Origin of the sequence: Leclercia sp. EC_58, from assembly GCF_019584355.1 — a bacterium.
Classification (GTDB): Bacteria; Pseudomonadota; Gammaproteobacteria; order Enterobacterales; family Enterobacteriaceae; genus Enterobacter.
Map to the genome: position 1 here is coordinate 3,396,971 of NZ_VDAM01000001.1, position 57,110 is coordinate 3,454,080.

48 protein-coding genes and 4 pseudogenes (2 of these 52 running past the window's edge) are annotated in these 57,110 nt (G+C 59.5%); 24 read left to right on the plus strand and 28 right to left on the minus strand.

Going from position 1 to position 57,110, the window contains the following annotated elements; genetic code table 11:
* The 6 genes in view from FHC51_RS16670 to FHC51_RS16695 are tightly spaced (at most 27 nt apart) and all read left to right on the plus strand, a layout consistent with a single transcriptional unit that may run on beyond the window.
* Nucleotides 1-514, plus strand: the final stretch of a protein-coding gene (locus tag FHC51_RS16670) for a branched-chain amino acid ABC transporter permease (protein WP_220436102.1). The gene continues 593 nt to the left of window position 1, outside the view; 514 of the gene's 1,107 nt are visible here — the last part of the coding sequence; its start codon lies beyond the left edge, outside the window; its stop codon occupies nucleotides 512-514.
* On the plus strand, nucleotides 511-1,278 hold the full coding sequence (locus FHC51_RS16675) for an ABC transporter ATP-binding protein (RefSeq protein WP_220436103.1): 768 nt from the start codon (nucleotides 511-513) through the stop codon (nucleotides 1,276-1,278). Before FHC51_RS16670 ends, FHC51_RS16675 begins: the two co-directional genes overlap by 4 nt.
* Complete coding sequence (locus FHC51_RS16680) at nucleotides 1,271-1,990, plus strand: ABC transporter ATP-binding protein (protein ID WP_103821994.1); 720 nt, start codon at nucleotides 1,271-1,273, stop codon at nucleotides 1,988-1,990. Before FHC51_RS16675 ends, FHC51_RS16680 begins: the two co-directional genes overlap by 8 nt.
* A gap of 27 nt (nucleotides 1,991-2,017) precedes the next feature.
* Complete coding sequence (locus FHC51_RS16685) at nucleotides 2,018-3,175, plus strand: branched-chain amino acid ABC transporter substrate-binding protein (RefSeq protein WP_220436104.1); 1,158 nt, start codon at nucleotides 2,018-2,020, stop codon at nucleotides 3,173-3,175.
* Nucleotides 3,176-3,192: 17 nt separating this feature from the next.
* Nucleotides 3,193-3,675 carry an L-2-amino-thiazoline-4-carboxylic acid hydrolase gene (locus FHC51_RS16690; protein WP_220436105.1) on the plus strand — a complete coding sequence of 161 codons (483 nt, stop codon included), beginning with the start codon at nucleotides 3,193-3,195 and terminating at the stop codon, nucleotides 3,673-3,675.
* The gene (locus FHC51_RS16695) at nucleotides 3,672-4,898 is read left to right on the plus strand and encodes a Zn-dependent hydrolase (RefSeq protein ID WP_220436106.1); all 1,227 of its coding nucleotides are present in this window, start codon (nucleotides 3,672-3,674) and stop codon (nucleotides 4,896-4,898) included. Before FHC51_RS16690 ends, FHC51_RS16695 begins: the two co-directional genes overlap by 4 nt.
* 75 nt (nucleotides 4,899-4,973) lie before the next feature.
* Here FHC51_RS16695 and FHC51_RS16700 read toward each other — a convergent pair whose 3' ends face one another.
* Genes FHC51_RS16700 through FHC51_RS16715 form a run of 4 tightly spaced genes read right to left on the minus strand, consistent with a single transcriptional unit; the run spans nucleotide 4,974 to nucleotide 8,841 of the window.
* Nucleotides 4,974-5,795, minus strand: a complete 822-nt coding sequence (locus FHC51_RS16700; RefSeq protein ID WP_220436107.1) for an ABC transporter permease — start codon at nucleotides 5,793-5,795, stop codon at nucleotides 4,974-4,976.
* Entirely contained in the window at nucleotides 5,795-6,622 is an 828-nt protein-coding gene (locus FHC51_RS16705) for an ABC transporter permease (RefSeq protein ID WP_220436108.1), read from the minus strand. The genes FHC51_RS16700 and FHC51_RS16705 overlap by 1 nt, the downstream gene beginning before the upstream one ends.
* Before the next feature lie 52 nt (nucleotides 6,623-6,674).
* A complete protein-coding gene (locus FHC51_RS16710; RefSeq protein WP_375373809.1) occupies nucleotides 6,675-7,820 on the minus strand; it encodes an extracellular solute-binding protein in 1,146 nt (381 codons plus the stop codon).
* Nucleotides 7,821-7,854: 34 nt separating this feature from the next.
* On the minus strand, nucleotides 7,855-8,841 hold the full coding sequence (locus tag FHC51_RS16715) for an ABC transporter ATP-binding protein (RefSeq protein WP_220436109.1): 987 nt from the start codon (nucleotides 8,839-8,841) through the stop codon (nucleotides 7,855-7,857).
* 150 nt (nucleotides 8,842-8,991) lie between these two features.
* Between FHC51_RS16715 and FHC51_RS16720 the strand changes: the two genes are divergently transcribed.
* Together FHC51_RS16720 and FHC51_RS16725 are read left to right on the plus strand one after the other, a co-directional pair.
* Nucleotides 8,992-9,750, plus strand: coding sequence for an MBL fold metallo-hydrolase (locus FHC51_RS16720; RefSeq protein WP_220436110.1), 759 nt, complete (start codon nucleotides 8,992-8,994; stop codon nucleotides 9,748-9,750).
* Nucleotides 9,747-10,349 (plus strand): annotated as a pseudogene (locus FHC51_RS16725) (LacI family DNA-binding transcriptional regulator); the annotation flags it as partial. The gene FHC51_RS16720 and the pseudogene FHC51_RS16725, both read left to right, overlap by 4 nt.
* On the opposite strand, the pseudogene FHC51_RS16730 reads toward FHC51_RS16725, so the two are convergent.
* Nucleotides 10,331-10,885 (minus strand): annotated as a pseudogene (locus tag FHC51_RS16730) (MFS transporter); the annotation flags it as partial. The pseudogenes FHC51_RS16725 and FHC51_RS16730 sit on opposite strands and share 19 nt — an antisense overlap.
* A gap of 115 nt (nucleotides 10,886-11,000) precedes the next feature.
* Between FHC51_RS16730 and FHC51_RS16735 the strand changes: the two are divergent.
* From FHC51_RS16735 to narI, 6 genes are all read left to right on the plus strand, one after another.
* Nucleotides 11,001-11,576, plus strand: a complete 576-nt coding sequence (locus FHC51_RS16735) for a TetR family transcriptional regulator (RefSeq protein ID WP_220436111.1) — start codon at nucleotides 11,001-11,003, stop codon at nucleotides 11,574-11,576.
* 198 nt (nucleotides 11,577-11,774) lie between these two features.
* The gene (locus FHC51_RS16740; RefSeq protein WP_220436112.1) at nucleotides 11,775-13,166 is read left to right on the plus strand and encodes a NarK family nitrate/nitrite MFS transporter; all 1,392 of its coding nucleotides are present in this window, start codon (nucleotides 11,775-11,777) and stop codon (nucleotides 13,164-13,166) included.
* A gap of 66 nt (nucleotides 13,167-13,232) precedes the next feature.
* A complete protein-coding gene (locus tag FHC51_RS16745; RefSeq protein ID WP_220436113.1) occupies nucleotides 13,233-16,973 on the plus strand; it encodes a nitrate reductase subunit alpha in 3,741 nt (1,246 codons plus the stop codon).
* Nucleotides 16,970-18,514, plus strand: coding sequence for a nitrate reductase subunit beta (narH, locus tag FHC51_RS16750; RefSeq protein ID WP_114314924.1), 1,545 nt, complete (start codon nucleotides 16,970-16,972; stop codon nucleotides 18,512-18,514). Before FHC51_RS16745 ends, narH begins: the two co-directional genes overlap by 4 nt.
* Nucleotides 18,514-19,209 carry a nitrate reductase molybdenum cofactor assembly chaperone gene (gene narW, locus FHC51_RS16755; RefSeq protein ID WP_220436114.1) on the plus strand — a complete coding sequence of 232 codons (696 nt, stop codon included), beginning with the start codon at nucleotides 18,514-18,516 and terminating at the stop codon, nucleotides 19,207-19,209. The genes narH and narW overlap by 1 nt, the downstream gene beginning before the upstream one ends.
* The gene (gene narI / locus FHC51_RS16760; RefSeq protein WP_103179651.1) at nucleotides 19,206-19,886 is read left to right on the plus strand and encodes a respiratory nitrate reductase subunit gamma; all 681 of its coding nucleotides are present in this window, start codon (nucleotides 19,206-19,208) and stop codon (nucleotides 19,884-19,886) included. Before narW ends, narI begins: the two co-directional genes overlap by 4 nt.
* A 98-nt stretch (nucleotides 19,887-19,984) precedes the next feature.
* Here the strand turns inward: narI and nhoA are convergent, their stop codons facing one another.
* The 4 genes from nhoA to FHC51_RS16780 form a co-directional block, all read right to left on the minus strand.
* Complete coding sequence (gene nhoA / locus FHC51_RS16765; RefSeq protein ID WP_220436115.1) at nucleotides 19,985-20,830, minus strand: N-hydroxyarylamine O-acetyltransferase; 846 nt, start codon at nucleotides 20,828-20,830, stop codon at nucleotides 19,985-19,987.
* Between the two features lie 70 nt (nucleotides 20,831-20,900).
* Nucleotides 20,901-22,556 carry an iron ABC transporter permease gene (locus tag FHC51_RS16770; RefSeq protein WP_220436116.1) on the minus strand — a complete coding sequence of 552 codons (1,656 nt, stop codon included), beginning with the start codon at nucleotides 22,554-22,556 and terminating at the stop codon, nucleotides 20,901-20,903.
* A gap of 38 nt (nucleotides 22,557-22,594) precedes the next feature.
* Complete coding sequence (locus FHC51_RS16775) at nucleotides 22,595-23,563, minus strand: ABC transporter substrate-binding protein (protein WP_220436117.1); 969 nt, start codon at nucleotides 23,561-23,563, stop codon at nucleotides 22,595-22,597.
* Nucleotides 23,560-24,252 carry an ABC transporter ATP-binding protein gene (locus FHC51_RS16780; protein ID WP_114387016.1) on the minus strand — a complete coding sequence of 231 codons (693 nt, stop codon included), beginning with the start codon at nucleotides 24,250-24,252 and terminating at the stop codon, nucleotides 23,560-23,562. Before FHC51_RS16780 ends, FHC51_RS16775 begins: the two co-directional genes overlap by 4 nt.
* A gap of 136 nt (nucleotides 24,253-24,388) precedes the next feature.
* Between FHC51_RS16780 and FHC51_RS16785 the strand changes: the two genes are divergently transcribed.
* Complete coding sequence (locus FHC51_RS16785) at nucleotides 24,389-24,961, plus strand: flavin reductase family protein (RefSeq protein ID WP_220436118.1); 573 nt, start codon at nucleotides 24,389-24,391, stop codon at nucleotides 24,959-24,961.
* 141 nt (nucleotides 24,962-25,102) lie between these two features.
* Here the strand turns inward: FHC51_RS16785 and FHC51_RS16790 are convergent, their stop codons facing one another.
* The 5 genes from FHC51_RS16790 to FHC51_RS16810 all read right to left on the minus strand — a co-directional run bounded on the left by FHC51_RS16790 (nucleotide 25,103) and on the right by FHC51_RS16810 (nucleotide 31,713).
* Nucleotides 25,103-25,720, minus strand: coding sequence for a trypsin-like peptidase domain-containing protein (locus FHC51_RS16790; protein WP_156238784.1), 618 nt, complete (start codon nucleotides 25,718-25,720; stop codon nucleotides 25,103-25,105).
* Nucleotides 25,721-25,736: 16 nt separating this feature from the next.
* A complete protein-coding gene (gene fusA, locus FHC51_RS16795; protein WP_220436119.1) occupies nucleotides 25,737-27,839 on the minus strand; it encodes an elongation factor G in 2,103 nt (700 codons plus the stop codon).
* A gap of 217 nt (nucleotides 27,840-28,056) precedes the next feature.
* Entirely contained in the window at nucleotides 28,057-29,319 is a 1,263-nt protein-coding gene (locus FHC51_RS16800; protein ID WP_220436120.1) for a glycerate kinase, read from the minus strand.
* Nucleotides 29,320-29,322: 3 nt separating this feature from the next.
* On the minus strand, nucleotides 29,323-30,390 hold the full coding sequence (locus FHC51_RS16805) for a tartrate dehydrogenase (RefSeq protein ID WP_114387006.1): 1,068 nt from the start codon (nucleotides 30,388-30,390) through the stop codon (nucleotides 29,323-29,325).
* A 15-nt stretch (nucleotides 30,391-30,405) separates the two neighbouring features.
* Nucleotides 30,406-31,713 (minus strand): MFS transporter, encoded by a 1,308-nt coding sequence (locus FHC51_RS16810; RefSeq protein WP_103822020.1) that lies wholly within the window; start codon nucleotides 31,711-31,713, stop codon nucleotides 30,406-30,408.
* A gap of 129 nt (nucleotides 31,714-31,842) precedes the next feature.
* On the opposite strand from FHC51_RS16810, the gene FHC51_RS16815 reads away from it, so the two are divergent.
* Nucleotides 31,843-32,739, plus strand: coding sequence for a LysR family transcriptional regulator (locus FHC51_RS16815; protein WP_220436121.1), 897 nt, complete (start codon nucleotides 31,843-31,845; stop codon nucleotides 32,737-32,739).
* Nucleotides 32,740-32,807: 68 nt separating this feature from the next.
* Here FHC51_RS16815 and pptA read toward each other — a convergent pair whose 3' ends face one another.
* From pptA to FHC51_RS16865, 9 genes and pseudogenes are all read right to left on the minus strand, one after another.
* Nucleotides 32,808-33,038 carry a tautomerase PptA gene (gene pptA, locus FHC51_RS16820; RefSeq protein WP_114314907.1) on the minus strand — a complete coding sequence of 77 codons (231 nt, stop codon included), beginning with the start codon at nucleotides 33,036-33,038 and terminating at the stop codon, nucleotides 32,808-32,810.
* A gap of 374 nt (nucleotides 33,039-33,412) precedes the next feature.
* Nucleotides 33,413-33,805 (minus strand): annotated as a pseudogene (locus FHC51_RS23175) (transporter substrate-binding domain-containing protein); the annotation flags it as partial.
* A 9-nt stretch (nucleotides 33,806-33,814) separates the two neighbouring features.
* On the minus strand, nucleotides 33,815-34,588 hold the full coding sequence (locus FHC51_RS16830; protein WP_103822025.1) for an amino acid ABC transporter ATP-binding protein: 774 nt from the start codon (nucleotides 34,586-34,588) through the stop codon (nucleotides 33,815-33,817).
* Nucleotides 34,572-35,495: an amino acid ABC transporter permease gene (locus FHC51_RS16835; RefSeq protein ID WP_220436122.1), complete on the minus strand. Its 924-nt coding sequence runs from the start codon at nucleotides 35,493-35,495 to the stop codon at nucleotides 34,572-34,574. Before FHC51_RS16835 ends, FHC51_RS16830 begins: the two co-directional genes overlap by 17 nt.
* 9 nt (nucleotides 35,496-35,504) lie before the next feature.
* A complete protein-coding gene (locus tag FHC51_RS16840; RefSeq protein ID WP_220436123.1) occupies nucleotides 35,505-36,014 on the minus strand; it encodes a GNAT family N-acetyltransferase in 510 nt (169 codons plus the stop codon).
* 9 nt (nucleotides 36,015-36,023) lie between these two features.
* A pseudogene (locus tag FHC51_RS23005) lies at nucleotides 36,024-38,284 on the minus strand (NtaA/DmoA family FMN-dependent monooxygenase).
* 15 nt (nucleotides 38,285-38,299) lie between these two features.
* On the minus strand, nucleotides 38,300-39,421 hold the full coding sequence (locus FHC51_RS16855; protein WP_220436126.1) for an amidohydrolase: 1,122 nt from the start codon (nucleotides 39,419-39,421) through the stop codon (nucleotides 38,300-38,302).
* The gene (locus FHC51_RS16860) at nucleotides 39,418-40,413 is read right to left on the minus strand and encodes an LLM class flavin-dependent oxidoreductase (RefSeq protein WP_220436127.1); all 996 of its coding nucleotides are present in this window, start codon (nucleotides 40,411-40,413) and stop codon (nucleotides 39,418-39,420) included. The genes FHC51_RS16855 and FHC51_RS16860 overlap by 4 nt, the downstream gene beginning before the upstream one ends.
* A gap of 110 nt (nucleotides 40,414-40,523) precedes the next feature.
* A complete protein-coding gene (locus FHC51_RS16865) occupies nucleotides 40,524-41,063 on the minus strand; it encodes a (d)CMP kinase (protein WP_220436128.1) in 540 nt (179 codons plus the stop codon).
* 346 nt (nucleotides 41,064-41,409) lie between these two features.
* Between FHC51_RS16865 and FHC51_RS16870 the strand changes: the two genes are divergently transcribed.
* The 4 genes from FHC51_RS16870 to FHC51_RS16885 all read left to right on the plus strand — a co-directional run bounded on the left by FHC51_RS16870 (nucleotide 41,410) and on the right by FHC51_RS16885 (nucleotide 47,031).
* Nucleotides 41,410-42,945, plus strand: coding sequence for a methyl-accepting chemotaxis protein (locus FHC51_RS16870; protein ID WP_220436129.1), 1,536 nt, complete (start codon nucleotides 41,410-41,412; stop codon nucleotides 42,943-42,945).
* Nucleotides 42,946-43,093: 148 nt separating this feature from the next.
* Nucleotides 43,094-44,338 (plus strand): MFS transporter, encoded by a 1,245-nt coding sequence (locus FHC51_RS16875; RefSeq protein ID WP_220436130.1) that lies wholly within the window; start codon nucleotides 43,094-43,096, stop codon nucleotides 44,336-44,338.
* A gap of 135 nt (nucleotides 44,339-44,473) precedes the next feature.
* Nucleotides 44,474-45,721 carry an MASE1 domain-containing protein gene (locus FHC51_RS16880; protein ID WP_220436131.1) on the plus strand — a complete coding sequence of 416 codons (1,248 nt, stop codon included), beginning with the start codon at nucleotides 44,474-44,476 and terminating at the stop codon, nucleotides 45,719-45,721.
* 2 nt (nucleotides 45,722-45,723) lie between these two features.
* On the plus strand, nucleotides 45,724-47,031 hold the full coding sequence (locus FHC51_RS16885; protein WP_220436132.1) for an HdeD family acid-resistance protein: 1,308 nt from the start codon (nucleotides 45,724-45,726) through the stop codon (nucleotides 47,029-47,031).
* Here the strand turns inward: FHC51_RS16885 and FHC51_RS16890 are convergent.
* Entirely contained in the window at nucleotides 47,003-47,401 is a 399-nt protein-coding gene (locus FHC51_RS16890) for a cupin domain-containing protein (protein WP_103822034.1), read from the minus strand. The two genes, FHC51_RS16885 and FHC51_RS16890, sit on opposite strands and share 29 nt — an antisense overlap.
* Before the next feature lie 110 nt (nucleotides 47,402-47,511).
* Here FHC51_RS16890 and FHC51_RS16895 point away from each other — a divergent pair, with 110 nt between their 5' ends.
* Together FHC51_RS16895 and ansP are read left to right on the plus strand one after the other, a co-directional pair.
* Nucleotides 47,512-48,402, plus strand: a complete 891-nt coding sequence (locus FHC51_RS16895; RefSeq protein WP_220436133.1) for a LysR family transcriptional regulator — start codon at nucleotides 47,512-47,514, stop codon at nucleotides 48,400-48,402.
* Between the two features lie 226 nt (nucleotides 48,403-48,628).
* Nucleotides 48,629-50,125, plus strand: coding sequence for an L-asparagine permease (gene ansP / locus FHC51_RS16900; protein ID WP_220436134.1), 1,497 nt, complete (start codon nucleotides 48,629-48,631; stop codon nucleotides 50,123-50,125).
* 53 nt (nucleotides 50,126-50,178) lie between these two features.
* Here ansP and FHC51_RS16905 read toward each other — a convergent pair whose 3' ends face one another.
* Nucleotides 50,179-50,580: a RidA family protein gene (locus tag FHC51_RS16905; protein ID WP_156238823.1), complete on the minus strand. Its 402-nt coding sequence runs from the start codon at nucleotides 50,578-50,580 to the stop codon at nucleotides 50,179-50,181.
* A 127-nt stretch (nucleotides 50,581-50,707) separates the two neighbouring features.
* Here FHC51_RS16905 and FHC51_RS16910 point away from each other — a divergent pair, with 127 nt between their 5' ends.
* Complete coding sequence (locus tag FHC51_RS16910) at nucleotides 50,708-51,304, plus strand: TetR/AcrR family transcriptional regulator (protein ID WP_220436135.1); 597 nt, start codon at nucleotides 50,708-50,710, stop codon at nucleotides 51,302-51,304.
* Between the two features lie 211 nt (nucleotides 51,305-51,515).
* Here the strand turns inward: FHC51_RS16910 and FHC51_RS16915 are convergent, their stop codons facing one another.
* Entirely contained in the window at nucleotides 51,516-52,577 is a 1,062-nt protein-coding gene (locus FHC51_RS16915; RefSeq protein WP_220436136.1) for a YncE family protein, read from the minus strand.
* 265 nt (nucleotides 52,578-52,842) lie between these two features.
* Here FHC51_RS16915 and pqqU point away from each other — a divergent pair, with 265 nt between their 5' ends.
* Nucleotides 52,843-54,957: a TonB-dependent receptor PqqU gene (gene pqqU / locus FHC51_RS16920; protein ID WP_220436137.1), complete on the plus strand. Its 2,115-nt coding sequence runs from the start codon at nucleotides 52,843-52,845 to the stop codon at nucleotides 54,955-54,957.
* 34 nt (nucleotides 54,958-54,991) lie between these two features.
* Here pqqU and FHC51_RS16925 read toward each other — a convergent pair whose 3' ends face one another.
* Complete coding sequence (locus tag FHC51_RS16925) at nucleotides 54,992-56,530, minus strand: methyl-accepting chemotaxis protein (protein ID WP_220436138.1); 1,539 nt, start codon at nucleotides 56,528-56,530, stop codon at nucleotides 54,992-54,994.
* A 182-nt stretch (nucleotides 56,531-56,712) separates the two neighbouring features.
* On the minus strand, nucleotides 56,713-57,110 hold the 3' portion of the coding sequence (locus FHC51_RS16930; protein ID WP_220436139.1) for a GntR family transcriptional regulator. It continues 271 nt past the right edge of the window; only the last 398 of its 669 coding nucleotides appear in the window; its start codon lies beyond the right edge, outside the window — the gene reads right to left on this strand; the stop codon is at nucleotides 56,713-56,715.

Sequence of the window (57,110 nt, forward strand, 5' to 3'; positions counted from 1 at the left end):
GTGGCTCTGGTACTACCTGCTGATGCTGGTGATTGTCGGGATCATTTTTGTCTGCCTTCGCCTGCAACACTCACGCATTGGCCGGGCGTGGCACGCTATCCGTGAAGACGAAGACGTCGCCCGGGCAATGGGTATCAACGTGCGCAACTTTAAGCTGCTGGCCTTTGCCATGGGTGCCTCCTTTGGCGGTGTGGCCGGGGCGCTGTTCGGCGCCTTCCAGGGCTTTGTCTCGCCGGAATCATTCACCCTGCAGGAGTCCATTGCCGTGCTGGCGATGGTGGTGCTGGGAGGGATGGGCCATATCCCGGGGGTGATCCTCGGCGCGGTACTGCTCACCGCCCTGCCGGAGCTGCTGCGCAGTCAGGCGGCCCCGGTGCAGCAGGCGCTGTTTGGTTCGGTACTGATTGATCCGGAGATCCTGCGTCAGCTGTTTTACGGCCTGGCGCTGGTGCTGGTGATGCTGGTTCGCCCGTCGGGCATCTGGCCGAAGCGCCACAAGGAGGTAAAAGCATGAGCCTGTTAACCGTGCGCAATATGTCCAAACGCTTTGGCGGCCTTACCGCCGTGGATAACGTCTCGCTGTCGATTAATAAGGGGGAGATCTACGGCCTGATTGGCCCCAACGGCGCGGGCAAAACCACCTGCTTTAACCTAATCACCGGCCTGTATCCCGCTGACAGTGGTGAGTTCGCCATTGCCGATAAGCCCTACTTCCCGACTCAGATCGAGAAGGTAACCGCCGCGGGCATCGCCCGTACCTTCCAGAACGTGCGTCTGTTTAACGAGATGTCGGTGCTGGAGAACGTGATGGTGGGTCGCCACGTGCGCACCCACAACGGACTCTGGGCGGCGTTGAGCCGTCACAAACGCGCCCGGGCAGAAGAAGCTCAGACCCTTGAGCAGGCCTGGCACTGGCTGGCGTACACCGGCATTGCGAAGTTTGCCCACTACCGCGCCTGCGATCTGGCTTACGGCCATCAGCGGCGGCTGGAGATCGCCCGCGCGCTGGCGACCGATCCGCTGCTGCTGGCGCTGGATGAACCCGCCGCCGGGATGAACGCGGCGGAGAAAGTGGCTCTCGGCGAGTTGCTGACCCGTATTCGTGACGATGGCAAAACCCTGCTGATGATTGAACACGACGTCAAGCTGGTGATGGGGATCAGCGATCGCCTCACGGTGCTGGATTACGGCAAAACGCTGGCCAGCGGCACCCCGGACAGCGTGCGTCGCGACCCGGCAGTGATCGCCGCCTGGCTTGGAGGCAATGCCCATGTCTGAATTACTGAAAGTGGAACGTCTGGACGTGCATTACGGCGGTATCCAGGCGGTGCGCGAGGTCTCCTTTAGCCTGCGTGAAGGCGAACAGGCCACGCTGATCGGTGCCAACGGCGCGGGCAAAAGCTCCACCGTACGGGCCATCACCGGGCTGGAGCGTTTTGGCGGCAACATCGAATTTAACGGCAAAGCGGTCCGCAAACAGAAAGCCGAAGCGCTGCTGCGCGACGGGCTGGTGATGGTTCCGGAAGGCCGGGGCATCTTCGCCCGCATGACGGTGCTGGAGAACCTGCAAATGGGGGCCTGGCTTCGACGTGACGCTGTCACCGTCAGGCAGGAGATGAACGAGATTTTCGAACGGTTCCCGCGTCTGGGCGAACGCCAGCACCAGCTGGCCGGACTGCTCTCGGGCGGGGAACAGCAGCTCTTAGCCCTGAACCGCGCCCTGCTCAGCCGCCCGCGCCTGCTGATCCTCGACGAACCCTCGATGGGCCTGGCGCCCAAAATGGTCGAGAACATTTTTGCCGTCATCGCCGGACTGCGCGAGCGCGGCGTGGCGTTGTTGCTGATCGAGCAAAACGCCCGGCTGGCGCTGGAGGTGACCGATCAGGCCTGGGTGATGGACAGCGGCAGCATCGTCCATCACGGCGAGTCCAGGGCGATGCTCGACGACGACCAGATTGCACAGATTTATTTGGGTGAAATGCCCGCTTAACACACCAACCAATATCAGGGAAAAATAATGAAAACCATTAAAATCAGTGCGCTCAGCGCGGCCATTATGCTCAGCGGGTTTGCCTCCACGGGTGCCTGGGCCGCCGACAGTGAAACCGTGGTGATTGGCCTGGCGGGCCCGCTGACCGGCCCGTCTGCCCGTATCGGTAAAGATCTGGAGAACGGTGCGCAGCTGGCGATTGACGATATCAACAAACAGCATCCGACCATCGGCGGCAAGGCGGTGACCTTCAAGCTGCAGTCGGAAGATGACCAGTCGGATCCGCGCACCGCCGTGGCTGTGGCTCAGCGTCTGGTGGACAGCAATGTGGCTGGCGTGGTCGGCCACTGGAACACCGGCACCAGCATCCCGGCGGCCCGCGTCTATCACGATGCCGGTATCGCTCAGGTGGCTCCCGTTGCCACCGGTCATGCCTATACCAGACAGGGGTTCGACACCAGCTTCCGCGTGATGGGCCACGACGATGACGGCGGCCAGTTTGCCGGACAGTACGCGGTAAATACCCTGAAAGCCAAACGCATCGCGGTTATCGACGATCGTACCGCCTTTGGTCAGGGCCTGGCGGATGAGTTTATTAAATCGCTGGAAGCCCAGGGCGTGAAGATTGTTGACCGTCAGTACGTGGACGATAAAACCGTTGACTTTAGCGCCGTACTGACCGCCATTCGCAGTAAGAACGCCGATCTCATCTTCTTCGGCGGCGTGGACAGCCAGGCGGCACCGCTGGCGCGTCGTATCAAACAGCTGGGTATGAAGACTACCCTGATGGGCGCAGGCGGCTTTGTCAGCCAGACCTTCCTGCAGCTGGCGCAGAAAGAGGGTGAAGGCGTTGTCGCGCTGGAACCGGGCCTGCCGGTGGATCAGATGCCGGGCGGCAAGACCTTCGAGCAGGCATACCAGTCCCGCTACCACACCCATATCGAACTGCACGCCCCCTTCGCCTATGACGCCACCCGCGTACTGGTTGCCGCGATGGAAAAAGCCGACTCGGTTGATCCGGCAGAGTACCTGCCTGCCCTGCGCGCCATCAGCTACTCCGGCGTCACCGGGCAGATCGCCTTTGACGATCAGGGCAACCTGAAGGCTCCGTCCTTCACCGTCTATAAAGTGGTCGATGGCAAATGGCAGCCGCAAACCGTGCTCGGCGGCGCAAAAGCTAAGTAACACAGTGAGGCAATGTGATGAGTGATAATAATGAGCTGGGCATTCTCGCCCGCCGCAAAATTGAAGCAGAAATTATTAAACCAATTTATGAAATCCTGGTCCGCGAAGTGGGCAAGACCCGCGCTCAGGCGGTGATTGGCGAGGCCATTGAGCAGGCCGCCATTAACGCGGGCAAAGAGTTTGCCAGCAAGGAGCCGAACGGCGCAGACGTGAAGAGCTTTATCGCCCTGCAGTATCTGTGGGAGAAGGATAACGCTCTCGACGTGAAGGTGATCGACGCCGACGACCAGCAGTACAACTACAACGTGACCCGCTGCCGCTATGCCGAGATGTATCACGAGATGGGCCTCGGCGAGATCGGCCACCTGCTGTCGTGCGCCCGGGATGAGAAATTCATCGTCGGCTACGCGCCGGACGTGGAGCTGACGCGCACCACCACCATTATGCAGGGCGGCGCATGCTGCGACTTCCGCTACCGCAGCACCAAGGACAAAGCATGATCCGCATTAATGCAGACCGTTTATGGTCTACGCTGGAGACGATGGCGCAGATCGGCGGCACCCCCGCCGGAGGTGTGACTCGCCTTGCGCTGAGCGAGGAAGACCGTATTGCCCGCAACCTGCTGCGCGAGTGGGCACTGGAGGCCGGTTTTAGCTGCGAAGTGGACAGCATGGGCAACATGTTTATCCGCCGCGCCGGTAAAAACCCGGCGCTGCCCCCGGTGATGACCGGTTCCCACGTGGATTCCCAGCCGCTCGGCGGCAACTATGACGGGATCTACGGCGTGTTGGCCGGGCTGGAGCTGCTGCGCACCCTGAACGACCACCAGGTTGAAACTGAGCGCGATATCGTGCTGGTGAACTGGACCAACGAAGAAGGCGCGCGCTTTGCCCCGGCGATGCTCGCCTCCGGGGTCTGGGCGGGTCAACTTTCCGAAGCCTTTGCTTACGCCAGAATGGACAGCAAACAGATCACCGTTCGCGACGCTCTTGAGGCCATCGGCTATCGTGGCCCACGCCCTGCCCGCGCCTTCCCGATCCACGCCTGCTATGAGCTGCATATCGAACAGGGGCCTATTCTGGAAGACGAAGCCATTGATATCGGCCTGGTGCGTGCGGCGATGGGCCAGCGCTGGTTTACCCTTACTCTCGACGGGTTTGCCGCACATGCGGGCACCACGCCAATGCACAGCCGCCGCGATGCGTTGACCGCTTTTGCGGAGCTGGCGCTGAAGGTGGAGGAGATCGGTTATCAGCATGCCCCGGACGGGCGTGCCACCATCGGCATGGCGAACGTGACCCCGAATTCACGAAACGTCGTCCCGTCCCAGGTGGTGTGCAGCGTAGAATTCCGCCATCCGCTCAGCGAGGCGCTGGAGGCGATGGAAACCGCGCTGCATCAAGCGGCTGCAGGTCTTTCGGCGCGTGGCGTGAGCGCCAGCGTCGAGCGCATCTTCGACTATGCACCTGTCGCCTTTGATGAAACCTGTCTTGTCCGAACGGAACAGGCTGTGGCCGCGCTGGGCTATTCATCAAAATCGATGGTATCCGGCGCTGGGCACGATACCTGTTACGTCAGCAAAATCGCGCCTGCCAGCATGATCTTTATCCCCTGCGTGAAGGGCATTAGCCATAACGAAGCGGAAAAGATTCACCCGGAATGGTCAGAAAAAGGGGCCAATGTGTTGCTGCATAGCGTGCTGAGTGCGGCGCAGGAGTTGTAAACAGGCACTTTCCCCGGCCAACGGCCGGGGAATCATTAATCGAAAACGCTTACAGTATGTTGTAACTAATTGCGGTTATTTCCCCAGCTTGGACAGCATATCAGGGCGCATAAATTTATGGATCACCAACATAAAGATCACCGACGGCACCAGCAGAATCAGCGCCGTAATGGAGGACATCTGATAATTTCCCGACATGCTGGCGGTATAGAGCAGTATTGGCAGCGTGTTGATCTCCGGGGCGCCGACAAAGAACGTGGCGGTAAACTCATCCAGCGACTCGAGAAAGACAAAGATGCTGGCGGCAATCAACCCGGGGGCGGCCTGCGGCAGGATGATATGGAAAAAGGTGTAGACCGGCCCGGCACCCAGATTGCGTGACGCCCGTGCCAGCAGCGGATCGAGCGCCGAGAACGCCGCGACGCTTATCCAGATGGAGTACATCAGCCCGTGCACGCTGTGCACCAGAACCACCCCGGCAATCGTCCCGTTCAACCCCCACTGGTAGAAGAGCCGCGCCACGTTCATATAGACCGTCAGGTTCGGGAAAGCCTGCGGGATCAAAAACAGCAGCATAAAGAAGGCGCGGTACGGCATGGACCGGTGCGACAGCGCGTACCCTGCCGGGATTGAAATCAGCAGACACACCACCACCGACAGAAGGGCTATCAGGACGCTGATGGACAACGAACCGGAGACGTCACTGTAAGGGCTAAAAACCTGCCCCCAGTACTTCAGCCCCCACTGACTGGGCAAGGTATGCGGGAAAAACCAGCTCTCCGCCACCGTCCAGATCAGCAGGTTCAGCAGCGGGCCAAACAGCGCCAGCACCAGGAAGGTAAGCAGCAGGGTTTGCAGAATAAAGCTGCCGCGAATTCTTTTAAACAGCGCGTTCATCAGGGGTTTCCTTTTGCATTCAGGCTGTGGCGCAGATAGAACCAGGACATCGCGGCGCACATCAGGTATGAGATGACCCCCATCGCGTTAGCAACCGGATAGTCGCCATACGAGTTGACCCGAAATGCCATATCGACGGTCATCATCGTCGGGGTGCCCGTGCCGATCATCAGGGGAACTGACAGCACCGACATCATGGTGACCGTCGATAACACCATCGCGATGCCAATGGTCGGCAACACCTGGGACAAAATAATGTCGAACAGGATACGCATCCGGGAGGCACCGAGGTTTTTCGCCGCCAGAATATGGGTAGGCTCCACCGCCGCCATGGCGCCGCTAATCAGTAGCGTAGTAAAGGCCATCTGTTTCCAGACAAAGGTAATAATGATCCCGCTCCAGCCCAGCAGCGAGGTGGTCTCCATCGGCGTCATTACGCCGAGGGCAACCAACGTATTGTTCATCAGGCCGTTTTTTGCCAGGAAGGTCCGCATCATCTGCGCGGCAACGATAAACGGGATAAACAGTGGCAGGCGGTATAAAAAGGCCAGCGCTTTAACGAGGCGACGACAGGGCGAGAGCACAATCACGGCGGAAATAGTGATGGAGAGCAGCGCCAGGATCGCCAGTGAAACCAGCACAATGATCAGGGTAAAGAGAATATCGTTCGAATAGAGGCTAAACACTTTTTCAAAGTGCGCCAGCGTCAAACCTGTTTCATGGGTAAAAGCCGAAATAAGCGAATAGCCCAGCGGCCAGAGAAAGAAGATGCCAATCATCAGCGTCGCCGGAATAACCAGCAGGAAAGCGTTAAATGTCTGTCGCATGAATAATCACCGCTAAGTTGCCTGGCAATAGTTTGCCAGGCACGCCATACCCTCAGTTCGAAACCTGGCTCTCATAACCTTCTTTGATAGCGTCAAAGTAGGGTTTGAGAGGGAAACTTTTGCCATTTTCCGCTAAGGTTTCCGGTGAAATTTCCGCAAAGAGCTTCTGCCACGTCGCATCATCCAGCGCCCCTTTCACATATTTCGCGTCGATGCCCGGGTACCAGTTAAACTGCTTCACGATCCCCTCCGCCTGAATCTCCGGGCTGGTCGCCAGCTCGATAAACTCCTGCGCCAGTTTTGCCTGCGCGGCTTTGGCCGGGATGACGTAATACATCGGCTGCCCCGGCATACCGGGTGCGATTAAGGTCAGCTTGATGGACGGCGGCAGCTTGCCCTGATCTTTCCAGCTGTAGAACATATCCACCCATACCGGCCCCATAGCGATTTCGCCCCGGCTGAGCATATCCAGCGTCCCGGCATTGCCCGGCGTAAAGGTGATGTTTTTATTAAATGCTTTCAGCTTCGCCCAGGCCGGCCCCCACTCTTTTTCAACCCCTTTATCATATGGCAGCGCGGTAAGGCGCTCGGCTGGCGTACCGTAGGCGTAGATCCAGCCCACCACAAAGCTCACGCCTGACATACCGTTTTTGATGCCGTTATAGCCGAAGGCTTTGGGATTTTTTTCTGACCACTGCACCAGCTCGTCATAAGATTTCGGCGGAGTGGCGATGAGGTCGCTGTTGTAAGCCATCGCCGTCTGGCTCAGGAACATAGGCATCACGTAGCCGTCAACGTTGACCCCCAGCGCGTTTTTGGCGTTCTCTGCGGTGGTCATGGTGCCGGTTTTCACCGCCTGGCGGTAATTCTCAAGCAGCCCTTTTTCTACCAGCTGGCCGCCTGCGGCCTGATGGACCACCGCCACATCTATATCCCAGCTTTTCGCGCCGCTCTGCGCCTGCGCCGTCAGCTTTTCAACGATCTTATTTGATCCAGCATCGCCGGGCCCGGTGCCGACCACCTGCACTTTTACTCCCGGATGGGCGGCTTCAAATTTTGGCCCCAGCCAGGTTTTGACGTAATCCACCATATTCTGGTCCCCGGCGGTGGCCACGTTGAGTACCGTTTCGGCATGCGCAGCGTGCAGGCAGCCCAGATAAAGTGCGGCAGTGATAGCCATTTTTGTTTTTACGGACATGAATGATCCCCAGAAAAGTGTGTGTCGGTTGGCATTACAAAGCAGGTTCAAAGGCATGGAGCGCAGCATCAGGCACATGGAGCACCACCGGCGAACGGTCAGGCCAGCATGTTGCTGAGTCTGCGAGTAAGATCTTTGCGCCACAGCGCACGCTGTGCCGGTAGTGATGACCCAAGAAGGCACTCTCCTCAACAATCCCTTCGAGGGTTAATCCTCCCGGTGCGGACGGCGGCAATGCGGCATGCATGGCGATATCGGCGCTGCGAAAATAGAGCGTTCTCCCCTGCCCGTTATCAGGGGTAATGCAGTTATCCGCCCCCATAAAATCGGCGACAAAAGGCGTTGCCGGGCGGTGGTAAATTGCCTCCGGGGTGCCGATCTGTTCGATGCGACCGTTATTGAGCACGGCAATTCTGTCGGCCATCACCAGCGCTTCCTGCTGGTCGTGAGTGACGATCAGCGAGGTAAAACCGAGTCGCTTTTGTAGCGTTTTGATCTCATGGCGCACATTGAGGCGCACTTTGGCATCCAGGTTCGACAGGGGCTCATCGAGCACCAGCACATCCGGTTCAATTGCCAGCGCCCGGGCCAGGGCAACCCGCTGGCGCTGACCGCCAGAAAGGGCCGTCACCTTTATTTCCGCATAACCTTCGAGGTTAATTATTTTTAATAGTGCATGAACCCGACGGGTTATTTCCTCTCTTTTAACGCGACGGACTTTTAATCCGTAACCGATATTTTGCGCGACCGTCAAATGCGGCCACAACGCATAACTCTGAAACACCATGGTGATATTTCGCTGTTCCGGGGAGCTATGGGTGATATTCCGGCCATTAATCGCCACGGTACCGGAGTGCACGGGTAAAAAACCGCATAACGCATTGAGCAGCGTCGTCTTTCCACAGCCAGAGGGGCCGAGAAGCGCGATCATCTCACCCTTGCCGACCGCCAGATGGATATCGTGAAGAACAATATTATTCCCGTAGGCAACTTTCAGTTTATCTATTTGCAAATAACTCACGCACGATCCCTTAATTCTTTCACGTCGCCGATGAACACGTGTTCATTTCTTTGTAAAAAAAACGCAACGTTCCAGCGCCATTATGTGCGCCTACTGTGTCGTCTGTTTGTGACAATTTGATTAAGTCCGCAAAAATTTTGGTGAGGCGAAATGAAAATAGATATTCTGGGTTGCGGCAGTGCTTTCTCCCTGCTGAATAATACGTCGGCAATCCGGGTCATTGATAACGCGGGCTATCAGTTGCTGATTGATTGCGGGCCAACCATTCCCCGTGCGTTATGGCAGCGGGGAATGGAGGTGAACGACATTGATGCCCTCTTTTTCACCCATATCCATCCGGATCACTGCACCGGGCTGACGGCGCTCCTTAACCACTGGAAAAGTTTTCAGCGAACGAAACCGCTGATTATCTGGTCCCAGCCTGCCCACCGCCCGGCACTGCTTCAACTGGCAAACCTCGCGAACTGGCCGGAAAGCGGGCTCTGCTTTGCTATCGACTGGCGCGACAGCACGCCGGAGTGGCGCTGGCAGAACTGGCTCTTGCGGACCGCCTTTACCCATCACGAAATCCCGAACCTGGCCCTGCGGATTGAGGCGCCGGGCGCTACCCTGTTTTACAGCGGTGATGGCCGCCCGACCCCGGAAAGTATTGCCCTGATGGCGGGAGCCGATCTGGCCTTTCAGGAGTGCGCCTCGGCAACAGCGCTGCCCGGCGATGCCTCGCATGGCGATTTCCCCGACTGCCTGGCGCTCTTTACCCGGCTCAAACTGCCTGCGCTGGGCCTCTATCATTGCCACGACAGCGCCCGGCCCATCCTGGCACAGGCCTGTCAGCCCCACCCCGGTCTGTTCGTCAGCGAAGAGGGCATGACCTTCGAGCTGCCCCTTCGCCGGGGGGAAACGCGGTGAGCGACGCCCCTCGCAAGCAGGCGGTGACCGCCGAGGATGTGGCGAGAAGAGCGGGCGTTTCCCGCGCCGTGGTCTCCCGCGCCCTGAGCAGCAACGGCAGCATCTCCCCCGCCACCCGGGAAAAGGTCTTACAAGCCGCCCGGGAGCTTGGCTATCAGGTCAATTTTCTCGCCCAGGGACTGAACCGTCAGCGCAGCCAGCTGATTGGGGTGATCGTCGCCCGCATTGGCGATCCCTTTCGCAGCAGCCTGCTGGAGGGATTACTGCATGAGATCCAGCGGCGCGGCTACCAGGCTCTGGTGAGCGAGATCACCGGCGAGGAGGATCTGGTTAACACTCTGCGACGCTTCACCCAGTTTCGCGTCTCCGGGGTGATTGTCACCTCCGGCAGGCCGCCGGAGGCTATCGTGAATGAGTGCGTCAGCCAGCTGATCCCGGTGGTCGGTATCAACCGCCCTCCCGACATGCCTTGGGTGGATTTTATCTGCTCAGATAACCAGCGCGGCGCACAGCTGGCCGCCGAACAGCTCTGGCGCGCCGGGTGCCGTCGCTTCGGCTGGCTTAATCACCCGGCCTCCACCTGGGCGGGCACAAAACGCGCCGCCAGGGAGACCACCAGCAGCACAATGGGGACGTTGATTAAAAACACCGCGCCCCAGTAGAAGTTCGCCAGCAATATGCCGCCAATCAGCGGGCCGAAGGCTGCCCCGCCAGATCCCACCGCCGCCCAGACGCCGAGGGCAATATTGCGCCGACGCGCATCCGGGAACAGGGTGCGGATCCCGGCGAGGGTGGCGGGAATAATCATCGCCGCCCCGATGGCAAGCAGCGCCCGCGCCGCAATCAACCACCCGGCGGAGGGCGCAAACGCCGCCGCCAGCGATGAGAGCCCGAACAGGCTACTGCCCAGGATCAGCAGGCGTTTAAACCCAATACGATCCCCAAGCGCCCCCATCGGCAGTACCATCCCGGCCATCACCAGCGAATAGATATCAATGATCCACAGCAGTTCGTTGCCGCTGGCATCCAGGGTCATGCTGAGCGTCGGCGCGGCAACGTGCAGCACCGTGGCGTCAATTGCGACCGGGATATAGACCAGCACAATAATCACTAACGCTAACCACTGACGAAACATAACTTTCCTTATTTGACCAAACCTGGACACATGTCCAGATTGCGATCCTACGTAAAGTTGAACGCGTGTCCAGCTTTTTGTTACACTCGTTTCCCCCCAGTTGAGAGTGAAAAAAATGAGCTATCTGAGCAAGGATGAACGGCGAGAGGAGATCCTGCAGGCGGCGATGCGCGTGGCGCTGAGCGAAGGCTTTACCGGGATGACCGTCAGACGTATTGCCGCCGAAGCAAAAGTGGCGACCGGCCAGGTGCACCACCACTTTGCCTCGGCAGGTGAACTCAAGGCGCAGGCCTTTATCCGCCTGATCCGCGCCCTGCTGGATGCCGAAATAGTCGCGGAAAATGCCAGCTGGCGCGAACGCCTGCATGCCATGCTCGGCAGCGACGACCGCAGTTTTGAAACCTACATTCGCCTGTGGCGCGAGGCGCAGCTGTTAGCTACCCGCGATGCCGATATAAAAGGCGCGTATGTATTAACCATGGAGATGTGGCATCAGGAGACGGTAGCCATCATACGCGCGGGTGAACAGGCGAAAGCCTTTAATCTGAAAGACAGTGCTGAAAACGTCGCCTGGCGGCTCATTGGCCTGGTGTGCGGGCTGGACGGGCTCTATGTGTTATCCATGCCGCAGATGGACGATGCCGCATTTAATCAGCATCTTGATACGTTAATTACTCTCGAGCTGGGCTAATCATCAGCATCCCTTAACTGTTACGATTTGTAACACATTAAGCGAACCCACTTCTCCCTTCTAAACTCATGGGTTCGCTTTTTATATCTATCCTTTCAGAAGACTCCCAAAAACATCTAATAATCTCTCACCCAAAATTCAGGTCTCTGCCTGAATGACTTTCTCTTTCTGCCATTTACGGATATGCAAGAGGGTAATATGTCACAACAAGCTGAGAAGAATAATCCTTATCTGTTAAGCAACTGGAAACCGGAAAACGCCGCATTTTGGGAAAATAAAGGTAAGAAGATTGCGCGACGAAATTTAGTTATTTCGGTTGCCTGTCTGCTGCTGGCATTCTGCGTCTGGATGTTATTTAGCGCGGTGGCGGTGAATCTGAATAAGGTGGGTTTTAATTTTACGACCGACCAGCTCTTTATGTTAACCGCCCTGCCTTCGCTCTCCGGAGCAATATTACGCGTACCCTACTCCTTTATGGTACCCATATTCGGTGGCCGCTACTGGACGGTATTAAGCACCGTCATTCTGATTATTCCCTGCGTCTGGCTGGGTATTGCGGTGCAAAATAGCGCTACCCCCTATTCGGTATTTATTATTATCGCCCTGCTGTGCGGCTTTGCCGGCGCCAACTTCGCCTCCAGCATGGGCAATATCAGCTTTTTCTTCCCCAAAGCCAGACAGGGCAGCGCGCTGGGCATTAACGGCGGGCTGGGCAACCTTGGCGTCAGCGTGATGCAGATGGTGGCGCCGGTGGTGATCTTTCTGCCGATGTTTGCCTTCCTCGGGGTGCACGGCGTACCGCAGGAGGATGGCTCGTCCCTGTTTCTGGCGAACGCCGCCTGGATCTGGGCCCCGCTGCTGCTGCTGGCAACCGTTGCCGCCTTTTTCGGTATGAACGACATCGCCAGTTCAAAAGCCACTATCGCCAGCCAGCTGCCGGTGCTCAAGCGTCTTCATCTGTGGCTGTTGAGCCTGCTCTATCTGGCGACCTTCGGCTCGTTTATCGGCTTTTCCGCGGGCTTCGCCATGTTGTCGAAAACTCAGTTCCCGGACGTTAACATCCTGCACCTGGCCTTCTTTGGCCCGCTGATTGGCGCGCTGGCCCGCTCCGCTGGCGGCGTGATCTCCGACAAGCTCGGCGGCGTGCGCGTCACGCTGGTGAACTTCATCTTTATGGCAGTGTTTACCGCCCTGCTCTTCCTTACCCTGCCAGGCTCCGGTTCCGGCAGCTTTACCGCCTTCTATCTGGTGTTTATGGGGCTGTTCCTCACCGCCGGGCTCGGCAGCGGCTCGACCTTCCAGATGATCGCTGTCATCTTCCGGCAAATCACCGTCTATAGAGTGAAACTGCGCGGCGGCACGGAAGAACAGGCGCAGAAAGAGGCAGTTACCGACACCGCGGCCGCGCTGGGCTTTATCTCGGCCATTGGTGCTGTGGGCGGGTTCTTCATTCCCAAAGCCTTTGGCACCTCGCTGGCGTTAACCGGCTCCCCGGTGGGGGCAATGAAGGTCTTCCTGGTGTTCTACGTCGTCTGCGTGTTTGTCACCTGGCTGGTGTATGGCCGTCGGCAGAAGCACGTCAAATCATAACGATATTCAATATTTTGTGAGCAGTGTAACCCCGGGGTGGTGCGTCGCCCCGTCAGGAGAAATGTCATGAGTAAATTGTTGGATCGCTTTCGTTATTTCAAACTCAAAGGCGACACCTTCGCCGATGGACACGGTCAGGTGATGCACACCAACCGCGACTGGGAAGACAGCTATCGCCAGCGATGGCAGTACGACAAAATTGTGCGATCCACCCACGGCGTGAACTGTACCGGCTCCTGTAGCTGGAAAATCTACGTTAAGAATGGGCTGGTGACCTGGGAAACCCAGCAGACCGACTATCCCCGCACCCGTCCCGACCTGCCGAACCACGAGCCGCGCGGCTGCCCGCGTGGGGCAAGCTACTCCTGGTATCTCTACAGCGCCAACCGCCTGAAGTATCCGCTGGTGCGCAAGAAGCTGATTGAGCTGTGGCGCGAGGCGCTGGGTCAGCACAGCGATCCGGTGCTCGCCTGGAACGCCATCCAGAACGATCCGCAAAAGCGCCAGAGCTATAAGCAGGCCCGCGGCCACGGCGGCTTTGTCCGCTCAAACTGGAAAGAGCTGAACCAGCTTATCGCCGCAGCTAACGTCTGGACCATCAAACACTACGGCCCGGACCGGGTAGCGGGCTTCTCGCCCATCCCGGCGATGTCGATGGTCTCCTACGCCGCAGGCACCCGCTATCTCTCCCTGCTGGGGGGCACCTGCCTGAGCTTCTACGACTGGTACTGCGACCTGCCGCCTGCGTCACCCATGACCTGGGGCGAGCAGACCGACGTACCGGAATCCGCCGACTGGTACAACTCCAGCTATATCATCGCCTGGGGCTCCAACGTGCCGCAGACCCGAACCCCGGACGCCCATTTCTTCACCGAAGTGCGCTACAAGGGCACCAAAACCATCACCATCACCCCTGACTTTTCAGAAGTGGCGAAGCTCAGCGACCAGTGGCTGGCGCCGAAACAGGGCACCGACAGCGCCTTAGCCATGGCGATGGGCCACGTGATCCTGAAAGAGTTCCACCTCGACAACCCGAGCGACTACTTCCTCAACTACTGCCGCCGCTACACCGACATGCCGATGCTGGTGATGCTCGATCCGCGGGAGGACGGCAGCTACGTGCCGGGCCGGATGCTGCGCGCCTCCGACCTCGCCGACGGGCTGGGTGAAACCAATAACCCGGAGTGGAAAACCGTCGCCTACACCACCACCGGCGATCTGGTGGTGCCGAACGGCTCTATCGGCTTCCGCTGGGGCGAAAAAGGCAAATGGAACCTCGAGCCGCTGGCGGCAGGCCAGGAGACAGAACTGGCGCTCTCCCTGTTGGGCACCCACGACAGCGTCGCAGGGGTGGCCTTCCCCTACTTTGGCGGCAATGAGAACCCGTATTTTCGCAGCGTGAAGCAGGAGCCGGTGGTGGTGCGCCAGCTGCCGGTGAAAACGTTGACCCTTGCCGATGGCCGCCAGCTGCAGGTCGCCAGCGTCTACGATCTGATCCTGGCGAATTACGGCCTCGACCGCGGGCTGGAGGATAACCTCGCGGCAAAAGATTACGCCGAGATCAAAGCCTACACCCCGGCATGGGGAGAGCAGATCACCGGCGTACCGCGTCGTCATATCGAGCAGATCGCCCGGGAGTTCGCCGACACCGCCCATAAAACCCATGGCCGGTCGATGATTATCCTCGGCGCCGGGGTCAACCACTGGTATCACATGGACATGAACTACCGCGGGATGATCAACATGCTGGTCTTCTGCGGCTGCGTGGGTAAAAGCGGCGGCGGCTGGTCGCACTATGTCGGCCAGGAGAAGCTGCGCCCGCAAACCGGCTGGCTGCCGCTGGCCTTTGCCCTCGACTGGAACCGCCCGCCACGGCAGATGAACAGCACCTCGTTCTTCTACAACCACGCCAGCCAGTGGCGCTATGAGAAACTCACCGCCCGGGAGCTGCTCTCCCCGCTGGCGGACGCCTCGAAGTTCACCGGCCATCTGATTGATTTTAACGTGCGCGCCGAGCGGATGGGCTGGCTACCCTCCGCCCCTCAGCTCAACATCAACCCGCTGCACATTAAGGCTCAGGCCGATGCGACTGGCATGTCGCCCCAGGAGTACACCGCCCAGGCGCTGAAATCCGGCGATATCCGTATGGCCTGCGAGCAGCCGGACAGCGGCAATAACCACCCGCGCAACCTGTTCGTCTGGCGCTCGAACCTGCTCGGCTCCTCCGGCAAGGGACATGAGTACATGCTCAAGTATCTGCTGGGCACCGAAAACGGCATTCAGGGCGACGATCTGGGCACCACCGATGACGTGAAGCCGGAAGAGGTGGAGTGGCAGACCGCCGCTATTGAGGGCAAGCTGGATCTGCTGGTGACGCTCGACTTCCGCATGTCCAGCACCTGCCTCTTTTCGGATATCGTCCTGCCCACCGCCACCTGGTATGAGAAAGACGATATGAATACCTCGGATATGCATCCGTTTATTCATCCCCTTTCCGCTGCGGTGGATCCGGCCTGGGAGTCCCGCAGCGACTGGGAGATCTACAAGGGCATCGCCAAAGTCTTCTCTGAGGTCTGCGTCGGCCATCTGGGCACTGAAACCGACGTGGTGTTGCAGCCGTTACAGCATGACTCCCCGGCGGAGCTCTCCCAGCCGTTTGACATTGCCGACTGGCGCAAGGGCGAATGCGATCTGATCCCCGGCAAAACCGCGCCGAACATTGCCGTGGTCGAACGTAACTACCCGGACACCTACGAGCGTTTCACTGCACTCGGCCCGCTGCTGGACAAGCTCGGCAACGGCGGGAAAGGCATCTCCTGGAACACCCAGGATGAGGTCGATTTCCTCGGCAAGCTCAATTACGTCAAGCTCGACGGCCCGGCGAAAGGCCGCCCGCGCATCGAGACGGCCATTGACGCCTCGGAGGTGATCCTCGCCCTCGCCCCGGAAACCAACGGCCAGGTGGCGGTCAAAGCCTGGGAAGCGTTGGCGGAGTTCACCGGGCGCGAACACAGCCATCTGGCGCTGAACAAGGAGGACGAGAAGATCCGCTTCCGCGATATCCAGGCCCAGCCGCGCAAAATCATCTCCAGCCCCACCTGGTCCGGCATTGAGAGCGAGCATGTCTCCTATAACGCCGGGTACACCAACGTCCACGAGCTGATCCCGTGGCGCACCCTCTCCGGGCGTCAGCAGCTGTATCAGGATCATCTCTGGATGCGCGCCTTCGGCGAAAGCCTGGTGGCCTATCGTCCACCAATTGATACCCGCAGCGTCAGCCATATGCGCGAGATCCCGCCGAACGGCTTCCCGGAGAAGGCGCTCAACTTCCTGACCCCGCACCAGAAATGGGGCATCCACTCCACCTACAGCGAAAACCTGCTGATGCAGACCCTGTCGCGCGGCGGGCCCATCGTCTGGATGAGCGAAACCGACGCCCGGGAGCTGGGCATTGAGGATAACGACTGGATAGAAGCCTTCAACGCCAACGGGGCGCTCACCGCCAGGGCGGTGGTCAGCCAGCGCGTGCCGCCGGGCATGACCATGATGTACCACGCCCAGGAGCGCATTCTGAATATCCCCGGTTCAGAAGTGACCGGACGGCGTGGCGGCATTCATAACTCCGTGACCCGCGTCTGCCCGAAACCAACCCATATGATTGGCGGCTACGCCCAGCTCGCCTACGGCTTTAACTACTACGGCACCGTGGGCTCTAACCGCGACGAGTTCATCATGATCCGCAAAATGAAAAACATTAACTGGCTGGATGGCGAAGGTAACGACCAGGTACAGGAGGCGAAAAAATGAAAATACGCTCACAGGTCGGCATGGTGTTAAATCTCGATAAATGCATTGGCTGTCACACCTGCTCGGTGACCTGCAAAAACGTCTGGACCGGGCGCGAAGGGATGGAGTACGCGTGGTTTAACAACGTCGAAACCAAGCCGGGCATCGGCTACCCGAAAAACTGGGAGGACCAGGAGGTGTGGCAAGGCGGCTGGATCCGCGGCATCTCCGGCAAGCTGACCCCGCGGCTGGGCGGCAAGCTGGGGGTGCTGTCAAAAATTTTCGCTAACCCGCAAATGCCGCAGATCGACGATTACTACGAGCCCTTTACCTTCGACTACCAGGATCTGCATCGGGCCAAAGAGAGCGAGCATCTCCCCACCGCCCGTCCCCGCTCGCTGATTGACGGCAAGCGCATGGATAAAATCAAGTGGGGGCCAAACTGGGAGGAGCTGCTGGGCGGCGAGTTTGAGAAACGCGCCCGGGATCGCAACTTCGACCGGATGCAAAAGGAGATGTACGGCCAGTTCGAAAATACCTTCATGATGTATCTCCCGCGCCTGTGCGAACACTGTCTGAACCCGAGCTGTGCCGCCACCTGCCCAAGCGGCGCCATCTACAAGCGTGAAGAGGATGGCATTGTGCTGATCGACCAGGACAAATGCCGCGGCTGGCGTCTGTGCATCAGCGGCTGCCCGTACAAGAAGATCTACTTCAACTGGAAGAGCGGGAAATCGGAGAAATGCATCTTCTGCTATCCGCGTATCGAATCGGGCCAGCCTACCGTCTGCTCGGAAACCTGCGTCGGACGCATCCGCTATCTCGGCGTCCTGCTCTATGACGCAGACCGTATCCAGGAGGCGGCCAGCACCGAGCATGAAACCGATCTCTACGAACGTCAGTGCGACGTGTTCCTCAATCCGAACGATCCGGCGGTGATTGAAGAGGCGCTGAAACAGGGCATCCCCCAGAACGTGATTGATGCTGCCCAGCGCTCCCCGGTCTATAAACTGGCGATGGACTGGAAGCTCGCCCTGCCGCTGCACCCGGAATACCGCACCCTGCCAATGGTCTGGTATGTTCCGCCGCTGTCACCGATCCAGTCTTACGCCGATGCCGGTGGCCTGCCACAGACCGACAGCATCCTCCCCGCGGTGGAAAGCCTGCGCATTCCGGTGCAGTACCTGGCGAACATGCTCAGCGCGGGCGATACCGGCCCGGTGCTGCGCGCCCTGAAACGCATGATGGCGATGCGCCACTATAAGCGCTCCCAGACCGTAGAGGGGGTGACTGATACCCGCGCTATTGAAGAGGTGGGCCTGAGCGTGGAACAGGTAGAGGAGATGTACCGCTATCTCGCCATCGCCAACTACGAAGACCGCTTCGTGATCCCGACCAGCCACCGGGAAATGGCCCGGGACGCCTTCCCGGAGCGCAACGGCTGCGGCTTTACCTTCGGTGACGGCTGCCACGGCTCCGACACCAAATTCAATCTGTTCAACAGCAGCCGCATCGACGCTATCAACATCACCGAGGTGCGCGAACATGGGGAGGGAGAGTAATGCAGATCCTCAAAATTATCGCCCTGCTGATTGAGTACCCGGACGAGGCGCTGTGGGAGAGCCGCGACGAAGCCCTCGCCCTGGTGGCGCAGGACGCGCCGAGGCTGCTGCCGTTTGCAGAGCACTATCTCAATGCCCCGCTGCTTGACCGGCAGGCGGCGTGGTGCGAAGTGTTCGAGCGCGGGCGTGCCACCTCGCTGCTGCTGTTCGAGCACGTGCATGCTGAATCCCGGGATCGCGGCCAGGCGATGGTCGACCTGATGAACCAGTATGAGCAGGCCGGCTTGCAGCTCGACTGCCGCGAACTGCCGGACTATCTGCCGCTCTATCTGGAGTATCTGAGCATCCTGCCCGAGGCGCAGGCGCAAGAGGGACTGCAAAACGTCGCGCCGATCCTGGCGCTGATTGGCGGGCGATTAAAACAGCGGGAGGTGGCACAGTATCAGCTGTTCGACGCCCTGCTGAAATTCGCAGGCAGTAAGCTATCAAGTGACAGTGTCTCGCAGCAGGTGGCAGGCGAAAAACGGGATGACACCCGCCAGGCGCTGGATGCGGTCTGGGAAGAGGAACAGGTGAAGTTTATTGAAGATAACGCCACGGCCTGCGACAGCCCGCCGATGCAGCAATATCAACGACGCTTTAGCCAGGACGTCGCGCCCCAGTACGTGGACGTCAGCGCCGGAGGCCCAAAATGACACACCATCTGAACGTCTTTTTCTTCGATATTTACCCCTACATCTGCGCCGCGGTCTTTTTCCTCGGCAGCTGGCTGCGGTATGACTACGGCCAGTACACCTGGCGCGCCTCCTCCAGCCAGTTGCTGGATAAGCGCGGCATGAACTGGGGCTCTAATCTGTTCCACATCGGCATTCTGGGGATTTTCTTCGGCCACCTGTTCGGGATGTTGACCCCGCACTGGATGTACGCCTGGTTTTTGCCGATGGCGGTGAAACAGCAGCTGGCGATGATCGCCGGGGGGATCTGCGGGGTGTTGACGCTGATTGGCGGCTCGATGCTGCTCTACCGTCGCCTGTTTAACCAGCGGGTGCGGGCCACTTCGACTACGCCGGATATTGTCATTATGAGTATATTGCTGACCCAGTGCGTGCTCGGCCTGACGACCATTCCGTTCTCGGCGCAGTACCCGGACGGCAGTGAGATGCTCAAGCTGGTCGGCTGGGCCCAGGGGATCGTCACCTTCCGCGGCGGCTCATCGGAGATGCTGAGCGGCGTGGCCTTCATTTTCCGCGTCCATCTGGTGCTGGGGATGACCATTTTCCTGATCTTCCCTTTCACCCGGCTGGTACACGTCTGGAGCGCGCCGTTTGAGTACATTACGCGGCGTTATCAGCTGGTGCGGTCACGAAGGTAGTCCCCAGCCACGCCGGGTGGCGGCTTCGCCTTACCCGGCCTACAAAAGCGCACCACACCGTAGGCCGGGCAAGCGCCAGCGCCGCCCGGCATTGCGGGCTATTTCCCCGCCTGCGGATGGGTTTCAAACCCGGCCATCACTGCCGTCAGTTCCGCCAGCGTAAAGCCGTGCTTCGGATCATCCACCCCCAGCCCAAACCGCTCCTGCATCACCTGATAAAGTGCTTCTGCATCCGGGAGGTTAAGCTGCTCCACCGCGTGGCCGTCCTGCCAGTGGGTGAAGTGGAAGTTGGTAAGGGTCAGTTTGCCGCCGTCCGGCAGATGGCGACACATCAGCAGATGATGACGGAAATGGGACTGCGGCCAGTGCGCTGACCAGAAGTTGCCCAACACGTAATCGGCCTGGTATTGCGCGGTGAGATCGAAGTGATACATCGACTGCCAGTGCTCGTGGTGGCGGAACTGTAGCACCCAGTCGCTGCCGTCGTTGATTAGCCGGTACAGGCCGTGCGGCGTCGCCTGCTCTTCTTCGGCGACTAAACGGATGGGTGCGGTCAGGGTCTGCCCGCCAAAGCCGACGTCGGCGATCCAGCGTTCGCCCTCCAGATCCACCAGCAGCAGACGGTGGGTGCGCGGCGGCATCTGAGCTGGATTCGCCAGCACCACCCGACCCAGCAGGCTGCGCACATGGAATCCCACCTCACGCAGGGCTCGCTCGAAGAGCCCGTTCTGCTCAAAGCAATACCCGCCGCGGCGGGCGGTGACCAGCTTATCGACCAGGGATTGCTCGTCGAGCTGGATTTCACGCGGCAGCACCACATCGATATTTTCAAACGGGACGGCGCTGTTGTGATGCAGGTGCAGGCCCCGCAGGGTGGCGATGTCCGCAGAAACCGGCTGCTGCCAGCCGGTACGGGCGAGATAAGCGGTCAAAAACGGGGTCATAGTCAGTTCCTTTTACAGTTTTCCTTGTTTATAAACTAATTTACCCCAGTCACTGTTTCAAAAGTGCTTTTTATCCGCGCGAGGTGCGTTGCATGATCCCGAGCGCCGTTAGCATCAGCACCAGCCCGGTCAGCAGCGTCAGGGTCGCCATCGCCATTCCCTGTCCTACGGAACCCTGCTCGAACTGCCGCCAGATAAAGACCGATACGGTCTGTGTGCCCGCCGGGGCCAGCAGCAGCGACGTCACCAGCTCGCGCGAGGCGATGGCAAACACCATCAGCATCGCCGCCAGCATCGCCGGGGAGACCAGCGGCAACACGATAAAGCGCAGCGCCTGCAACGCCGAGGCGCCATGCACCCGCGCGGCAGGCTCAAGATTCCCTCCCAGCTGGCGCAGCGCGCTGCCAACGTAGCGCACCGGCCACGGCAGCAACAGGCAGCAGTAGGACAGCAGCAATATCGCCCAGCTGTTATAGGGCGAGACCGGCCAGAACGGGCGGTTCCACAGCAGGATCAGCCCCACCCCGACTACCACGCCCGGCAAGGCGGCAGGCATCAACGACAGCGCATCCAGAACGCCGCGCCCTTTGATCTTCTGCACCACCACCAGCCACGCGGCCAGCAGGCCCAGCACGCCGGTGATACAGGCCGCCCCCAGCGCCAGCGACAGGCTGGTGCCCAGTGCCGACAGCGCATCTCCCTGCTGGCTGAAGAGCGCCGCATAGTGCCCGCCGGTCAGATTATCCAGCGTCACTCCGCCGGACAGGGTTCCCAGCACCCCGGACATCGCCATCGAGGCCCCCGGCAGGATCACCGCGATAAACCCGGTCAACGCAAAAACAACGACAACCGGCAGCGTAAAGATCCCGGCGCTGGCACCCATATTCTCCGTCGGTTTGCCGGTAATGCTGGTCACATCCTGATGCCCGGTCAGCTTTTTTTGCAGCCACCAGGCACTCAGGGCGATGACCACCAGTACCACCGAAAGCATCGATGCGCCCGAAAGATCGATCGGCCAGTCCGCCAGTTTCTTCTCGATATCGGTGGTGAGCATCACCACGCCAGCGCGCGTACCGAGAGCGGCAGGCACGCCAAACTCTTCAATCGCCAGGGTAAAGGCCAGCAGCATCCCCGCCGCCAGCGACGGCGAAAGCATGGGCAGCGTGATATGCCAGAACGCCCGGCCAGGGCTGGCACCGTGAACACGGGCCACCAGCGCCAGACGCTGGCCGCTCGCCAGCAGGCTGCGCGACACCGCAAAATAGACCACCGGGAAGATATTCAGCGCCATCACCAGCACGATCCCGCTCCTGCTGAACAGCAGGTCGTTGAGATTGACCCCGGTGATCTGTTGCAGATAGCCGTTGGTTTGCAGGACCAGCATCCAGGAGAGCGCGGCGATATAGGGCGGGGTTAAAAACGGGATCAGAAACAGCAGATCCCATAGCCTCGGCAGCGGCAGGTTAAACAACCCGCGCGCCACGCCGAGGGGAAAGCCGATCAGCGCACTGACCAGGGCGACGCCAAGGGCAATTTGCAGCGTACCGCCCAACATGCCCGGCAGTTGCGGCTCCGCCAGTAGCCGACTGATGCCGCTGAACGCCCCGGAAAACTGCCCGGCGCTGAAGTGCGGAAAAACCGCCTGGAGCAGAATAAAGGTGAGCGGAAACGCCACCAGGATCAGCAATAATCCCAGCGTCGTTACCGATAAATATTTAGGATTCACGAAGCCGTCCTGAAGACGGGGTTGCCCCCGTCGCCTGATTATAAGGTGAAGAGCGTGTTGAAACGCTTGAGGATATCGCTGCGTTCGCTGCTACCATCGCTTTTGGTCGGCAGAATTTTCAGGTCGTTAAGCAGCGGACGTTTAGCCTGCACGTCGCCACGGGCGGGCATCAACCAGGCATCAGCCACCATCGCCTGGCCTTCCGGGGAGAGAACGTAATCCACAAAGGCTTTAGCGTCATCCGCATGCTGGGTGGATTTGAGGATCATCATCGGACGCGGGGCAATCACCGTGCCGCTGGCCGGGAAGATCACCTTCAGGGATTCGCCCTGGCTGATGTTGCCATACGAGACATAATCCACTGCGCCGAACACTGCCGCTTTGGCTCCCTGCATCACCGGGGTGACCGCCTGCGCGTTCGGGCCACTTACCACCATGCCGTTCTTTTTCAGCTCATTAAATAGGGTCCAGGCCTTATCGCCCATGCCATTCTGCAACCCGATCAGCAGATCGAGTGAAGCACCGGACAGCGCCGGGTCCGGGGTGGTGACTTTATCTTTAAAGGCGGCGGTGGTCAGATCGTGCCACTCTTTCGGCTCCGGGGTGCCGCTTTTGGTGTTCCAGACGATGCCCAATGCCGACACGCCCTGGGCGACAAAGTCCTCTGATTTCAGATCCGCAGGCACGTTAGCCGCATTGGCGCTCTGGTACGGCAGCAGCAAGCCGCGGTTGTGCAGATCTTCCGCCGTATCCCAGGAGGCGGAGATCAGAATATCGGCCTGCGGGTTAGCCTGCTCCGCTTCAAGGCGGGCCATCACTTTGCCGGTGGTGGCCTGGAAGATATCCACCTTCACGCCGGTTTTCTTTTCAAAGCCGCTGGCCAGATTTTTGGCGAGCGAGCCAGGCCCCGCGGTGTAGACGGTCAGCGCGTGGGCGCTGGAGATCATAACGGACGATAACGCCATGGCTAACAGCACTCCTTTTTTGACGGACATTGTAGCTTTCATGCGAACTCCCCTGAGGTGGTAATCAAACGATCGGCAGCGACGCTGCCAGCAGACAAATGCACGATGCGATCGGCCAGGATTTCAGCCTCCCGGCGGTCGTGGGTAACATAGACGGCGGTGGTGCCGAGCTGGCGCAGCAGTGACGCCATCTCATGACACAAAGTGCCACGCAGTTCGCTGTCGAGGTTGGAGAGCGGTTCGTCAAACAGCAGCACCCGCGGTTCCGCGACAATCGCCCGGGCCAGCGCTACGCGCTGTTGCTGACCACCGGAGAGCCCCGCCGGTTTGCGATCGGCGAAGGCGCTTAAGCCGACGCGATCCAGTGCCTGCGCCACGCGGCTTTCGCGTTCCTGACGCGGAACATGGCGCATCTTCAGCGGGAACATCACATTCTGCGCCACGGTCATGTGCGGCCAGAGGGCGTAATCCTGGAACACCATGCCGATGTCCCGGGCTTCCGGCGAAAGTGCCCACCCGGTTTTCGCCACCAGGCGATCGCCAAAATGGATCTCACCCTGTGCGGGCTGGGTTAACCCCGCCAGCAGACGCAACAGGGTGCTTTTGCCGCAGCCCGACGGCCCCAGCAGCGCAACCACGCTACCCGGCTCGATATGCAGATCGATTTGATTCAATACAGTATTCGCGCCAAAAGCGTACGACACGCCTTTAAGCGATATGGAAGTGAGCATCTTGTTATCCTCTTTGGGATTTGATGCTCGCCACTGTAGGCAGCTTGTGTTGCGAAAACATGACACCTTTTTTGCGTATTGATTTCCGATGGCTTTCAGACGTTTAATGCTCTGATGCTATTGATGAGGAATTTCTATGAGCCACTTCCGCCCCGTTGAGTTAATGCACGCCAGCCGCCTGTTAAATCACGGCCCGACCATCCTGATCACCAGCCGCGACGACAGCCTGGACCGCCGCAACGTCATGGCCGCCGCCTGGTCGATGCCGGTGGAGTTCGAGCCGCCGCGGATCGCCATCGTGGTGGATAAAAGCGCCTGGTCGCGGGAGCTGATTGAGCGCAGCGGCATGTTCGGGATCGTGGTGCCCGGCGTGGCGGCCACCAACTGGACCTATGCCGTGGGCAGTGTCAGCGGGCGCGATGAGGATAAGTTCAACTGCTACGGGATTCCGGTGATTAACGGCCCGGTGCTGGGGCTGCCGGTAATTGAAGAGAAGTGCCTGGCGTGGATGGAGTGCCGTCTGCTGCCCGCCACTTCTGCGGCAGAAAAGTATGACACCCTGTTTGGCGAGGTGGTCTCAGCCGCCGCCGATGAATGGGCATTCGTGGCCGGACGCTGGCAGTTTGACGATGATAAGCGCAACACCCTGCACCACCTGGGCGCAGGCACCTTTGTGACCAGCGGGAAGCAGGTGAAAGCGCCTGAGTGAAATAACCGGTGTTTACTCAGGTGCCGGATTTTGCCCGGCGGCGCTGCGCTTGCCCGGGCCTACACGAGCACGGGACACGTAGGCCGGGTAAGGCGCAGCCGCCACCCGGCGTTGCAGGTTCTGCACTGTAGTCAATATCTTCTAATAGGTCTTATAAGGGATCCGCATCCGGTCCAGCAGGTTGGTAAAATCCTGCACCGCTACAAAAGCCACCGCGCCCTTGCCGGGGATGACGTTGGTGATGATCCCCACCGTCTCCCCGGTCAGGCTGTCTATTACCGGCCCCCCGGACATGCCCGACACCGCCCCCGCCCCGGTGATGATGCCGTAGTAGCAGCCGTCGCGCTTAACGAAGCCGTCGATCTTACCCCGGCTGGATTTGGGCAGGCTGTTTATGGCGCTGTAGCCAAACAGGGTGACGTTGCGTCCAGCCCGCGCCCAGGCCAGCTGATGCACGATCTTGCCGCGGTTGTTATCGGCAATGACCGCCACATCGCAGACCGGATGCTGGGCTCTGACCGGCTTCAGCAGCGGTACTGCGACGTGGGCGGCGGTGAGGGACAGTTGGCTTGAGACCGGGAAAGTGGTGCCCTGCATCCCGGCAGCAAACCAGTTCAGCGGCGCCGGCAGGCCGATAAAGACCATATCCGCCTGCCGGGTCGCGGCAAAATCGGTTTTGCTGGTGCCGGACATCACCACACACCCCAGCAACATAAGGGGTGCCATGAGTGCGGCGAGAGCATAATGCAGACGCTTCATGGTTCACCCCACGGGCCTACTTTTTCGACCGTCCGGCGATAATCTCATCGGCGACGATGCGCGGCGCTTCGGCGTAGTGGTGGAACTCCATGCTGTAGGTTGCCCGCCCCTGGGACATGGAGCGCAGCGTGGTGGCGTAGCCGAACATCTCCGCCAGCGGCACGTCGGCGCGGATAATCTGGCTGCCGAACTGCTCCTCCATCCCCTGCACCAGCCCACGCCGGGAAGAGAGATCGCCCATAATGTTCCCGGCGTACTCTTCCGGGGTTTCCACCTCCACATGCATCATCGGCTCCAGAATCACCGGGTCGGCCTTGCGCGCTGCGTCCTTAAAGCCAAAGATCGCCGCCATGCGGAAGGCCATCTCCGAGGAGTCGACATCGTGATAAGAGCCGAAAGTCAGGGTCGCTTTGATATCCACCACCGGATAGCCAGCCAGCACGCCGCTGTTCATCGCTTCCCGCAGCCCTTTCTCAACCGACGGAATATACTCCCGGGGCACCACCCCGCCCTTGGTGGCATCGACAAACGTAAAGCCGCTGCCCGGCGCCTGCGGCTCAAGGCTCAGCACCACGTGGCCATACTGTCCTTTCCCACCGGACTGGCGGACAAACTTGCCCTCAACGTCGTTCACCGCTTTGCGGATGGTTTCCCGGTAGGTCACCTGCGGGCGGCCAATGTTGGCCTCGACGCCAAACTCGCGCTTCATGCGGTCGACGATGATCTCCAGATGCAGCTCACCCATCCCGGAGATAATGGTCTGGCCCGATTCTTCGTCGGTATGCAGGTGGAAGGAGGGATCTTCCGCCGCCAGACGGTGCAGGGCGATGCCCATCTTCTCCTGGTCAGCTTTGGTTTTCGGCTCGATGGAGAGGAAGATCACCGGGTCCGGAAACTCCATCCGCTCAAGGGTGATGACGGCGTTGGGGTCGGTCAGGGTGTCGCCGGTGGTAACATCTTTCAGCCCGACGCAAGCGGCGATATCCCCGGTGCGCAGCTCCTCCACGTCGTGCCGGTCGTTGGCGTGCATCAGGACGATACGCCCGATGCGCTCTTTTTTGCCCTTCACCGGGTTAAAGACCGCGTCACCTTTTTTCAGCACCCCGGAGTAGACGCGGATAAAGGTCAGCTGACCGACGTAGGGGTCGGACATCAGCTTGAACGCCAGCGCCGAGAAGGGTTCGTCATCGTTGGGATGGCGCTCAGCGTGCTGCCCTTTCTCATCGACGCCGTCAATGGCGGGAACGTCGAGGGGGGACGGCATCAGCTCAATCACCGCATCGAGCATTCGCTGCACCCCTTTGTTTTTAAAGGCGCTGCCGCAGAGCATCGGCTGGATCTCGCCAGCCACCGTCCGTTTACGTAAGCCGCGGATAATTTCTGCCTCGTCGAGCTCGTTGGTGTCGAGGTATTTATCCATCAGCTCGTCGTTGGCCTCCGCCGCCGCGGAGACCATTTTATCCCGCCAGGTCCGGGCAGTGGCCTGTAAATCATCCGGCACCGGCGCGTAGGTAAAGGTCATTCCCTGGGTAGCGTCATCCCAGATGATGGCCCGCATGTGGATCAGATCGACCACGCCGGTGAAGTGCTCCTCCGCGCCGATGGGGATGACAATCGGTACCGGGTGCGCTTTCAGCCGGTCGATCATCATCTGCACCACGTGGAAGAAATCGGCCCCCGGACGGTCCATTTTGTTGACGAAGGCGATGCGCGGCACATGGTATTTATTGGCCTGCCGCCAGACGGTTTCCGACTGTGGCTGTACCCCGCCCACCGAGTCATAAACCATCACCGCCCCGTCGAGCACCCGCATGGAGCGCTCCACCTCAATGGTGAAATCGACGTGGCCGGGGGTGTCGATGATATTGATCCGGTGCGGCTCATAGCTGCGATCCATGCCAGACCAGAAGCAGCTTACCGCCGCCGAGGTGATGGTAATCCCCCGCTCCTGCTCCTGCGCCATCCAGTCGGTGATCGCCGCGCCATCGTGGACCTCCCCCATCTTATGGCTCACCCCGGTATAGAACAGGATGCGCTCGGTGGTGGTGGTTTTACCGGCATCAATATGCGCAGAGATACCGATGTTGCGATAACGCTCGAGAGGAATAGGCCGGATCATGATGCATCCTTATTTTATGGACATGACAAACACGCGCTGGGTTAGCGCGTGCAGGTATGTAGATCAGTGTAGTGCCCTGTCAAAGGGGGGACGGGTGATTTACGGTGAGGGAATCAGACCGCGCGGCAACGCCGGGTGGCGGCTGCGCCTTACCCGGCCTACGAGATCGGGGCCATTCCAGGCCGGGCAAGCGCAGCGCCGCCCGGCACTGCTCCTGTCAGGCGATCATTATCACCCGGATATCATTCACGTTGGTTAATGTAGGGCCAGTCACCACCAGATCGCCCGCGGCGGCAAAGTAGCTGTAGCTGTCATGTCCGCGCAGCATCGCCTTAGCATCCAGCGCGGTGCGAGCAAGCGTATCCGGCGTGACAATCGCTCCCGCCGCATCTTCGGTGCCGTCAATCCCGTCGCTGTCCCCGGCGATGGCGTAAATCCCCGCCTCGCCCTTCAGGGCGCAAACCAGCGCCAGCAGGAACTCGGTGTTGCGCCCGCCGCGGCCACATCCCGTGTCGCCAATCGTCACCGTGGTCTCTCCACCGCTCAGCAGCACCGCCGGACCTTTTACCGGCAGGCCGTGCTGTTTTACGGATTTCGCAATCCCGGCCATGATAATGCCTAATTGCGCGCTTTCCCCTTCCAGGGCATCGCCCAGGATCAGCGGAGTGTATCCCATCTTCTGCGCCACGGCTGCGGCAGCGGCCAGCGCGCCGGAGGGGGTGGCGATCAGGCGGATATCCTCTTCAATCTCTGCTGTCGTCACCGGGGCGCGCGGGGTGCGGAGCACCCGCATTACCGGCTCCGGCAGTTTCAGGCCATAGCGGGCGATAATCTCCAGCGCCTCTTCTGGCGTGGAGCTGTCCGCCACCGTCGGGCCGGAGGCGATGCTCTGGGGATCGTCACCCGGTACGTCGCTGATGATAAGCGTAATCACCCGGGCAGGCAGCGCCGCCAGCGCCAGACGTCCGCCTTTGATGTCCGACAGCTGCTTGCGCACCGTGTTCATCTCGTTGATGGTCGCCCCGCTCTTCAACAGCGCTTTGTTCACCGCCTGCTTGTCGGCCAGGGTGATGCCCTGGCGCGGGAGGGCCAGCAGGGACGATCCCCCGCCGGAGATAAGCGCAATCACGCAGTCGTCGGCGGTGAGGTGCTTCACCTGCTCCATCATCAGCATTGAGGCCACTTCGCTCATGGCATCGGATACCGGGTGCGCCGCCTCGACGATACGGATTTTTTCCGTCACCACCGCGTGACCGTAGCGCGTTACCACCACGCCCTGTAAATCCACATCCGGCCAGGCGGCCTCCAGCGCGGCGGCCATGGCGGCGCTGGCTTTCCCGGCGCCCGCCACAATGCAGCGGCCGCGCGGTTTCTCCGGCAGGGCGTTGATCAGCGCCTCATGGGGGTCGGCGCTTTTCACCGCCGCCATGAAGATCTCAGTAAGCGCCCCTCGCAGGGCGCTGTCGTCGTGTTGTGCCATAGGTCAGCCTTCTGCAATGGCGCGGATCACCGCCTGGGTGACCTCGCGGGTGTTGGCCGTGCCGCCCACGTCGGGGGTCATGATCCCTTCGGCGCAGACCCGCTCCACCGCCGCCATCAGGCGTGCAGCGGCTTCCCCTTCCCCCAGATGCTCCAGCATCTGCGCCGCAGTCCAGAAGCTGGCGACCGGGTTGGCGATGCCTTTACCGGTGATATCAAACGCCGAGCCGTGGATCGGTTCGAACATCGACGGGAAACGACGCTCCGGGTCGATATTGGCGGTCGGCGCAACCCCCAGACTGCCCGCCAGCGCCCCCGCCAGGTCGGAGAGAATATCGGCGTGCAGGTTGGTTGCCACGATGGTATCCAGCGACTCCGGGTGCAGGGTCATGCGCACGGTCATGGCGTCCACCAGCATCTTGTCCCAGGTGACGTCCGGGAATTCGCGGGCGACTTCGGCAGCGATCTCATCCCACATCACCATCCCGTGGCGCTGGGCGTTGGACTTGGTGACAACGGTTAACAACTTACGCGGACGGGACTGCGCCAGGCGGAAGGCGTAGCGCATAATGCGCGTTACCCCGGTGCGGGTGAAGATCGCCACCTCGGTGCCCACCTCTTCCGGCAGGCCGCGGTGCGCGCGACCGCCGTGGCCGGAATATTCCCCTTCCGAGTTCTCACGCACGATCACCCAGTCGAGGGTGCCGGGTACCGCCTTGCGCAGCGGGGACTGAATGCCCGGCAGAATTTTGGTTGGCCGCACGTTGGCATACTGATCAAAGCCCTGGCAGATCGGCAGACGCAGCCCCCACAGGGTGATGTGATCCGGCACGTCCGGCGCGCCCACCGCGCCAAAATAGATGGCATCAAAGGCTTTTAACTGCTCCAGGCCATCCTCCGGCATCATCACGCCGTGGGTTTTGTAGTAGTCCGAGCCCCACTCGAAGGTATGTACTGAGAAACGCATATCTCCCTGACGCTGGGCCAGCGCGTGTAAGACCTCAACGCCTGCGGTGATCACTTCCGGGCCGATACCGTCTGCGGGGATGGCTGCAATGGCGTAATCTTTCATGGTTTTTCCCTTAAATTAATGTTTTGACTGAATTAATGTTTCATTGGCCTGCGCTTTACGGCTGGACGCCGAAAGCCACAGCACCACCAGTGAAGAGAGGATCAGCAGCCCGGCGACGAACCACAGCCCCCAGGTGTAACTGCCGGTCTGTTGCTTAATCAGGCCAATCATGAACGGACCGACGAAGCCGCCCAGGTTGCCGAGGGAGTTGATGGTGGCGATCCCCGCCGCCGCTGCCGAACCGGAAAGGAACAGGGTTGGCATGCTCCACAGCGGTGGCTTGGAGGCGCTGATGCCGCAGTTAACGATGGTCAGGGCGAGGATCACCCCAACGATGCTCGCCGTGCTGCCCGCCATAAACAGCCCTGCCGCCGCCACAATGCAGGCGGCAATCACGTGCCAGGAGCGCTCACCGGTTCTGTCGGAATGACGCGCCCAGAGCACCATCGCTGCTACCGCCAGCACCGCAGGGATTGCATTGAGCAGGCCAACGGTCATGGAGGAGACGCCGAGCGTTTTGATGATCTGCGGGGACCAGATGCCCAGGGTGTAGAGCCCGGCGGAGGTGCCGAAGTAGACCAGCGACAGGGCGAGAACGCGTTTATCCAGCAGCCCTTTCCAGACGCTGTGCTGGGCCGTGGCCTGTTTTGCCGCCTGCTCACGTTGCAGGGTGGCAATCAGCCAGCCGCGCTCCTCTTCGCTGAGCCATTTCGCCTTTTCCGGGCGATCGGTGAGCCAGAACAGCACCACCACGCCGAGGATCACCGCCGGTACTGCTTCGAGAACAAACATCCACTGCCAGCCGGCGAAGCCCATCATGCCGTGCATCTCCAGCAGCGCCGCGGAGATCGGCGAGCCGAGGGCGGTGGAGATGGGTGCTGCTGCCATAAAGATGGCCGTCACCTGGGCGCGCTTTTGCGCCGGGAACCAGTAGCTTAAGTAGAGGATGATCCCCGGGAAGAAGCCCGCTTCCGCCACGCCGAGCAGAAAACGCAGGGTGTAGAAGCTGGTGGTGCCCTGCACGAAGGCCATGCCGCCGGAGACCAGCCCCCAGGTGATCATCACCCGGGCAATCCAGATGCGCGCCCCGACCTTATGCAGGATCAGGTTGGAGGGCACCTCAAACAGGAAGTAGCCGAGGAAGAAGATCCCGGCGCCGAAGCCAAACACTGCCGGGGAGAAGCCGAGGTCGGCGTTCATGGTGAGCGCCGCGAAACCGATATTCACGCGGTCGAGGAAGGCGATGAAGTACAACAGCATGATGAAGGGTACGATGCGCAAGGTGATTTTGCGCATTACCCGTTGTTCGATTGTGCAGGTCATGTGAGGTGTTCCTCATAATTATTTTGTAGGGTACGCAGTCGGGCTGCCCTGATGAGTATGCTGATATTTCTTGCATGATCATGCGCATCGGTTTATACAAAAAAATGCAATAATCGCGAGCGAGCCAAAATGGAACTACAACACCTGCGCTGTTTTCTGGCGGTAGCCGAAACCCTGCATTTCGGTCAGGCGGCCCAGCGCCTGGATATGCTGCCCTCCGCCCTGGGAAGGAATATTCGTCTTTTAGAAGAGGCACTTGGCACGCGGCTGTTTACCCGCTCGACCCGCCGCGTAGCGCTGACGGAGAACGGTGTTTTGCTGCGGGAAGAGGCACGAAAGCTGCTCGCCCATGCCGACGCGATTATGTTGCAATTTCGTCAAAATCCACGCCGGGCGCAGCCGCTTTTGCGCGTCGGCACCATCGACAGCGCGGCCATCGGTTTGCTGCCCGGACTGCTGCAACTCTTCCGCCAGCACTACCCGGATGTGGAGATCCAGCTGTTCGAAGATAAGACCGTGCATCTGCTGCCGAAGCTGAAAAGCGGCAGGCTGGATGTGGTCTTTATCCGCCCGCCCGCGCAGCTCGACGCCCAGTTTGGCCGGGCATTTTTATGCAATGAGCCGGGAATTCTCGCCCTGCCCGCCAGCCATCCGTTTGCCGACCGGGAGAGGGTCGATATCGCGGAGCTGGAAGGGATGCCGATGATCCTGCCGGAGCGGCGCTCGCGCCCGCACAGCCATGACCTGACCATGAATCTCTTTCATAACGCGGGCATTGAAGTGACAGTGTCACAGATGGCGGACGAGAAGCAGACCATTATCAACCTGGTGGCGGCGGGCATTGGGCTGGCGATTGTGCCCGCCTGGAGCAGTCGCTATCTGATGCCGGGCGTGAAATTTGTGCAGCTGAACGGCGCGGAGCAGATGGGGATGCCGCTGGAGGCGGTGTGGATGGCCGGGGCGCAGGATGAGATTCGGGATAATATGCTGGCGATGCTGGAGGAACATCCGGAGCTGTATGTGTGAATCGCCGGGTGGCGGCTGCGCCTTACCCGGCCTACACGGGTACAGTACACGCAGGCCGGGCAAAAGGCTTACATCGAATAACCCGGCTTCTTAATCAACTCATCCAGCTTCGGGCCAATCTCCGTATCCCAGACCTGCGCTTTCCAGTCGGCTTCTGCGACCTCGTTCAGGGCTACGGAAATGGCGCGATCTTTACTGTTCAGATGACGGGTAATCACCTCGGCGATATCCGCCGCCAGAGCGGTTTTTTGTTCGTCGTTCAGGTCGCGGGGAAAACATTTAATATCAACGTGCGGCATGTGCAGGGCTCCTTTTGAATGAGCATTCCAGACTAGCAGAGAATAGTGTTGTCTTTTAGCACCTTGTGCAGTTTCGGGAGCTTGCACACGCTATCGGCGATGGCCGTGATCTTCGGGGTATTGGCAGCAAACCAGTCCGGGCGCGGACCCCAGGTGCGCATCACGCACAGGTAGCAGTCGATCAGGGTGATCTGCTCGCCAAAAGCATACGGGGTGGCTTTGAGGTGATTATCCAGCCACAGGTAGAGCGACTTCCGGTATTCACGGCAGTTTTGCTGTAGCTGTTCCGGGGCGTCCGGTGCCCAGCGCTCCGGGTAGTCGGCATAAGTAAAGGTGGGATAGACGTTGGCTACCAGCCAGATCAGCAGGCGCTGAAACTGCTGGCGCTCCGCGCGTCCAACCGGAGGCGCAATATTGACCAGCGCCACGTCGTAGCGCCCGGAGGTGATGCCCAGCGGCCAGTCCTCCCACGCGGTCGGCACCAGCTTCAGCTTCAGACCGAGACTGCCCGCCAGCAGCCTGGCGATATCCGGATCGCTGCCGATGCGGGTGCGGTTATCGCTTGCCAGCAATGCCAGCGGCGGCGAGTTGAGCGCCGAAATAGCCACCGTCAGGGTGCCCGGTTCGACAAATTTGTAGTTAGCCGGGATCTTCGCCACCGCCTGCTTGTCCACCGTCACCGGTAGTGGCTGCTCGTTAGCCTGTAAATCAATCGCGGCGTGGCTTGTGGATGCCACCATGAGCAACGCCAGTACTCCCTTTTTCATCTTCACTCCTTACAGTACTTTGGACAGGAACTGTCGCGTTCGCGCGTGAGACGGACGGTTCAGCACCTCGTCGCTGCTGCCCTGCTCCACGATTTTGCCGTCGACCATAAACACCACCTGGTCCGCCACTTCCCGGGCGAAGCCGATCTCATGGGTCACCACCACCAGCGTCGTGCCGGAGCGGGCCAGTTTTTTGATCACATCCAGCACCTCGCCAACGAGTTCGGGGTCCAGCGCCGAGGTGGGTTCATCAAACAGCATGACCCGTGGGCGTAGGGCCAGGGCGCGGGCAATGGCGATGCGCTGCTGCTGCCCGCCGGAAAGATGACGCGACCAGGCGTCGGCTTTATCCCGCAGCCCCACCACGTCGAGCAGTTCGTAAGCCCGCTCGACGGCCTCTTTACGGCTCAGCTGTTTGTGGGCGATGGGCGCCTCAATCAGGTTCTCCAGCACCGTCAGGTGCGGGAAGAGGTTGAAGTTCTGGAACACGTAGCCGACATTGACCCGCTGTTTGAGGATCGCCTTCTCTTTCAGCTCATACAGCGTGTTGCCCTCCCGGCGATAGCCGATGTAATCCCCGTCAATCTGGATAAAGCCTTCGTCAACGCGCTCCAGATGGTTGATGGTGCGCAGCAGGGTCGATTTGCCCGAGCCAGATGGCCCGAGGATCACCGTTACCGAGCCGGGCGGGATCTCCAGCGAGACGTTATCCAGCGCCTTGTGGCGGCCAAAGAACTTGCTCACACCGGTAATGGAAATATGTCCTTCAGGAGAGGCTGGCATGGACGGGCTCCTGTGTGGTTGGGGTGGTAACGGAACGGGAGCGGGTGGCGCGGGAGCTGTTCACCGCCGAGCGGCGCTCGCTGCGGGCCAGGCCTCGCTCAACCAGATGCTGAATGGCCGAGAGCACAGTGGTGATCGCCAGATACCAGACGGCACCGACCATCAGCAGCGGGATCACCTCCTGGGTGCGGTTGTAGATCATCTGGATGGTATAAAACAGCTCCGGCATCGCCAGGACGTAGACCATCGCTGTGCCCTTGGCGAGGCTAATGATTTCGTTGAACCCGGAAGGCAAAATGGTGCGCAGCGCCTGCGGCAGAATGATACGCAGGGTGCGGCGTGAGGCAGGTAAGCCCAGCGCGGCTGCCGCTTCATACTGGCCGTGATCGACCCCTAAGAAGCCGCCGCGAATGATCTCCGCAGTATAGGCGCTCTGCACCAGCGTCAGCCCGACCACCGCCGTTGAAAACTGCCCCAGCACGTTGATGGTCTCAAAGCTGCCCCAGGTGATGCCGGTAAACGGCACGCCGAGCGACAGCGTGTCGTAGAGATAGGAGAAGTTGTTGAGAACGATCAGCACCACAATCAGCGGCAGGGAGCGGAACAGCCAGATATAGCCCCAGGCGAGGCTGCTCAACAGCCACGAGGAGGACAACCGCGCCAGCGCTAACAGGCCGCCGATCACCACGCTAAGGGCGGTGCCGATCAGGGTCAGGAGTAACGTCTGCCCCACCCCTTCGAGGATCACCGGGTCGAAGAACCAGCGGGCAAACACCGCCCACTCCCAGCGGGGGTTAAAGGCCACCGACTGAATGACCACCGCCAGCACAAACAGCGCAACAATCGCCCCCACCGTGCGCAGCGGATAGCGCGCCGGGACCACTTTGATGGTTTCAACGTTGTTCATCATCGTTCCTCATGCCAATTTACTGAACGCTTCGCGTACCAGCGTTTTGGTGAAGCGCAGCCGCCCGTCGAACGGCGGCTGGCTGTACTCTTCCGGGTCGCGGTTAAGATCGAACTGCGCCGTGTAGCCCTGGCTCAGGTAGAGCCGCACCGCTTCCGGCTGACGGAAGCCGGTGGTGAGGTAGATCTGGCTATAACCGGCAAGCCACGCCCGGCGCTCCAGCTCCTGCACTACCCGGGCGGCAAGCCCCTGCTGGCGCAGGGATTTGTCAGTCCAGATGCGTTTGATCTCGGCGGTCCGGGCGTCGAAAGGCTTATAGGCCCCGGTGGCGATAATCTTTCCGTCGCGCTCCAGCACGATAAACAGCCCCTGGGGCGCCAGATACCACTCGGTCAGTTCCACCTCGGCATCTTTAGAGAAGTAGTCCCCGTAGCGCGCCGCGTATTCTCCGAACAGCCCGTTAATAATGGGTTGAAGATCGGCGTCCTCCGGCGAAACGTCACGAAAAAGGTCGCTCATAGGTTCTCCTTAGTCGCCAAGACCGGCCGGGTTAACTTCCGAATGAGGAATACGTTCCACACCTTCACCCCAGCGGTTCAGCACCTTGTCGTAGTCGCCGTTCTTGATCACGCCGTTGAGGGCGGTCTGCACCGGCTCTGCCAGGCCACTGCCTTTTTTCAGGGTCACGGCGATGTGGGCCGCTTTCGGCCAGCCGCCATCCACGCTGCCCACCAGTTTGGTTTTACCGTTCAGAGCCGCTTTCCATGCGCCAATCACGTTCGGGCCAAAATAGGCATCCGCGTGACCGGACTGCAGCGCCAGGGTCTGGGCGGCATCATCTTTGGTGTAGATCGGCGTGAACGGCTTCAGCCCCTTCTTCTGGTTCTCCGCATCCCACGCCAGCAGGATCGCCTCCTGGTTGGTGCCGGAGCCCACAATGATCCGCAGCCCGGCGATATCCTCCGCCTTCTCAAGTTTCTTGATGGGGCTGGTGGATTTCACGTAGAAGCCCAGCGAATCTTTACGGTAGGTGGCGAAATCGAACTTCTCTTTACGCTCTTTGGTGACGGTGATGTTGCTGATTGCCGCATCGTATTTCCCGGAGGCGACGCCCAGCGGCCAGTCTTCCCAGGAGGTGGGCACGACGTTCAGCTCCAGCCCGAGGCTGTCGGCCACCAGGCGGGCAATGTCGGCCTCGCTGCCGATCAGGGTTTTGTTGTCATCGGCGAAGACCGTCAGCGGCGGCTGGCTCAAGCCGGCAATCGCCACGGTGAATTTTCCCGGTACTACCGGTTTAAAGCTGGCGGGCAACTGGGCGATGGCCTGCGGATTTTTTGCCGTGTTGATCGGTGTTTTATTGGCCTCGAGGCTCACCCCGGTGCCGTTAATCGTGACGTTCTCTGCCCAGACGGCAGGGGTAAAGGCCAGCGCAAGCGCCAGAATAAGCGATGATTGTTTCATGGCAGGTTCTCTTATTGTTTTGTGAACTGATTAACGGGCTGCGCTAAACCCAGACTCTCGCGCAGGGTGGTACCGGGGTATTCAGTGCGGAACAGGCCGCGCGCCTGCAACAGCGGCACCACCTGGTCAACAAAGCGCGGGAAGGTATCCGGCGTACCGCCCTGAATAATGAAGCCATCCGCCGCATGGCCTTCAAACCACTGCTGTAAACCGTCGGCCACCTGCTCCGGGGTGCCGGAAAAACGCGGGCGCGGCGAGGCGGCTTCCAGCGCCACCTGACGCAGGGTTAAGTTGCGCTCCCGGGCGTTGCGCTTGATCTCGTCGGTGGTGCTGCGCAAGCTGTTTTTCCCCAGATCGCCAATGTCCGGGAAGGCCTCGTCCAGCGGATACTGGCTGAAATCGTGATGCTCAAAGTAGCGGCCAAGATAGTTCAGGGCATCGTTGATGGAGACCAGCGCGGCGGTGGTCTGGTACTGCTGCTCCACGTCGTCATCATCTTTCCCGACGATGACGCTTACCCCCTGGAAGATGTGCAGTTCGTCCTCCCGACGGCCATGCTGTTTAAGCTGGCTTTTCACGTTGTGCCAGAACGCCCGGGCTTCGTCAAAGGTGTCATGGTGGGTAAAGATGGCATCGGCATGTTTCGCCGCCAGCCTTTTGCCATCGTCCGAGGCGCCGGCCTGGAAGATAATCGGCCTGCCCTGCGGCGTGCGGCCAATGTTCAGCGGCCCGGCCACCTTAAAGAAATCCCCGTGGTGATCGAGGGTGTGCAGCTTTTGCGGATCGAAGAACTGCCCGGTCGCTTTGTTACGCACAAAGGCGTCGCCCTCCCAGGAGTCCCACAGCCCTTTCACCACGTCGAGATATTCGTCGGCAATGCGGTAACGCAGGGCGTGCTCCGGGTGCTTATCCCGGGAGAAATTTTTTGCTGACCCCTCCAGCGGCGAAGTGACCACATTCCAGCCCGCCCGGCCATGGCTCAGGTGATCGAGGCTGGCGAACTGGCGCGCCACGGTGAACGGCTCGCTGTAGGAGGTAGATAATGTCCCCACCAGCCCCAGGCGGGAGGTGACGGTCGCCAGCGCCGACAGCACGGTCAGGGGCTCAAAGCGGTTGAGAAAATGCGGGATCGACTTCTCGTTGATGTAGAGGCCATCCGCAACAAAGATAAAGTCGAGCTTGCCCGCTTCGGCCTTCAGGGCCGTCTCTTTGACGAAATCAAAATTGATGCTGGCATCGGCGATTGCTGCCGGGTGGCGCCAGGCCGACAAATTCCCCGACGCGCCATGCAATATCGTGCCCAGACGCAGCTGTCGTGTTGCGGTCATAGTGACTCCTTACCCTTAAAGTTGATTCAGTGCTTTTTCTGCAAGCCGGGCGAAATAGCGCGCGGCGGGTGCGATGAAGGCTTCGTCCGGGTTAAAGGCCGGATGATGCAATCCATACTGGCTGGCGCTGCCGATGCTGACGAAGGCGCCGGGGATCTGCTGCAGGTAGACGGCGAAATCCTCCCCGCCCATATGCAGCTCGGCCTGCCGGGTCTCATAGCCGGTTTCACGCGCCACCGAGGTGGCAAACTCGGCCCAGTTGGCGTCGTTGACCAGCGCGGTAGGCCCGGCATACCAGGTGATGTCGATCTGCGCGTTAAAGGCGGCGGCAAACCCGGCGGCGATTTCAGCCACCCGGGCCTTCACGTTCTGCTGCACTTCGGTGCGATGGGTACGTAACGTGCCTTCCAGCTCGACGTTCTCCGGCAGCACGTTCCAGGTGTTGCCCCCGGTAATGCGCGTCACGCTCAGCACCACCGAATCGAGGGTGTTGACGTTGCGGCTGGCAACGCTTTGCAGGGCCGTCACCAGCTGGCTGGCGGTCACGATGGCGTCGTGACCTTCATGAGGGCGGGCGGCGTGAGCACCTTTACCGGTAATGCGCAACACGAAGCGGTCAACGTTGGCGTAGAACGGGCCGCCGCGGGTGGCAAAGTGTCCGACCGGCAAGCCGGGTTCGTTATGCATGCCGAAGATGGCGCTGACGTCGCGCAGGGCCCCGGCGCGCACCAGGCTTTTGGCGCCGCCAAAGTTCTCCTCCGCGGGCTGGAACAGGATCCGCACCCGGCCATTGAGCGCCTCTTCCCGTGCTTTCAGCTGCAAGGCCGCGCCGAGGATCACGCTGGTGTGAATGTCATGGCCGCAGGCGTGCATCACCCCGGCACGCCGGGAGGTGAACGCCACCCCGCTGCGCTCCTCAATCGGCAGGGCGTCGATATCGGCGCGCAGGGCAATCTGTTTTTCACCCCTCCCTACCTCGGCGACCACGCCGGTTTGCAGGTCATAGGGCAGGACGGCGATCCCGGCATCACCCAGCCACAGGCGCAGGCGCGCGGTGGTTTCTACCTCCTCGCCGGAAAGCTCCGGGTTCTGGTGCAGCTCGCGGCGCCAGGCGATCAGCTGTTGCTCCAGGCTCATACCGCCACCTCCCGTTGCTGGCGGGCCTGGGCCAGCAGGCGCAGGGACTGCACCCGCGCAGCGCCGTCGGCGATCGGAGTGTCGATGATGAACTCGTCGATGCCCCACTGCTGATGCAACGCCTCCAGCTGTTCCAGCACCGACTCCGCAGTGCCCACCAGCAGGGACTGGGCGCGACGAGCGATGCGCAGCGGCTCGCTGTTCGCCTGGCGGGCAAAGGCGTAGGCCTGCTCTTCGCTGGCGACGGTCACCCGCTGGCCGTTGGCCAACTCAACGCCCCACACTTCTACTGCGCTTGCCAGCGCACCAGCCTGCGCCTGTGTGGGGGCAACGATGGCCTGCACCGCGACAATCACCTCCCGGGCGCTGTGGGCGCGCCAGGTCTCAATGACCTCACGCAGAAGATCGGGGTCGCCATTCAGATGGGCGGCAAAAACAAAGTCCCAGTTGAGGCGGGCGGCGAGACGCGCGCTCTCCACGCTGGCACCCAGCAGAAAACCGGCGGCAGGCACCTGTGGCCGCGGGGTGGCACGTACCGCCCCCTCCTCTGAACCTGGGTTGATCCAGCCATCCAGCTGCGCCAGCTGTGCGGCGAAATCGCCCTTCTCCTGCGGGTTGAGGCCGAGCTGGAGCGCCTTTGTCGAGAGCGGCAGTCCGCCGGGTGCTTTGCCGACGCCCAGATCCACACGCCCCGGGGCAATGGCCGCCAGCAGGTTGAAGTTTTCCGCCACTTTGTACGGGCTGTAGTGTTGCAGCATGACCCCACCGGAGCCGACGCGAATGCGCCGGGTCTGCCCGAGGATCCAGGCAATCAGCAGCTCCGGGGACGGGCTCGCCAGTTGCGGGGTGTTGTGGTGTTCGGCAATCCAGAAGCGGTGATAACCCAGCGTCTCCGCCTGCTGCGCTAGGCTCAGGGTGCGGGCCAGCGCATCGGCGGCCGTTTCGTGTTCTGCGACAGGACTTTTATCCAGAATGCTGATTCGCCAGGACATGTTGCAATCTCGTTTGACTAAACATGTCGCCATTATTAAGGGGCGATTTCACCGCTGAGAAACAATTAATTTACATTTGGTTTGCCATATTTCAGAAATACCGCGGCGGGTTAGCGCGCTGTACGCAACTCCGCGAGCAGCGCTTCGGCCTGTTGTCGGGTGGTGATGCGGACGAAGCGGATATGGGCATAAGAGGGGTTGCGCATATCCGCCTCGTAGCGCGCCCGGTTGCTACGCCAGGTTTTCAGCGTCCAGAGCAGGATCGACTCGCGACTCAAAAAGGAGCGGCGAAAGCTCTCCCGGTTACCGGTGCCAGGCCACAGCTCCTGCTGCGTCCAGGCGCGCTTTACCGCCCGCGTCACCGCCTGACGCAGGGTGCGGGCCAGGCCGTAATCCACCCACACCACCAGATCCACGTCGCGCCATTTTATGGGCCGGGTGCGGTTATAGTTGCCGTCCAGCACCCAGCCAGGGGTTGCGCTGAGGGCGGCTTCCAGCTTCGCAACGAGAATATTGTCCGGGGTGCCCTGCCACTCCGGAAGCCAGTAGAGGGTATCCATTTCGATACAGGGCAGCGCCAGTTCCGTGGCGATCCGGCGGGCGAGCGTGCTCTTGCCGCTGCCGCTGGTGCCAATAATATTAATTTTCATCGTCTCACCTGAAGATTGGATAACCGTTGTTAACCATCATAATGTTTTATCATTGTTAATGAAACGCTATTCCGAAAGGTGTGATTTACATCATGGCTTGATTAACCCCTTTTCATTTGGCTTAAGTCGATTTATTTACCGCTCTGTTTTCCGCCTGCACTTTATTGATTGCATTTTTATTACATGAGCCCAGATGAAACTGAAAAAATAGTTAATTCAGGCGCTTTATAATTTTTTAAATTTTGTGGAGAATACGCCCGTCGTAATATTTAAGAATAACAATTTTACCTTGCCTGAACTTTTTTGGGCGGCTTCGCTTTATGCAGACATCACCCCGGAGTTATTTATGAGGCGTAACAATCACGTTACACAAAACGAGTATTTGCTTAACGAAGGCTCGACCTTAATGTCGACCACCGATATCCAGAGCCATATTACTTACGCGAACTCGGCCTTTATTGATGCCAGCGGTTATAAAGAAGAACATCTTATTGGTGAACCTCATAATGTGATCCGCCACCCGGATATGCCTGCAGAGGCGTTTGCCGATATGTGGTTTACCCTGCACGAGGGTGAGAGCTGGACGGGACTGGTAAAGAACCGCCGTCACAACGGGGATCACTACTGGGTGCGCGCCAACGTCACGCCGGTTTATCAGAATGACACGCTTACCGGCTATATCTCGGTGCGCAATATTCCCGCGCGCCATGAGATAGATGCCAGTGAAGCGCTCTATGAGCGGGTGCGTAATAATCATGTAAAAGGCCACCGCTTTTATAAAGGGGTGCTGGTTCGCCGGGGACTATTTTCCTTTCTCTCGCTATTTAAACGGCTCAGCACGGCAAAACGGATTAATTACTCCCTTGGGATAACCGCCCTGCTCGCCTTTGCCGTTTCTTTATCTCTCCCCGGCGGATTAATTCAAATTGCGGCGCTGGGGCTCCTCTTTATTTTGCAGGGCTTATTTCTTAATGCCCAGATTTGTCGCCCGTTAAAAACCATCGTCAAAAAGATGCAGTGCGTGGTTTCCGGGCGCAAAACGGCCTATACCCATTTTGAACGTGTCGACGAAATAGGCTTAATGATGCGGCTGGTTAACCAGTCCGGCTTAAACCTCAATTCACTGGTGGATGATGTGGGGACGCAAATCAGCGGTATTCGCGCTATCAGCCAGCAGGTGGCGAAGGAAGGCGATGCCCTGCAGGCGCGATCCGAAGAGACGGCGGACGATCTGCAGCAGACGGCCGCGGCGGTGGAAGAGATAGCCAGCGCGGTTCAGCAGACCGCAGATACGGCAGAACAGGCTATCCAGATGGCGGACCAGACCAGCGCCAGCCCGTACCGTGGCGAAGCCGTGATGAAGCAAACCATCGGCGTGATGCAGTCGGTATCAAAGGATAACGGCCAGATCGTCGATATTATCGCGGTGATCGACCGGATCGCCTTCCAGACCAATATTCTGGCGCTCAATGCCGCGGTGGAAGCGGCCCGCGCCGGAGAAGCCGGACGCGGTTTTGCGGTGGTGGCCGCCGAGGTGCGTAATCTGGCCCAGCACTCCGCGTCGGCGGCGAAAGAGATCGCCGCGCTTATCGAGAAAAACGTCGCCAGCGTCAATGCCGGGGTGGATATGGTAGCGCAGACCGAAGCGCAGCTGACCACCATGATTGGCAACGTACTGAACATGTCATCGCTTATTAAGGAGATAGGACACGCTACCCAGGAGCAGACCCAGGCCCTGAGCCTGATTAATGAATCCATCTCCCGTATCGGGGTAATGACCCATAACAATACCGGGATGGTCGAGCATGTCACTCAGGCGGCCAACCACCTCACCCAGCGCACCACCCGCCTGCAACAGGCGATTGCGGTGTTTGGCGGCTAAAAGTGATGGGGTAAGACGATAAAAAAACAGACGGTGGTCGCACGCCAACTGAAGATGACTTGATGGAAAGCGCATTCAGGTTAAGAATATGTTAAACCATGCGTAATCAGACAGATACCTGTCGCTGTTTTCCACAAGGGAAACCTGAATGAGTGATGAACTGCCAGACGAAAGAGTGAATACCCGTTCCGCCAGAAACAGCGGCTTAATCATTATGGCCAGGTTTATCTCTGATTTTGGTGCTTTCCTGAATATGGTTGTGCTGTCCACCTATGTGTACTTGCTGAGCCAGAGCGTAACGCATGTGAGTATCTTTCTGGCCTGCCGGGTGACGGGAGGCATCATTGCAAGTGCTGTCGGTGTGCCTTTTTTCCGCCGCTTTCATGGCCGCCTGCCTTTAGTGGCTTTTGATGTTATACGCGCTGCGCTGTTAGCCTCGCTGTTAATTTTGCCTGAGACGACCCAGCTTTATATCTTGCCTTTGATTGCGCTGGGTATTGGGCTGGGAAATTCGATGTTCGCTATCGGGCTTAACAGTCAGCTGCCCTTGTGGATTGATGAGTCCCGACGTGTATCCACAAACGCCTGGTTAACCTCTGCCTCTGCGACGGGAGCGGTTACCGGAAGCCTTGTATCCGGTATTCTTCTGGCGACCAGCGGCTACCAGATTGTATTTGCCGCGAATATTGTGACTTATCTGGTGGCGGGTTTGTGCGTACTGCCGTTACGCTTTTTGGTGCAGCCTGTTGCTGATGAGTCAACACAGCAGCGTAAAGAGTGGCGAAATCTGGTCACAGGGCTTCGGACGGCTCCGCTGTTGGCAGGCATGTTGCTGGTAACCATGGCCGATACCCTGGGCAGTGCTGCCCATAACGTAGGTTTCCCCATCATTTCTGCGCTTTTTACACCCGCATCAGCCGGGAAAACAATGGGCCTTTTGCTGGCAGTCTGGGCCAGTGGAAAATTCGCCGGGGCGCGTCTGGCAAACCACCTGTTAGTGCGCTGCGAGATGCGTACAGATCGGCTGTTTTTTTATGGCGTGGCGTTTATGTCCCTTGGTTTTATCTTTACCTTTCAACAGACTGCCCTTCCGCTGGCACTGATGTTTATCGCTGTGGCCGGGGTGGGAGATGGTCTGGCGGACGTCAGTCTGATCTCGCGTATTCAACGCGAGCCTGAATCATTAAGGCTGCCTGTTTTTAGCCTGATGACGCTGCTGCAAATGACCGGATTTGGCGTGGGTATGTTAATTGTCGCGCCATTCTATATCTGGTTTACCCCCGCGCTGGTTATTGTCATTTTTCATGGTATCCCGTTACTGACATTAGCTGCCGTATTGCTGTTTGTTCGACGCCCGTCACCCAAAAAGGCAGAACAGCCCTCTGATATTTGACCAACACGCGTGAATATCGGGTGCAAGGCATGAGATCGGGGTTTGACTAATACGCAGTACCGATCCCGGCAAAAATGGCTAACCCGGCGAAAAGGTCATATCTTTTTAAAGCGATAACCGCCGCCGGGAGCCTGGATGAAAGCAGCGAAACTGACGTCAGCGTATTCCTTACTCGCCTGGGGCGCGCTCTACTATCTCCTGGGATGGCTGTCGCTCTGTCTCGACGGCCCAGACATCCGGACGGCTTTTATCTGGCTACCTTCAGGTGTTGCCGTCACCGCCTTTTTGCTGAGTGCAAAAAAGCAATGGCTCGCGCTGTGGCTGGTCCTGTTTCTTGCCCGTCTGGTGCTGGGGCTCACCTTTCACCATACCTTCCATGTCTCCCTGGTGCTGGGGGCGCTTTCACTGACCAGCCATCTGGGGATTGCCTGGTCGGTGCACCACTTTTCACGGCATTACGATCGGCTGCATAAGATCGTCACCTGGACGATTGCCACGGTCGTCTTCAGTACCCTGAACGCGCTCGCAGGGACGATCTGGCTCTCTTCTCTTGCCGGCACCCTTCAGATGAGCTGGTTCTGGCTCGCCTGGGGCGCCAACGTCACCGGCACGCTGTTTGTCACCCCGCCGCTGATGGGCCTGCTGGCCCCGGGTGATAAAGCGGCGCGGCGCGAGTCGCTGTTGGGGGTCTGTTTAGTGTTCGCCATACTGCTGGCGACCCTGTTCATCTTTAGCGATGTGCCCGATCGCGGCGACAATATCGCCCTGATTTACTCCCTGGCCTGCCTGCCGTTGATCCTGCTGACCGCAACCACCGTGGTGTGCGGTAATCGTCTGGCGTCGCTGGCCTTTATTCTCTTTAGCGCGGTGGTTATCTACGCCTCATGGCGGGAGACCGGCCCCTTCTATTTTGCCCGCCTGACGCCGGAAGAGTCGATATTGCTGGCACAGTGCTACCTTTCCGCGGCCGCCCTGCTGCTGGTCTTTATCCGCGCCCAGAAAACACACCGTCCAGGGGATGGCCGTTTTCAGGGCGTGGCGTACTCTTTGGATCCTGAAAGCGGTCGTCTGGTCTGGGAGTCTCATGCCGACCCGCGCCTCAGTGCCGCATTAGCCCCGCTCACCAGCCGGGAAGCCCTGCTCGCCCGGGTTCCCGATGCAAAGCAGAAGCAACAGATGGTTGCCCGCTGGCAGGCGGTGGCGCAGGGTCAGCCCGTAACCGAGCCCTTTCGTTTTAGCCTGGCGTTGGCGGACCGCCCACCGGTGTCGATAACAGAGCGCAATATGCTGCTGATGGCGGATAAGGATCGCCCGGTGATTGTCGCCTTCTGGTCCGGCGAGAGAGGAAGCCTGTTTCAGACCACGCCGCAGGAGGAGGTTTAACGATGCTGCAGATCGCCTTTTTGCTCGCCGGTGCGGCATTTGTCCGGAAAGCGGCACCTTACTTTATGCTGGCAGGCGTGCTCTGGGGCGGGCTTGGGCTGGCCATTTTTATCGATGGTTTGCAGGGCGGGCTGCACTTTCCGCTGCATATCTTTGGCCTGTTTCTGCTGCTCGACAGTCTGGTATCCCTGACATTAGGGTCGGCGGCGAAAGGAACCCAGCGCGGCATCTTTTACTTCAAGGGCGGTCTGTTTCTGCTCATCGCCATGTTGATTTTATCCGGACGCCACGACGGCACGCTGGCGCTGGCTATCGTCTTTGGGCTGGCGTACTTCATTACCGGCCTGTTCACCATCGCCTCTGCCGTGGTGGTGCGCTTTACCCACTGGCGGCGAGCGCTGCTCGCAGGGGTGGCACAGATCCTGTTCGCCATTTTTCTGTTCCTGCCCTTTCCAACGCAGCATGACGGCACCGTCTCGCAGTTTATCGGCATGGTCATGCTCACCGGCGGGGTGCAGTCGGTGCTCCTCTCCCTGCGGATGCGGCAGGTCCGTCATGGCCGCTCGGTATTTGATATTCTCGCCCCGCAGACGTTGATCCCCGCCCGGCGCGAGGCGCTGCCGCCCACCGTGACAAACACGCCGGGCAATCAGCTGATTGTGCATGTCTGGACCCCGGAAGGATCGGCAAAACAGCAGACCCTGCCGCGCCCGGTCATTAACCGCTATATCGCCGCCGTGGATGCTAACGGGGTGATATCCACCGGCCATGCGGCGCTGGAGTGCCCTCCCCACCTCTACATCAGCCTCTATCCGGCAGCGGAGATCGACCGTTCCCCCTCCGAGTTTTTTAATCTGCTTAAAGCGGTGGAAGCGAATACCGTGGCGGGAAAATACCAGCCGAACTATCGCTATGAGGCGGGGATCTGGTGCGAGTCCGACCGCAAAATCCACTTCTCCATTTTTAATGCGGCGTCGCTTAACAGTTTCTGGACGCAGTACCGCCAGACCGAAACCTATAACCTCACCTGGCGCAACTGCTCCAGCAGCGTGGCGTATGCTCTTGAAGCGGCTCTGGATGGCGTGTTGAAAGAGCGCTGTACCCGGGGCGGTTTTTTGCGGCTGCTGCTCATTCCGGAGCTGTGGATCGCCGCGCAGCTGCGCAAACGCGCCACCAATATGGCCTGGACGCCCGGGCTGGTGCTTGACTATACCCGGGCGCTGCACGCCATTGTGCATCCCAATGGCGTTTCGCTGATCACCTTTATCAAAAACCGATTTTCTACCCCTGCGGATACTGCTCGTCGGTGACTTTCTCCAGCCAGTCCACCGGGCTGCCGTTCACCGCTTCGGCGATGGCGATATGGGTCATCGCGGTCTGCGCGCAGGCACCGTGCCAGTGCTTAACGCCCGGCGGGATCCAGGCGATATCGCCCTGATTCAGGACTTCAGCCTCTTTACCCCACGCCTGTAGCCAGCCGCGACCCTGGGTAACGATCAGCGTCTGCCCCAGCGGATGCGTATGCCACGCGGTGCGCGCCCCGGGTTCAAAAGTGACGGTCGCCCCGCCCACTTTCGCGGGCTCGGTGGCCTGAAAAGGTGCGTCGATACGTACGGTGCCGGTAAACCAGGCCTCTGGTCCCCGGACGGAAGGTAATGAACCGCTGCGGATAATTTTCATGCTGACTCCTCGTTTGCTGTTGCGTTAACAGTAGCGCATGCCGGTGACGAGGATTAGACTGCATAATCAGAAAGGAATGATGAATCAAATTCATATATGCGGAAATCCTGATGCTGAAAGAGAACTTTAACGACCTGCTGTCATTTATGGTGGTCGCCCGGGAGCGCAGTTTTACCCGCGCTGCGGCCCAGCTTGGCGTCTCCCAGTCTGCCCTCAGCCATGCCATGCGCAACCTCGAAGCCCGGCTGGATATGCGCCTGCTTACCCGAACCACCCGCAGCGTGGCCCCCACCGAAGCGGGCGAGCAGCTCATTATGCGCTTAAGCCCCCACCTGCTGGAGATGGAACAGGCGCTAACCGCGCTGCGCAATATGCGGGATATACCGGCGGGTAATATCCGCATCACCGCAGGGGAGCATGCGATGAGCGCGGTGCTGTGGCCGGTGCTCAAACCCTTTATGGTTCAGTACCCGGACATCAATGTAGAGATGACGATAGATAACGGCCTGACGGATATCGTCGACGGGCGTTTTGATGCCGGGGTGCGCCTGGGGGAGCAGGTTGCGAAGGATATGATTGCGGTGCGCATCGCGCCGGACATGCGGATGGCAGTGGTCGGCTCTCCGGACTATTTTGCCCGCTACGGAGAACCGCAAACCCCCGAGCAGCTGGCGGATCACCGCTGCATCAACATGCGCCTGCCGACGCGGGGTGGCCTGTATGCCTGGGAGTTTGTCCATGAGGGAGAGGAGATCCGCGTCCGGGTAGAGGGACAGCTTATCCTGAATAGCCTGCCCCAGCGTCTGGATGCCGCACAGGCGGGCCTGGGGCTGGCCTATGTCCCGGAGGAAACAGCACAGGAGGCCATCGATCGTGGGCGGCTGGTCCGTACGCTGGAGGCATACTGCCCGGTGTTTGATGGCTACCACCTCTACTACCCCAGCCGCCGCCAGCACACCACCGCCTTTGCCTTACTGGTGGCGGCGTTACGTCGAAACTAGCCTGCTATCCGGCACAAAATATTTACTTCAGCATGCATCACTTTCACGCCGTTATTTTTTGCGTCGTTTATTAATTGCAGGTAGGATGCTTCGCCATGTTTTGCCTTATCCATACGCAGAATGACTGGAAAGGCAGAATATTTCCGCGCGAGAGCAATCGTTTGTATTGTCGACCGCCGGTTATGGACACGATGTTCTTGATTCAGACAGGCAAACAGGTAACTCAATGAAAACAAGCAATAAAAGCGCAGCCGATCATCACGCTGCGAAACGTCGCTGGTTGAACGCCCACGAAGAGGGCTATCACAAGGCGATGGGCAACCGTCAGGTGCAGATGATTGCCATCGGCGGCGCTATCGGTACCGGGCTGTTTTTAGGTGCAGGCGCACGTCTGCAGATGGCTGGCCCGGCTCTGGCACTGGTCTATCTGGTGTGCGGGATCTTCTCCTTCTTTATTCTGCGTGCCCTTGGCGAGCTGGTGTTACACCGCCCCTCCAGCGGCAGCTTCGTCTCTTATGCCCGTGAGTTTCTCGGTGAGAAAGCCGCTTACGTGGCGGGCTGGATGTACTTTGTTAACTGGGCGATGACCGGGATCGTGGATATCACCGCCGTGGCCCTCTATATGCACTACTGGGGCGCGTTTGGCGATGTGCCGCAGTGGGTGTTTGCCCTTGGCGCGCTGGCGATTGTCGGCACCATGAACATGATCGGCGTAAAGTGGTTCGCTGAGATGGAGTTCTGGTTTGCGCTGGTAAAAGTGCTGGCGATCGTCATCTTCCTGGTGGTGGGCACCGTGTTCCTCGGCAGCGGCAAAACGCTGGATGGCAACATGACCGGCTTCCACCTGATCACCGATAACGGCGGCTTCTTCCCGCACGGCCTGCTGCCTGCCCTGGTGCTGGTCCAGGGCGTGGTGTTCGCCTTTGCCTCCATTGAACTGGTGGGCACCGCGGCGGGCGAATGTAAAGAGCCGGAGAAAACCGTACCCAAAGCGATTAACAGCGTTATCTGGCGTATCGGCCTCTTCTATGTCGGCTCCGTGGTGCTGCTGGTTCTGCTCCTGCCGTGGAACGCCTATCAGGCGGGCCAGAGCCCCTTCGTGACCTTCTTCTCGAAGCTCGGCGTGCCGTACGTGGGCAGCATCATGAACATCGTGGTGCTGACCGCGGCGCTCTCCAGCCTGAACTCCGGTCTCTACTCCACCGGGCGTATTCTGCGCTCCATGTCGATGGGCGGCTCCGCACCGCGGTTTATGTCGAAAATGAGCAAGCAGCAGGTGCCATACGCGGGCATTCTGGCGACGCTGGTGGTCTATGTCTTTGGCGTATTCCTGAACTATCTGGTGCCGTCCCAGGTCTTTGAGATTGTCTTGAACGTTGCGGCGCTGGGCATTATCGCCTCCTGGGCCTTTATCGTGGTGTGCCAGATGCGTCTGCGCAAGGCGATCAAAGAAGGCACCGCCGCTCCGGTAAGCTTCAGAATGCCGGGCGCGCCGGTCACCTCCTGGCTGACCCTGCTCTTCCTGTTCAGCGTGCTGGTGCTGATGGCGTTCGACTATCCGAACGGCACCTACACCATCGCCACCATCCCGCTGCTGGCGATCCTGCTGGTGGCGGGCTGGTTCGGTGTGCGCAAGCGCGTGCATGCGGTCCACAGCACCGCGCCAAAGCACCCGGATGAAGACAAGCTCGACGGTCCGCTGGTGGAAGAGACGTCGCGTTAATCGCTTCAATTAAAAAGGGAAGGCAAATGCCTTCCCTTTTTTTTGCCCGGGGCCTACACAACCGGAGCAGGAATACGCGCGATGACCTTAATTTCGAAATCAAATCCGGCAAGCCAGGTGACGCCGACGGCGGTCCAGTTCGGATAAGGGGCCTGCGGGAAAATCGCCTGTTTGACCTGCATGATCGTCGGGAACTGATTTTCAGGATCGGTGTGGAAGGTTGTCACATCAATCAGATCGTCAAAGGTACACCCCGCCGCGGCAAGGGTTGCTTTCAGATTATCAAACGCAAGCTGCACCTGAGCGGCGAAATCGGGCTCGGGGGTGCCATCGGCGCGGCTTCCTACCTGACCCGAAACAAACAGCAAATCGCCGGAACGGATGGCGGCAGAATAACCGTGTTCTTCATAAAGAGCATGACGGTTAGCGGGGAAAACCGGTTCGCGCTGGATCATAAGGTATCCTGTACTGTATCAACGTTGGAAAAGGCAAAGCGCAGCGCATAAAGATGATTTAATATACGCGGCGTATGTCAAATTAATCACACATACGCCGCGTATGTCAAATGAAGATGGAGAGATTATGGTTGCCAGACGCCGCAGCGAAACGATGGAAGAGAACCGTGCAAAACTGCTGATGGCTGCACGGAAAGCCTTTGCGGAAAACGGCTTTGCCGCCGCATCCATGGATGAATTAACCGCAAGCGTCGGCCTTACCCGCGGGGCGCTGTACCACAATTTTGGTGATAAAAAGGGGCTACTCGCCGCCGTTGTCGACCAGATAGATCGAGATATGGCACAGCGTGCGAAGGCTGAGGCCGCCGGGGTGCAAGATGACTGGGAAAGACTGCTGGCGGAAGGGATCGCCTATATCAAAATGGCCCTTGACCCGGAGGTGCGACGCATCGTGCTGCTTGATGGCCCCGCTTTTCTCGGCGATCCCGCCCAGTGGCCCGGTCAGTTAAGCTGCCTTGAATCGACGCACCAGAGCATCCTCAAGATGCTCGAACGCGGCGTGATTAAGCCTGTGGATGCGGGCGCTGCGGCCTATATGTTAAACAGCGCGGCCATGAATGCCGCACTGTGGATCGCCGCCAGCCAGGATCCGCAGAAGGCGCTGCCGGACATTATTAAGGTATTTACGCACCTGGCAAGCGGCCTGTGCCAGCGCGCGCAATAAAGGCGAAGCCGCACCCGCCTTTTTGCCCGGCGGCGCTGCGCTTGCACGGGCCTACAAAACCCGCATACATTCGTAGGCCGGGTAAGGCGCAGCCGCCACCCGGCACAAAGACCGCACCCGTCCTCGTTGCCCGGCGGCGCTGCGCTTGCGCGGGCCTACGGTTTGGCCGTTGGTAGGCCGGGTAAGGCGCAGCCGCCACCCGGCACTGAACTTACAGCGCGATACGGATCACGTCATCAGGCTGGGTGGCTTCCTGCTGGCGGGTCGACTTCTGCTTCACCGTCACGTACAGGGTTTTGCCGTCGGCGGAGAGCGCCAGGCTGTTCGGGAAGGTCGGCGTGTCGTGCGTTTTGGTCACTTTGTAGGTTTTGGCGTCAATCACGCTCACCTTGCCCGCCTCACGGTGGGTGACGTAGGCTTCGTCCCGGGCCGGGTTAAACAGCACCGCCAGAGATTCCGGGGCTGTCACCTTGTTGATGATGCTGCCATCTTTCAGGGAGACAACCAGTACTTCCGGCTGTTTAGAGTCGGTGATGAACGCACGCTGGCCCTTAACATCCAGGCTAAGGTTCAGGTAGAAGTGCTCTTTCCCGTCGTCCTGCAGCTTCTTACGCGCGATGATTTTGTGGGTCGCGGTGTCGATGGTCACCAGTTCGCCGTCGCCGTTGGTGGTGTAGAGACGCTTCGCCTGGGCATCCAGCGCCAGACCGGTGCTGAATTTGCCGGTGCCGGTGATGGTCTCTTTCAGCTTCAGCGTTTCGCCGTCCACCACCCAAATCACGCTCTCTTTGCCGATACCGGTGATATAGACGGTGTTCGTGGTGTCATCCGCCACCAGCTCACGCGGTTGCAGCGGTTTCACAGTCTCGCTGCGCTTACGATCGTCCAGCACCAGACGGCCCTTCACGTCACCGGTTTTCGCGTCAATGGCCGTTACCGCGCTGTTGGTGGTGTTACCAAACCACAGGGTCTGGGTGGCGTTGTTGATGGTGGCGCCAAACGGTTTCAGGTCGCTATGAATGGCCTGCGTCACTTCCAGCGTCAGCGGATCGAGGCGGTAGACCACCCCACCTTTATCCATTTTGCGGCTCTGGGTGGTGGCAACCCACAGCGCATTTTCCTGCTGGCTGACGGCCATTTCATATGCGCCTTTGCCCACCGCTTTACGCAGCATCTCTTCTGCGCCATGAACATTAAAAGAACCGGCTACCAGCAAAGACCCCAACAGCAGTGAGCTGCGCAGACGCGGCGAGCACAGGTGACGTAAATTCATAACAACTCCCTTTCGAGTAAATGGTACCGCTGACATCGCTTCCGGCTGGCAAAGTCATCGCTTCGCCTGATTATTGATGAGAATAGTAATCATTATTTATCTCAATGTGGAGTAATTCTTGATCGCATCAAGCTTATTCGCTGATTTAACCTACACTTGGGTTAACGCTATGTGCGGTTATGGTTTTCAAAATATTTACAAAAGATTTACCATACCCGCACATGTTCCATTTGGTTCGTCTTTCTTTTAAGCGGTTTTTTAATTCATGAAAATCTTTTCTGCCCGCAGGGCAACGCTCCCCCTGCTGTTGGTTCCTGTTGTTTTAGCCCCTGTCGCAGCGATGGCGGCCGACGAACAGACCATGATCGTCAGCGCGTCCCCACAATCGCTCTCTGAGTTGGATACCCCCGCCGCGGTCAGCGTGGTTAACGGCGAGGATATACGTCATGCGACCCCGCGCATTAACCTCTCTGAATCCCTCGGCAGCGTGCCGGGATTACAGATCCAGAACCGACAGAACTACGCCCAGGATCTCCAGCTCTCAACCCGTGGTTTTGGCGCCCGCTCCACCTTTGGTGTGCGCGGCATTCGTCTCTATGTGGACGGTATCCCGGCGACGATGCCGGATGGTCAGGGGCAAACCTCGAATATCGATCTCAACAGCATTGAGAGCGTGGAAGTGCTGCGCGGGCCGTTTTCCGCCCTCTATGGCAACGCCTCCGGCGGAGTGGTTAACATGACCACCGAAACCGGGCGTGAGCCGAACACCGTCGAGGCCAGCAGCTATTACGGCAGCTACGGCAGCTGGCGCTACGGTCTGAAGGCCACCGGCGCGATGGGCGACGGCACCCAGCCGGGGGATGTGGATTACACCGTCTCCACCACCCGCTTCACCACCCACGGCTATCGCGACCACAGCGGCGCGCGTAAAAATCTCGCCAACGCCAAGCTGGGCGTGCGCATCGACGACGCCAGCAAGCTGAGCCTGATTTTCAACAGCGTGGATATGAAAGCCAACGATCCCGGCGGGCTGGACTATCAGGAGTGGCGGGATAACCCGCGCCAGTCGCCGCGCGGCGATCAGTACAACACCCGCAAAACCATCAAGCAGACCCAGGCCGGCCTGCGCTATGAGCGCCAGCTCAGCGCCCAGGACGACCTCAGCGTGATGGCCTACGCCGGTGAACGCGAGATGACCCAGTACCAGTCGATTCCCTACCAGCCACAGTTGCGCCCGACTCACGCGGGCGGCGTGATCGACATGCAGCGCCACTATCAGGGGATCGACACCCGCTGGACTCACCGTGGTGAGCTGCTGGTGCCGATGACCTTCACTACCGGTCTGAATTACGAAAACCTGAGCGAAGATCGTCGCGGGTATGAAAACTTCGTGATGAACAACGGCGTGCCGGATTATGGCCAGAAAGGGGCGAAGCGCCGCGATGAGCGCAACCTGATGTGGAACGTCGATCCCTACCTGCAAACCAACTGGCAGCTGACACAGAAGCTCTCCCTCGACGCGGGCGTGCGCTACAGCTCCGTGTGGTTCGACTCGAACGACCACTATGTACAGGGCGCTAATGGCGACGACAGCGGTGAGGCCAGCTACCACAAATGGCTCCCGGCCGGGGCGCTGAAGTACCGCGTAACCGACGCCTGGAACCTTTATGCTGCCGCGGGCCGCGGGTTTGAGACCCCGACCATCAACGAGCTCTCCTACCGCTCCGATAACCAGAGCGGCCTGAACTTTGGCCTCAAGCCATCCACCAACAATACCTACGAGGTGGGAAGCAAAACGCGCATCGGCAATGGCCTGTTCACTGCGGCGCTCTTCCGTACCGATACCGACGATGAGATCGTCGTTGACGCCAGCGCGGGCGGCCGCACCAGCTATAAAAACGCCGGTAAAACCCGCCGTCAGGGGGTGGAACTCTCTCTGGATCAGCAGTTTGCTGAAAACTGGAAGCTGAAAATGGCGTGGACCTATCTGGATGCCACCTATCGCACCAACGTCTGTGGCGATAGCGACTGTAACGGCAACCGGATGCCGGGCATTGCCCGCAACATGGGCTATGCCTCCTTTGGCTGGCAGCCGGTCGAGGGGTGGTATGCGGGAACGGATGTGCGCTATATGAGCGACATCGAGGCCGATGACGAAAACACCGCCAAAGCGCCCTCTTATACCGTTGTGGGTCTGAACACCGGCTATAAGCTGAATATGGGCAACTGGGGCATGGACATCTTTGGTCGCGTGGATAACCTGTTCGACAAAGAGTATGTCGGCTCGGTGATTGTGAACGAATCAAACGGGCGTTACTACGAACCGGCACCGGGGCGTAACTACGGGGTGGGCCTTTCCGTCTCGTATCGCTTCGAGTGATAAAAAAACCGGCAGCCGAGGCTGCCGGTTTTGTTTACGCCATCTGTGCGCGCTGTTCCAGACGGAACGCCGCCACCAGCGACTCCAGCAGACGGGCCTGATCTTCCAGCGCCCCTGCCGCCGTCGACGAGGCGCCTACCAGCGAGGCGTTCTGCTGGGTGGTGGTATCCAGCTCCATCACTGCCCGGGAGATCTGCTCGATACCACGGCTCTGCTCTTCCGAGGCCGAGGAGATCTCGCCCATGATGTCATTTACGCGGGTGACGGAATCCACCACCTGCTCCATGGTCTGCCCGGCTTTCGCCACCAGCTCGCTGCCGGTAGAAATGCGGGAGACCGACTCGCTGATCAACTGCTCGATATCCTTCGCCGCCTGAGAGCTGCGCTGGGAGAGGCTGCGCACTTCGCTGGCCACCACCGCAAAGCCCCGCCCCTGCTCCCCGGCGCGCGCCGCTTCCACGGCTGCGTTGAGGGCCAGAATATTGGTCTGGAAGGCAATGCTGTTGATCACCGCCGTGATATCGGCAATTTTTTGCGAGCTGGTATTAATGTCGCTCATGGTGCTGACCACATCGCGCATCACCCTTCCGCCCTGAGTGGCGGTTTGCGAGGCCTCGGCCGCCAGCTGGCTGGCGTGACGGGCGTTATCGGCGTTGTTTTTCACCGTGGCGGTGAGCTCTTCCATACTGGCGGCGGTCTGTACGACTGCCGCAGCCTGCTGCTCGGTGCGCGAGGAGAGATCGGTGTTCCCTTCGGCAATTTCACTGGCGGCCAGCGACACCTGCGCTACGCTGCTGCGCACCTCGCCAATCATTAAGCGCAGTTTATCGTTCATCCGGCCCATCGCCCCGGTCAGTTTGCCCAGTTCGTCTTCTCCCTGGGGATGGATATCGGAGCTGAGATCGCCGCTGGCGATACGCTCGGCCAGCTGCAGGTTCTGTTTTACCGGACGGGTGATCTGGCGGGTCACCCACCAGGAGACCAGGATGCCGAAGAGGATCGCCGCCACGCCAATAATGGCGGTGATGGTACTGGAGCTGTAGGCCAGCGAATCATTATGCGTTTTGACCAAGGCAATGATCTCGCGGATTGAGGCGCTGCTGTCGTCGCCAGCGGTTTTGACTTTGTCTTCCGCAGCTTTCAGCGCCGCGGTGGCCGCCGGGTCGTTTTTGTTTGCGTTCCAGGCCGTCATCGCGCTCTGCATTTCCGTCACGCTGCTGCCAAAACGGGCAAGGTGTCCGGCAATCGCCTCAACAATGGCCCTCTCTTTTGCCGTCCACTCCAGCTCACGGGCCTCTTCGGTCAGTTCAACGGCATGTTTGACGTAATTTGCCATCAGCTGGCCGGACTTTTCGTCACCGTTATAGAGGAATTTGAGGCGGTTGATCTTGGCCTGGAAGACCTCGATATTGATGTTGTAGATCAGGTTGGTTTGCTGGTAAACGTCGCGAATTTCTTTAAAGCGCATCACGCTGAGCAAGGTCGATACTGCAACCAGCAGCAGTACCAGACCAAAACCCGCCGCGAGCTTTCTGCTCATTTTTATATTACGTAATCGTTGACTGACACTCATTCCTGGCTCCTTAAAAGGCGAATGTGCCTTTTAAGGTTATCGGCAGAGGTCAGGGTTATTTCATAGTTAAGCTGGTCTTATCAGTAGGCTAATAAATAAACTTTCCGGCAGCAGCTTGTCTGCCGGAAAAAAGAAACAGCTCATATTTAGCGAAATTACCGCTTCGTTTATTTCTGGCCCTGTTAGTTTGCAAACTGCCTGATTAATATCTCATTCGCTTCGTCGATCGCTTTATCAATCGCCGCCCGGCTGGCTTCCTCATCGCCCTTCGCAAGGGCATCAAGCAGCTCATCGTAACGATAGGAGCGGCTCGGCAATACAATGTCTGGATCGTAGAGACAGTTAAAACAGGGCCCGATGCGCACCCATAGCTGTTCGATAAGCGATATCAGCGTGGGCATGTCGGCATAGTGATAGAGCGTAAAACGAAAAGCCCGGTTGGAGTGAAGCGCGCGCTCCACCTCGCCATTGCTCATCGCATCGTGAAATTTTTCTGAAAGGTCGCGCAGCGTCTCTAGCTTTTCGCCGGTCATCTGATTGCATGCCGCCGCGACAGCCATGCATTCCAGCGACTTACGAA

Bases quoted from the DNA above. Each gene is read 5' to 3' on its own strand.
- FHC51_RS16675 (WP_220436103.1), top strand. From the start codon at position 511: ATGAGCCTGTTAACCGTGCGCAATATGTCCAAACGCTTTGGCGGCCTT.
- FHC51_RS16680 (WP_103821994.1), top strand. From the start codon at position 1,271: ATGTCTGAATTACTGAAAGTGGAACGTCTGGACGTGCATTACGGCGGT.
- FHC51_RS16685 (WP_220436104.1), top strand. From the start codon at position 2,018: ATGAAAACCATTAAAATCAGTGCGCTCAGCGCGGCCATTATGCTCAGC.
- FHC51_RS16690 (WP_220436105.1), top strand. From the start codon at position 3,193: ATGAGTGATAATAATGAGCTGGGCATTCTCGCCCGCCGCAAAATTGAA.
- FHC51_RS16695 (WP_220436106.1), top strand. From the start codon at position 3,672: ATGATCCGCATTAATGCAGACCGTTTATGGTCTACGCTGGAGACGATG.
- FHC51_RS16700 (WP_220436107.1), bottom strand. From the start codon at position 5,795: ATGAACGCGCTGTTTAAAAGAATTCGCGGCAGCTTTATTCTGCAAACC.
- FHC51_RS16705 (WP_220436108.1), bottom strand. From the start codon at position 6,622: ATGCGACAGACATTTAACGCTTTCCTGCTGGTTATTCCGGCGACGCTG.
- FHC51_RS16710 (WP_375373809.1), bottom strand. From the start codon at position 7,820: ATGTCCGTAAAAACAAAAATGGCTATCACTGCCGCACTTTATCTGGGC.
- FHC51_RS16720 (WP_220436110.1), top strand. From the start codon at position 8,992: ATGAAAATAGATATTCTGGGTTGCGGCAGTGCTTTCTCCCTGCTGAAT.
- FHC51_RS16735 (WP_220436111.1), top strand. From the start codon at position 11,001: ATGAGCTATCTGAGCAAGGATGAACGGCGAGAGGAGATCCTGCAGGCG.
- FHC51_RS16740 (WP_220436112.1), top strand. From the start codon at position 11,775: ATGTCACAACAAGCTGAGAAGAATAATCCTTATCTGTTAAGCAACTGG.
- FHC51_RS16745 (WP_220436113.1), top strand. From the start codon at position 13,233: ATGAGTAAATTGTTGGATCGCTTTCGTTATTTCAAACTCAAAGGCGAC.
- narH (WP_114314924.1), top strand. From the start codon at position 16,970: ATGAAAATACGCTCACAGGTCGGCATGGTGTTAAATCTCGATAAATGC.
- narW (WP_220436114.1), top strand. From the start codon at position 18,514: ATGCAGATCCTCAAAATTATCGCCCTGCTGATTGAGTACCCGGACGAG.
- narI (WP_103179651.1), top strand. From the start codon at position 19,206: ATGACACACCATCTGAACGTCTTTTTCTTCGATATTTACCCCTACATC.
- nhoA (WP_220436115.1), bottom strand. From the start codon at position 20,830: ATGACCCCGTTTTTGACCGCTTATCTCGCCCGTACCGGCTGGCAGCAG.
- FHC51_RS16775 (WP_220436117.1), bottom strand. From the start codon at position 23,563: ATGAAAGCTACAATGTCCGTCAAAAAAGGAGTGCTGTTAGCCATGGCG.
- FHC51_RS16780 (WP_114387016.1), bottom strand. From the start codon at position 24,252: ATGCTCACTTCCATATCGCTTAAAGGCGTGTCGTACGCTTTTGGCGCG.
- FHC51_RS16785 (WP_220436118.1), top strand. From the start codon at position 24,389: ATGAGCCACTTCCGCCCCGTTGAGTTAATGCACGCCAGCCGCCTGTTA.
- FHC51_RS16790 (WP_156238784.1), bottom strand. From the start codon at position 25,720: ATGAAGCGTCTGCATTATGCTCTCGCCGCACTCATGGCACCCCTTATG.
- fusA (WP_220436119.1), bottom strand. From the start codon at position 27,839: ATGATCCGGCCTATTCCTCTCGAGCGTTATCGCAACATCGGTATCTCT.
- FHC51_RS16800 (WP_220436120.1), bottom strand. From the start codon at position 29,319: ATGGCACAACACGACGACAGCGCCCTGCGAGGGGCGCTTACTGAGATC.
- FHC51_RS16805 (WP_114387006.1), bottom strand. From the start codon at position 30,390: ATGAAAGATTACGCCATTGCAGCCATCCCCGCAGACGGTATCGGCCCG.
- FHC51_RS16810 (WP_103822020.1), bottom strand. From the start codon at position 31,713: ATGACCTGCACAATCGAACAACGGGTAATGCGCAAAATCACCTTGCGC.
- FHC51_RS16815 (WP_220436121.1), top strand. From the start codon at position 31,843: ATGGAACTACAACACCTGCGCTGTTTTCTGGCGGTAGCCGAAACCCTG.
- pptA (WP_114314907.1), bottom strand. From the start codon at position 33,038: ATGCCGCACGTTGATATTAAATGTTTTCCCCGCGACCTGAACGACGAA.
- FHC51_RS16830 (WP_103822025.1), bottom strand. From the start codon at position 34,588: ATGCCAGCCTCTCCTGAAGGACATATTTCCATTACCGGTGTGAGCAAG.
- FHC51_RS16835 (WP_220436122.1), bottom strand. From the start codon at position 35,495: ATGAACAACGTTGAAACCATCAAAGTGGTCCCGGCGCGCTATCCGCTG.
- FHC51_RS16840 (WP_220436123.1), bottom strand. From the start codon at position 36,014: ATGAGCGACCTTTTTCGTGACGTTTCGCCGGAGGACGCCGATCTTCAA.
- FHC51_RS16855 (WP_220436126.1), bottom strand. From the start codon at position 39,421: ATGAGCCTGGAGCAACAGCTGATCGCCTGGCGCCGCGAGCTGCACCAG.
- FHC51_RS16860 (WP_220436127.1), bottom strand. From the start codon at position 40,413: ATGTCCTGGCGAATCAGCATTCTGGATAAAAGTCCTGTCGCAGAACAC.
- FHC51_RS16865 (WP_220436128.1), bottom strand. From the start codon at position 41,063: ATGAAAATTAATATTATTGGCACCAGCGGCAGCGGCAAGAGCACGCTC.
- FHC51_RS16870 (WP_220436129.1), top strand. From the start codon at position 41,410: ATGAGGCGTAACAATCACGTTACACAAAACGAGTATTTGCTTAACGAA.
- FHC51_RS16875 (WP_220436130.1), top strand. From the start codon at position 43,094: ATGAGTGATGAACTGCCAGACGAAAGAGTGAATACCCGTTCCGCCAGA.
- FHC51_RS16880 (WP_220436131.1), top strand. From the start codon at position 44,474: ATGAAAGCAGCGAAACTGACGTCAGCGTATTCCTTACTCGCCTGGGGC.
- FHC51_RS16885 (WP_220436132.1), top strand. From the start codon at position 45,724: ATGCTGCAGATCGCCTTTTTGCTCGCCGGTGCGGCATTTGTCCGGAAA.
- FHC51_RS16890 (WP_103822034.1), bottom strand. From the start codon at position 47,401: ATGAAAATTATCCGCAGCGGTTCATTACCTTCCGTCCGGGGACCAGAG.
- FHC51_RS16895 (WP_220436133.1), top strand. From the start codon at position 47,512: ATGCTGAAAGAGAACTTTAACGACCTGCTGTCATTTATGGTGGTCGCC.
- ansP (WP_220436134.1), top strand. From the start codon at position 48,629: ATGAAAACAAGCAATAAAAGCGCAGCCGATCATCACGCTGCGAAACGT.
- FHC51_RS16905 (WP_156238823.1), bottom strand. From the start codon at position 50,580: ATGATCCAGCGCGAACCGGTTTTCCCCGCTAACCGTCATGCTCTTTAT.
- FHC51_RS16910 (WP_220436135.1), top strand. From the start codon at position 50,708: ATGGTTGCCAGACGCCGCAGCGAAACGATGGAAGAGAACCGTGCAAAA.
- FHC51_RS16915 (WP_220436136.1), bottom strand. From the start codon at position 52,577: ATGAATTTACGTCACCTGTGCTCGCCGCGTCTGCGCAGCTCACTGCTG.
- pqqU (WP_220436137.1), top strand. From the start codon at position 52,843: ATGAAAATCTTTTCTGCCCGCAGGGCAACGCTCCCCCTGCTGTTGGTT.
- FHC51_RS16925 (WP_220436138.1), bottom strand. From the start codon at position 56,530: ATGAGTGTCAGTCAACGATTACGTAATATAAAAATGAGCAGAAAGCTC.